Genomic DNA, 55,821 nt, shown 5'->3' with positions numbered 1-55,821 from the left:
CTCGTCGGGTTGGCCGGCGTCGGCAAGACCGCCCTGGCGACGTCGGCGGCGCACCTGGTGGCCGCCGCCCACCCGGCCGGTGTCGCCGGGGTGCTGGTGGGCGAGGGCGCGGACGGTCCGGACGTGCTCGCCGCCTCGATGTCAGTGCTCGGCGTGGCGCGCCTTTCCGAACTCGTGGCGCTGCTCGCCGGGCGGCCGACGCTGCTGGTGATGGACGCCGTGGAGCGCGCCCCGGGCCCGGTGGCCGCGACAGTGCACCGGTTGCTCGGCGCACTGCCCTCGCTGCGGGTGCTGGTCACCGGGCGACACCCGGTCGGGTTGCCCGGCGAGCGGGTCTGGCCGGTCGCGCCGCTCGACGTGCCACCACCGGAGGCCGAGCAATCCGGACTCGAGTCGTGGCCGGCGGTCGCGTTGTTCACCGCCCGGCTCGCCCAGGTCCGCCGGGAGCCGCCCACCCCCGCTGAGCTGCCTGCGCTCGCCGCGTTGGTGCGCCGGTTGGGCGGGCTGCCGCTGGCCATCGAGCTGATGGCCGCGCGTGGCCGTCTCCTCGACCTCACCGAACTGCTCGACCGGTACGGCGACCGGGTGCTCGACCTGGCCACTCCCGCCGACGCGTCCGCCCACCCGGCCTGGGACGCACCGGAGGCGCTTGGCAGCGGGACGAGCGGACCCGACACCCGGGCGGTGGTCTCCATCGCCGTCACTCTGCGGGACGCGGTGGCGTTCAGCTACCGCCTGTTGGCGTCGGACGAGCAGGCAGCGCTGCGGCAGTTGGCCGTCTTCGGTAACCGGTGGTCGGTCGAGTTGGCCGAGGAGATGCTCACCGAGGAGGCCGACCGGGACGGCACCGTGGCCATCGACCCGGTTCCCCTGTTGGACCGCTTCGTCGAGTTGGGGCTGCTGAGCGTACGCGGAACCGGGTCGTTCCGGTTCCGGCTGCTCGACGCGGTCCGCGACTACGCCGTCGAGCAGGCGGCCGGTGCGGGTGAGCTGACCTGTATCCGGCGTCGACATGCGGAGGTCATCGCGCGCCTGGTGGCCCGGACCGCCACCGACCTGATCGGCCCACGGGTACCCGACGCGGTGCACCGGCTGGACGAGATGAGCAGTGACATCAGCTCGTCGTTGGCCCACGCGGCTACCGACGACCCGTTGACCGCGCTGCGGCTGGCGGCCTGTCTGACCCGCTGGTGGCGGTTCCGTGGACGCGATGTGGTCGGGCGGCAGTGGTTGCGGCGGCTGCTGGCGGACCCGCGGACTGCCGACGCCGATCCGCTCCTGCGTGGCTGGGCCGCCCTCGGGGTCGCCCGGCTGGCGGCGGAGCACGGCGCGGGCGCCGAGGAGTTGTCCACGGCCCTTGCGGCGTTGGACACCTTCCGGCAGGCCGGCGACGTCACCGGGGAGTTGGAGGCGCGAAACGTGCTCGGCACCCTGCTGATCTCCGTCGGGCGGCAGGACGAGGCTCGCGAGCAGGCCGAGGCGCTGCTGCGGTTGGCCGCCCGCAACGGGCGGACCCGGGACCTGGCGGTGGCCCAGAACAGCCTCGCCTGGCACGAGATCCGCACGGGCGATCTGGCTGCTGCCCGCCGTCGGCTCGCCGCGGTGGACCGGCTCGCCGCCGAGAGTGGGGAGCAGCGGCTGCGGGTGCTGGGCTGGGCCAATCGAGCCGAGGTCGCCCGACTGGAGGGCTGGTACGCGGATGCCATCGATCGTGGCCGGCGGGCGATCGCTGCCCTGTCCGAGCTGGGTGACCCCGGGCGTCGCCGTCGGGTGCTCGGGACCGTCGGGCTGGCGCTCGCCCAGGACGGCCGGGCCGCGGAGGCGACCGAGGTGCTGAACGAGTTGCGCGCCGGGGGCGTGGAGGCGCTGCCGGCGCGGCCGACAGTGCCGCGACCGCGCTCGGACGACGCGGCGCTGGCCTGGGGTGGGCCGGAGGTCGGGCTCTGTGCGCTGATCGAGGGGAACCTGGCGCTGCACCGGGGCGACCGGGAGTTGGCTGCCGAGTGGTTCGCGGCCGCCGCCGACCATGCGGGGCAGGATCGCCGCGACGTGGTGGAGGCGCTGGTCGGGCTGGCGGCGAGCACTGCGGACCCGTCGGTGCTCGATCGACTGGACCGGGTCTGTGTGGAGGGCGGCATCCGGCTGTTGCCGCAGGAGTCGGGCCTGCTCTACGCGCTGATCGCCGCCCGGGGTGGGCCGGCTCGGTAGCCTGCGCTTTCCCCGAGCGGATCGTGACGGGAGAGTGGCGCGGGCGAAGAGCCCCCTTGGTGCTACCCCTCGCTGATCGCCCGCGCCGTCACCCCCCGGTGATCCCCGGTGCGGGAAGCCTGCCACCGGTGCGGTGGCAGAAAGTCGGCTTGGACCGAATCCTCCAGCTTGGCTGGGTCAGTTCTGCCGGTCTTTCTGCCGCTGCCGCCGCCCGACGGCGGGTGCTGATCAGTGCCGTCGGGTGGCGTTGTCGGTGGTGGCGACCTGCTCCGGGCTGGCGTCGTCACTGCCGGCGGTGGCGCACGGGTGCGCGGCGTCGCGGACCCGCCGCAACCCGTCGAGGAGGGCCGCCAGCGCCTCGGGGTCGAGCTGTCCGGTGAACCACTGCTCGATCATCTGCAGGTGCCCGGGCAGCGTCTCGTTCAGGCGTTGCATCCCGGCGGCGGTGACCACCGCGTACGAGCTGCGTCGGTCGTTCGGGCAGGCCCGGCGGGTGAGCACCCCGTCGCGTTCCATCCGGTCGACCACCCTTGTCACTCCGCTGGTCGACAGGGAGGTCTGTGCGGCGAGGTCGGTCATGCGTAGTTGGTTGCCCGGCGAGCGGGCCAGTCGGGTGATGACCTCGAACTCGACCGCGGAGAGGCCGTGCTCCTCGAGTTGGGAGTTGAACCGGGCGGACAGCCCGGCGTGTGCCTCGAAGAGCAGGCCGACGGCGGTGATCCGGGGATCGTCGAAGACGTTGGTCACCCGCTCATCATATCAGTGCTTGACACGGGGAATGTTGTTGCAGTTATAGTTGCTCAAGCAGTCGTTGGGCTACTAAACAATCTCCTGGAGGACAGCAGCATGACCAGCAGCATCGATGCGGTTACCCGCGACTGGGACGGCCTCACCATCCCGGCGGCCGGCACCTACGCGCTCGACGTGGCGCACAAGCGGGTCGGCTTCGTTGCCCGGCACATGATGGTGAGCAAGGTTCGCGGTGAGTTCAACGAGGCGACCGCCACCATCACCGTCGCCGAGGACCCGCTGCAGTCGTCGGTCGTCGCCACCATTCAGGCCGCCAGCGTCGACACCACCCAGGCCGACCGGGACGCGCACCTGCGCAGCCCCGAGTTCCTGGACGCCGAGAAGTTCCCGACGCTCGAGTTCCGCAGCACCGGGGTCAAGTCCCGTCGCGGCGGCGAGTTCGTGCTCAACGGTGAGCTGACCATCAAGGACGTCACCCGTCCGGTCGAGCTGGAGGTGGAGTTCGAGGGCGTCGGCCGCAGCCCGTTCGGCCAGGACATCTTCGGTTTCTCCGCGAGCACCGAGATCGACCGCGAGGAGTTCGGCCTGACCTGGAACGTCGCCCTGGAGACCGGGGGCGTGCTGGTCAGCCGCAAGATCAAGATTGAGATCGAGGGCGAGGCCGTCCGTCAGGCCTGATCCCGGGGGATCGCCGGAGGGCCAGGGGGGATCCTCCCGGCGATCCGGTACGCAGGGCCCGCGCCGTACGTCGGCGCGGGCCCTGCGTCGTTCCCGCTGGTGGTAATTGTCACGGGTTGTTCGCACCGCAATCGGGTCCAGCCGGTCGACCACGGGGTACAGAAGGCGCCACGAGCGCGTCCGCCCCCGGTCGACGTCGGAACACTGCCGTCGGCCCCTGGCCCCGGTCAGGTGGGCGCTCTTACCGTGGATGCTTCACAAAGCGCTTCCGGGACGGCATGATCCCGACCGCGCCGGCCGTCGGGAGGACACATGGGCAGGGACGTCTCAGAGGGCGCCTTCACCCGGGATGATCGCGTCCGATATCGGCAGAAGGTGCGGCGGTGCCTGGACGTCTTCGCCCTGATGCTCGACGACTTCGGCTTCGACGCCGACCGGCCGATGACCGGCCTGGAGATCGAACTCAACCTGGTCGACTCGGCCGCCGAGCCGGCGATGCGCAACGAGGAGATCCTCGCCGACATCGCGGACCCCCTCTTCCAGACCGAGTTGGGGCAGTTCAACCTGGAACTCAACGCCGAGCCCCGACTGATCGAGGGCACCGGCTTCGCCGACTACGAGCACGACCTGCGCGGCAGCCTCTCCCGCGCCGACGAGCGTGCCGCCAGGTCCGACGCGAAGATCGTCCTGGTCGGCATCCTGCCCACCCTCACCGAGGGGCACCTGGTCGAGGACAACCTCTCCACCAACGAGCGTTACCGGGTGCTCAACGACCAGATCGTCGGCGCCCGGGGCGAGGACATCGAGCTGGACATCCGCGGCGTCGAGCAGTTGCGCACCCACACCGACTCGATCGCCCCCGAGGCCGCCTGCACGAGCCTCCAGTTCCACCTCCAGGTCGCCCCGGACAGCTTCGCCGACTACTGGAACGCGTCCCAGGCCATCGCCGGGGTGCAGGTGGCGGTCGGGGCCAACAGCCCCTTCCTGTACGGCCGCCAACTGTGGGCCGAAACGCGGATCGCCCTGTTCCAGCAGGCCACCGACACCCGCCCGGACGAGCTGAAGGCCCAGGGCGTACGGCCGCGGGTGTGGTTCGGCGAACGGTGGATCACCTCGATCTTCGACCTGTTCGAGGAGAACGTCAGGTACTTCCCGCCGCTGCTGCCGATCTGCGAGGACGAGGACCCGGTGGAGGTCCTGCACGCCGGCGGTGTGCCGCAGCTCGGGGAGCTGCGGTTGCACAACGGCACCGTCTACCGGTGGAACCGCCCGGTCTACGACATCATGAACGGCCGCCCCCACCTGCGGGTGGAGAACCGGGTGCTGCCGGCTGGTCCGACGGTGGTGGACATGCTGGCCAACGCGGCCTTCTACTTCGGGTTGGTACGCGGTCTGGCCGAGGCCGACCGACCGATCTGGAGTCAACTCACCTTCAGTTCCGCCGAGGAGAACTTCCACGCCGCCGCCCGACGTGGCCTCGACGCCGTGCTGCACTGGCCCGGGCTCGGCGACGTGCCGGTCACCAAGCTGGTCCTGGACCAATTGCTGCCCACCGCCGCCACCGGCCTGGACGGTTTCGGTGTCGCCCCGGCGCAGCGGGACCGGCTGCTCGGCATCATCGAGCAGCGCTGCCGTACCGGCCGCAACGGCGCCGTCTGGCAGACCGAGGCGGTCTGGGCGGCGGAGCGGCACCACGGCATGGATCGGCCGGACGCGCTGCACCACATGGTCAAGCGCTACGCCGAACTCCAGCGCACCAACGAGCCCGTCCACACCTGGCCAACCACCTGACCCACACCCCACCCCCTCCCCGAAACGCGTTGATCATGAAGTTGTTGCCATGACACGCCGAGCGAGGTGGCAACAACTTCATGATCAACAGGGTGGATCGGGGTTAGTCGGTGGTGGGGCGGGTGGTGCGGCGGGCTGCTCGGGTGCGCCGGCTGGTGGGGGTCAGGTCCTCTGCCGCTGTTGCTTCGGTGGGACGACCGGCCGGATCCGCTAGGTCTGGGTCCGTACGCGGGGCGGGAACCTGCGGTGCGGCGGTGGCGTCGCCCGGCAGCGAGCCCGTCCGGGGCGTCTGCGGTGGGGCGTCGGCCCTCCTGCGCCGCGCTGCGCTTCCGGCCGTCGGAGCTGAGGTTGTGGCCGTCGAGGCGGGGACCGGTGGCTCGGTCTCGGGGACCGGGGCCGGGTCGGCCACCGTGTCACGTGGCACCGCACTCAGCTCGGCCGAGCGGCCCTGTTCGGCCGGGCGGTTCCGTTCGCTTCGCTCGCCGAGGCGGGCGGCCAGCACTGAACCGCCGATACCGGCGATCACCGCGTACGGGGCGATGAGCTGGGTGGACAGCTGCGCGGGCCCCAGCGTCGACCAGTGCGGCAGTGTGGTCAGGTAGGCGAGCGCGACGAGCATCGGACCCGCCGCGCCGGAGGCCGCCGCACCCACGCGGTGCCCGCCCGAGCGGGCGGACCGCCGGGCGGCCAGTACGCCGATCAGCAGCGCGGGCACCAGCGCCAGCAGCGCACCGGGCCAGTAGAGCTGGCCCCCGATCCAGTACCGGGCGTGGTCCGGGTCGAACTGCCAGGTACCGAGTTGCGCGCCGGTCAGCCCTCGTCCGACGCGTACCCCGTCGATCACGGAGATCACCGCGAGCAGCCAGAGCCAGGCGGCCGTCGCTGTCACGTTTACCGCTGCGGCTCGGGAGCGAAGCGCCCAGATCGCGACGAGGACGCCGATCAGGATGCCCAGCGTCGCCTGTACGGCGGCCGTCCGTTGCGGAGCGCCGGTGTCCGCGCCGGTCGCGACCCGCGCGGGTACCGCGATCAACAGCACAGTGACCAGCCCGCCCAGCCCGGCGCCAAGCGCCAGGGCCACCCGACGCAGCAGGCCACCTCGGTCGTGGAGCGGCGGCTCGGCCACCGGTGGAGGCGTGCCCGCCACCACCGGGCTGGTGGTGTCGACGGCCGGTGAAGGCCCGTCAACCGGGCTCTCGTGCTCCGGCCTCCGGTCGTCGAGCTGCGGGCCCTCGCGGCGGGCAAAACCGTCGTGCGGCGAGATCACGGTCTTCGCCGGGGCGTTCCGTTGGTGCAGCCGCTGCGCGCAGACCGCCCCGAGGACCGTCGAGCTGGCGGCGAGCCAGGTGGCCCAGGCGAGGCCGTCCGCCCAGGCTGTATCGGTCGCACCGGCATCGGTGGGCGTCCAGGTGATGACGCCGAGCCCGTAGCCGAAGCCCAGTTGCGCGGCACCCGCGCCGGCAGCGACCCCGATCGCCGTTGCGATCGACACTCCCCAGCCCTGTCTGGCCATGCCGGGCAGCGTAACGTCCCGTCGTCGGCGCGGCGAGTCGCAAAGACCCGCCGGTGTGGACCGCCGGTGCGGGCGGATTGGGCGGCGGGCGGTACGGTCGCCGGTGATGAGGCGGTGGGCGTTATGACGGACACGAACACGGGCCAGCAGAATGCCGCCGGTGGCGGTGCGGGCCGGGCCAGCGTCGTGCTCGGTGGTGGGTTGGCGGCGGTGCTGCTCGCCGCCGTGGGTGCGACCGGTGGCTGGTTGCTGGCCGGCGAGGACGACGCGCCCTCTGGTGATCCGCTGGCCGTTGCGACCACGGCTGGCGCCTCGACCACCCGGGCCACCGCACCCCGACCGAGCACCGGGCGGCCGACACCGTCGGCGGTCCAGACCTCCGCCACCTCGACCAAGGGCGCCGGCCTGACCGTGCCGCCGGTGATCGGCACCGACTTCGAGCAGGCCCGGGACACGCTGCGCAAGCAGCGGCTGGGTTGGCGGCTGGTCTTCGGTGGCGGCGTCGGGCGCACGGTTCAGAGCACCACGCCGGACGTGGGCACCGAGGTCGCCCGGGGGACGACTGTGCAGCTACAGGTCGCCGGGCCGGCGCCGGCCGCCGAGGTGCCGGACGTGGTCGGCAAGAGTTGCGCCGACGCCGCCGACGAGTTGGTCGACGAGGGCCTCTACCCGCGCTACGTCAGCGGACGCACTGGGAAGGTCAGCCGGCAGGAGCCCGCCGAGGACGGCCCGGCCCGGTGGAACGACCAGGTCAGCATCTGGTGTGGCTCCGACGGCCAGCCGACCGCGAAACCTACGCAGTGATTCCAGGCCCGCGGGTTCGAGCCTCCCGGCCCGTAGCCGGGTCCTGTCCCGCCGACAGCCGGCGCGGCTCGGCACGCTGATCCCCACCGATGGCGGTGTGGGCGACTAGGTTGGCGGTCGAGGGCCATGACGCCCGTCCGGGTTCGGGAAAGGACGTGCGATGAGCGACGACCGCCAGGAGCCTCCCGCCGGCGAGCACGACGACGACCGGACCCGGCCCCTGCCCTCCGCCGCTGATCGGCCGGCCCCGACCGGGCCCGCCGCCGACGGGCCGGACGAGACGGCACCGATCGACCGGACCGTCTCGGCTCGTCCCGACCCGTCGCCCGATCAGACCATGCCGATCGACCGGTCCGCCGGCACGCGGCCGGGTCCGCCGGCCGACCAGACGGCGCCGATACCGCCGGCCTGGTCCGGTCGGGCCGAGGTGCGCTCGCCCCGACCGGATGACGCCGGCGGTGAGTGGTACGTCGAGGAGCAGGGTGGTCGGCGGTGGTGGTTGCCGATCCTCTGGGGCGTACTGGCGCTGTTGCTCGCCGCCCTGATCGGGGGCGCGCTCTGGTTGGTGCGTGCCCAGCAGGAGGACGACCGCAACGATCGGGGGCCCACCACCCCGTCTCCGCCGCCGACCAGTGCCCCCAGCACCCCGCCGACCAGCGCAGCCCCCACGTCGGCGGCGCCCACCAGTGAGTCGCCGAGCAGTTCGCCGACCACTGACGCGCCGGACGAGGTGCCGGTGCCACCGCTCGCCGGCCTGCCGCAGGCCACCGCCGAGGGGCTGTTGGCTCGGCTCGGCCTGGCCTACCGGGTGGTGTACCGCCCGTCGGAACTGCCACCGGGGACGGTGGTGGGCACCGAGCCGGAGGCGGGCACGTCGGTGTCGACCGACGACGAGGTGTTGTTGATCATCTCGCAGGCCGAGCCGCCGACCGGGGCGAGCCCGACCACGCCGAGCCCCACTGTGACGAACACGCCGTGACCGCTGGTCACCACATCCGACGGCGGGTGCCGACGAGGCCGATGCCGGCCAGCGAGATGGCGAGGCCGAAGATGCCGGACCAGAAGAGGGAGCGGCGCATGTCCGTGGCGCTGTGCCCGGCCGGAGCTGCTTCGGTGAGTGCCTGACGGCCGTCGGACTGGCCTCCGGCACCAAGGCCGGACACCGGCCCGGTCGGGTCGGCGCCACCAGCCTGGTCGGCCGGGGACCCGGTGTCGATCCAGCCGGGTTCGTCGTAGACCGACCGACCGTCGCCCGTCGGCGGGTCGGAGTCGAGCACGGTGATCTCCGGTGCGGGCACCGGTGCGGTCAGCCGGGTGGACGACATCGCCGGGTCGCGGACGAGGACCAGGAGTGTCGCCATCGCCCCGAGGAGGGCGAGGAGTCCGAAGGCGTAGGCGATACGGGAGCGGTGGTGCCGCCGCAGGGCGGGCTGATTGACCATGACCATCCCAGGGTCAGGGTCCTGGACGAGCGGGTGGAACGGTGCCGGGGTGGGCGTACCGATTCTATGGCGACGGCACGCCCACCGGCGGCGGTTCGGGTCGGTCAGCCCACCCGGAGCGGGGTACGCGCGACCGGACGGCGGGCCCGCACCGTGTGCGGGCGGGGTTCGGGGGCGGCCTGCAGTTGCTGCAACCCTTCCCGCTGGACGAAGATCGACCGTCGGGTGACCGCGTCGCCCGCGGCGTTCAACTCGTAGCCGTCGAGCCAGAGCCAGCCGTCGTAGGTCGGCCAGTCGAGCACCCGGATCACCCGGAACTTGATCGGCCTGAGGAACTGGACACTCGCCGCGCGTGTCACGTGCAGTACGTCACCGGTGCGGGGAAGCACATGGGCTCCTGGGGAGGATCGGCCGGCGGCTGCGCCGGCGGTGCCTGAACGGGGGACGTCTCGGCCGGTGACGGGGTCGTGCCTCGTGAACCGGTGGTGCGGATGGCAGTGGTCGGGCCGTACCCCGCTGGTGACGTGCCGCCACCCGACCACCACCCGGTTGCTTCCGGGAACCGCGCCCGCCGCCGCAGCTTGCCGGCTTGCAGCGGCGGGGTCCTTACCCCGGAGCAGGTCGCGTTGTCGTCGGCCGGGCCCGCGCCGTGCCCGGCTTCCCCGGAGCGGTGGGGTCACCACTCCGAGGGACCGAACGGAGACGCTGAGTGATCCGTGCCATACGGACAGAGTGCATCAGGGACGTGCTTCATGCAAGTTGCACGTCGACTTTTGCCGATACGTGAGCGTGTCGCGCGAAAGGCCTATTGAAGCCATCCGCGTCCGGGCGGCAGACTGAGGGCCGGTTTCGCCCGTCGCGGCCGGCCGAGGACCGGCACCATCCCCTTCGTCGCGAACGCTCGCCGGTCGACGGTCGCGCCCCCGGCGGGTGTCACCCAGTGGCGCGTTACCGGAGGTAGCCCGAGTGGGGTCGAGCAGCCAGCGGCGGGGACCAGTGGCTCACGGGTTGCGCCATGAGTGAGCGGCGCAGTCCCACCATCAGACGGCGGCGGCTCGGAGCCGAGCTGCGCCGCCAGCGGGAGTCCGCCGGAATCACCATCGAGGTGGTCGCCGAACAGTTGGAATGCTCGGCGTCGAAGGTCTCCCGGATCGAGACCGGGCACACCACTGCCACACCGCGCGACGTGCGGGACATGCTGCGGATCTACGGCGTGGTCGGTGCCGAGAGCGACGAGCTCGTGCAGATCGCCAGGGAGGCCCGCCAGAAGGGCTGGTGGCACCCCTACAGCACCGTGCTCGTCGGCGCGTACGTCGGGCTGGAGGCGGCGGCCAGTTCGATCCGGGCGTACGAACAGCAGGTCGTTCCGGGTCTTCTGGAGACCGAGGAGTACGCCGGGGCCATGATCCGTGCGGCTCGGCCGGACTTCACCGCCGATCAGGTGCATCAAAGAGTGCGTGTCCGTTTGGGCCGTCAGTCGTTATTGACCCAGGACGATCCGGTCGATCTGTGGGTGGTGCTCGATGAGGCGGTGGTAAGTCGGCCGGTGGGCGGGGACGAGGTGATGCGCGGTCAACTCAAGCGGTTGGTCGAGGTGGCCGAGTTGCCGAACGTGACGCTGCAGATCCTGCCGTTCGAGGTGGGTGCGCATGCCGGCATGGACGGCACGTTCACGATCCTCAGCTTCCCTGAGCCCGGTGATCCGGATGTTGTGTACGCGGAGAACGCCACGGGTGGGCTTTTCCTCGAGAAGAGCGACGAACTACAGAAGTACAGCTTCATCTTCGATCACATCCGCGCTGCGGCCATACGTCCGGAGGAGTCCGTCGCACACATCGCAAAACTGGCAGAGGAGCCGTTGTGGAAATGGCGACCAAAGGGTTCCCCGTGGACCTGACGCAGGCAGCATGGTTCAAGAGCTCGAAGAGCGGGCCGAACTGTGACAACTGCGTGGAGGTGGCGTACGTGACGGGGGCGGTCGGAGTGCGGGACTCGAAGGACAAGGCGGGCCCCGCCCTGGTCTTCGCTCCGGGTGACTGGCACTCCTTCGTTGCCGGCACCCGGGGTGGTGTGTTCGGCGCGGTCTGACCGACTGGTCAACGGAGTCCCCGTCCGGTTCGCCGGACGGGGACTCTGCCGTGTCCGCGGTGGGCGCGGCTGACCGTCGCGTCGCGGAGGGGTCGGCGAGGTTCCGTCGGGATTCCCGTCGCCAGAGCGTCCCCGTCTCGTTGAACCGGTCGGTACGGCGCTGGTCGACGACCCGCCGCACCGACCCGTAACCGAGCGAGTAGGCGAGACGGATGACGACGATCGGTTCAGACAACCTCACCACCGGTCCGGCAAAGCCGGAGCGGTTCGGTGGCAAGTACCGCGGCGCTCGTCGGGACACGGTTCTGACCGAGGTGGTCTCGACCGACCAGGAGTTGAGCGGGCGGGAGGGTGCTTCCGAGACGACGGATCCTCCGCTCTCGCTGCCCTCACTGGACCCGAACCCGCTGATCGAGCCGTCGTTCCCGCCGGCGGGCTGGCCGATGGAGCCGCCCGAGTCCCTGGCGGACCACCCGTTGCTGCGTGGTCTGCTGATGGAGTTGCCGCCGAAGGGCACGGTGCCCTCGCAGGACTGGCTGGACCGCTGGTTCGAGGCCACCAGGTCGATCCTGGAACTGCTATACGTGCAGAGCGCCAGCCGCCCGCGTTGACCCTGCGACGGCGGGCTGGGCCCGCTCCGCGAAGCGGTTGTGGCGTAGCGCGTGCCGGACCCCGATGGCGATCACCGCGAGCGCGCCCACGGTGATCGCCGGCCCGGTGACGCCGGGGTCGGCTCCGAGGTCGGAGCCGGTGGCGGCGATCAACGCCGGCACCGTGGCCAGGGCGGTGACCTGTAGTGGCAGCCCGACGAGCGGGTGGGCCGCGGCGGCGCGCAGCCCGTGCGGCGCGGGCGTGGCGGGGGCGCTGGCGAACGCGCCCGCACCTGCCCACAGCCGGCGGATCCGTCGTACCGAGCAGGCCGTCGCCACGAGCGCCGGGCCGGCAGCCACTGTGAGCCCGGCGGCGGCCCGGTCGACCGGTGCGGTGCCGGCGCTGAGCAGCCCGCCGCCGAGGACGGCCGCGGTGAGCGCCACGCCGGTGAGGGCCAGCACCAGCAACCATCCGGTACGTCGGCGCAGCATGCGGGTGTTGCGCAGCCGGGGAAGGCCGTCGGCAACGACGCCGGCGGCCAGCCAGACGGCGGCGACCGGGAGCAGGATGGTGAGCTGACTCTCCATGTTCGAGAGTCTTTCCCGAATCCCGGCGAGGCGAATCCGGGCGTGTCCCCCGTTCGCCCCGGACGCCGGGCCCGTAGGGGGTCATCACTCGAAGGTATGGCCGTTTCGACATGTTCAACTGCCCGACGACTGACCTACCCTCAGCTAGATCGGCAAGTGTCGATTGATGTTGGGACCGGTGGTCACGTTCCACTGCCGGTCAGAGGGAGGTAGGAAATGGGTCTTCCACGAAGGTCCGTACTGATCGGGGTGGCCGCGGCGACCGTGCTGGCCGTCGGTACCCCAGCCCTGGCCGCCGAACCCGTGGGTGTGGTTCGCGCCGCCGGCGGAGCCACCGCCGTGCCGGACAGCTACATCGTCGTACTCAAGGACAGCGCCGTGGCCCGGGACCGGGTCGGCGACACCGCGAAGCGGCTCTCCGGCCGCCACGGCGGCACCGTGGCCCGCACCTACGGCGCGGCGCTGCGCGGCTTCGAGGCCAAGGTCAACGCGAGCGCGGCGGCGCGGATCGCGGCCGACCCGGCGGTGGCGTACGTCGAGCAGAACCACACCGTCTCGATCTCCGGCACGCAGGCCAACCCGCCCTCCTGGGGCCTCGACCGGATCGACCAGCGCAACCTGCCGTTGGACAGCTCCTACACCTACCCGAACACGGCGAGCAACGTGCACGCCTACATCATCGACACCGGCATCCGGTTCTCCCACAACGACTTCGGCGGCCGGGCCACCTCCGGCTACGACGCTGTGGACGGCGGGTCGGCCGACGACTGCAACGGGCACGGCACGCACGTGGCCGGCACTGTCGGCGGGTCCGCGTACGGGGTGGCCAAGGGCGTCCAGCTCGTCGGCGTACGGGTGCTGAACTGCTCGGGCAGTGGCACCAACGCCGGTGTGATCGGCGGCGTCGACTGGGTCACCGCGAACGCGATCAAGCCGGCGGTGGCGAACATGAGTCTCGGCGGCGGCGCGAACAGCTCACTGGACAACGCCGTCCGCAACTCGATCGCCTCGGGTGTCACGTACGGCCTGGCGGCCGGCAACGACAACGGCGCGAACGCCTGCAACACCTCGCCGGCGCGTACCACGGAAGCCATTACGGTGGGCTCGACGACCAGCTCGGACGCCCGGTCGTCGTTCTCCAACGTCGGCACCTGCCTGGACATCTTCGCGCCCGGCTCGTCGATCACCTCGGCCTGGTACAACAGCAACACCGCCACCAACACGATCAGCGGCACCTCGATGGCCACCCCGCACGTGGTCGGAGCGGCGGCTCTGGTGGCCAGCGCCAACCCGAGCTGGACCCCGGCTCAGGTCCGCAACCAACTGGTGGCCAACGCCACGCCCAACGTGGTGAGCAACCCCGGCTCGGGCTCGCCGAACCTGCTGCTCTACGTGGGCACCGGCACCACCCCGCCGCCGCCCACCGGCTGCACCGGCACCAACGGCACCGACGTGTCGATCCCGGACGCCGGCTCGGCGGTGACCAGCTCGATCACCATCTCCGGCTGCGGTCGCAACGCCTCCTCGACCTCCACCGTGGCGGTGAACATCGTGCACACCTACCGCGGTGACCTGGTCATCGACCTGCTCGCCCCGGACGGCAGCTCGTACCGGTTGAAGAACAGCAGCACCTCGGACAGCGCCGACAACGTGAACGCCACGTACACGGTCAACGTGTCCGGTGAGGCCGCCGACGGCATCTGGCGACTCCAGGTGCGGGACACCTACTCGGCCGACACCGGCTACATCAACACCTGGACCCTGACCGTCTGACCGGTCCCTGACGACGCAAGGCCCCACCCGGCGTGCCGGGTGGGGCCTCGCGTCGTACGGATCGGGGTCAGACCGAGAAGGTGGCCGGCCGCTCGGTGGCCGGGGCCGGCGGGCGGGCCTTCCACAGGCCGATCTTCTGCGCGGCGAGCCGGCTCAGGTAGGCCGGGTTGAGGATGACGTAGCGGCGCCAGAGCCGCTTCGGCTCCAGACCGAGGCGCCAGAACCACTCAAGACCGACGCGCTGCATCCACGGCGGGGGCTGGCGCAGCAGCCCGGCGTGGTAGTCGAAGGCCGCGCCGACCGCCATCAGCGGCATGTCGAGCAGTGGCCGCATGGCGTACGCGAAGACCTCCTGGCGCGGGCAGCCGAGCCCGACCAGCACCAACCGGGCGCCACTGGACCGGATCCGGTCGGCGATCTCGGCGTCCTCACCGGGCTGGACGGCACGGAACTTGGACGGCTCCACCCCGGCGATCTTCAGCGCCGGGAACATCCGCTCCAAGGCTGGGATCAACCGGGCGAGGGTCTCCTCGGTCGAGCCGTACAGGTAGACCGGTAGCCCCTCGTCAGCGAAGCGCGACAGCACGTGCAGGGTCAGGGTCGGCCCGTACACCCGGTCGCTGAGCCCGGCGTGGTGCAGCAGGTTGAGCGCCCACCGCACCGGCTGCCCGTCCGGCGTGACCACGTCGAAGGAGTTCAGCCGCGCGTTGTGCGCCGGGTCGAGGACCCCGGTCATCACACCGTGCACTGCCAACGCGGTCAACGCGAGGGGACGCCGCTCGTGTGCCGCGGTCACCACCGCGTCGGTCGCCGTGGCGTAGTCGGTGGCGTCGATCAGAACGCCGAGCACGTTGCGCTTCGTTCGGGCGCTCACGGCTGGGCCACCCACTTGTCCACGTTGGCCTCGTAGATTTCCCGCAGGATCATCGGCACGTCGTAAGTGATCTTCCAGTCCGGATATTGCGCCTCGAACCGGGCCATGCTGCTGACGTACCACTGGTGGTCGCCTGTGCGGTTCTGCTCGACGTAGTTGATCTGCGCCTCGCGGCCGGTGATCTCCTCCGCGATCCGGAACGCCTCGATGTGCGAGGTGTTGGAGTGCCGGCCGCCACCGAGGTTGTAGACCTCCGCGGATCGCGGGGCCCGGAAGAACGCCTCGAACGCGGTCAGCACGTCGTGCGAGTGGATCGCGTCCCGCACCATCTTGCCCTTGTAGCCGAAGAGGTTGTACGTCCGGCCCTCCATGACGCAGCGCATCAGATAGGCCAGGAACCCGTGCAGCTCGGCCGCGGAGTGCGCCGGGCCGGTCAGCGTGCCGCCCCGGAAACAGGCGGTCTTCATGTCGAAGTAGCGCCCGTACTCCTGGACCATCACGTCCGCGGCGACCTTGGAGGCGCCGAAGACCGAGTGCAGCGAGTGGTCGATGGACATCTCTTCGGTGATGCCCTGGTACCAGCGGTGGTCCTCGGGCAGCTCGTACCGGGTCTCCAGCTCGATGAGCGGCAGGCTGTTGGGCCGGTCGCCGTACACCTTGTTCGTCGAGCAGTGGATGAACGGCGCGTCGATAGCGTGCCGGCGGGTGTTCTCCAGGATGTTGAGCGTGCCGCCGGCGTTCACGTCGAAGTCCGTGTACGGCTCCTTGGCTGCCCAGTCATGGCTCGGCTGGGCGGCGCTGTGGATCACCACGGCGATGTCCGAGCCGTACTTCTTGAACACCTGCTCCAGGCCGTCCCGGTCCCGGATGTCCACCGCGAAGTGGGTGTACGCGCTACCCAGGTCACGGCTGAGCCGTTCCAGGCTCCACGAGGTGGAGCCGTCCTCGCCGAAGAAGTACCGGCGCATGTCGTTGTCGATGCCGACGACGTCCAGACCGAGGCCGGCGAAATGCCGGACCGCCTCGGAGCCGATCAGACCACCCGACCCTGTCACCAACGCGACACTCACACGCCACTCCTGGTCCATTGGAGGCAGAATCCATCGGAGCATAGCGTGACGTCCAGCACGCCCCGATATGACGGAAGGGCCCCGCATGAAGCGGAGCCCTCGTCGGTGGTGGGGATGGGGGGAGTTGAACCCCCACGCCCTTTCGGGCACACGGACCTGAACCGTGCGCGTCTGCCATTCCGCCACATCCCCGTGGCACAACCCGGAACACTCTAGCTGCCCGGCCCCGCTGTCTCCAACGGGCCTCGGGAATACTACGCTGTCCCTGACGCTCGCCACGAGCGATTACCGTTCGTGGCGGACGAAAGATTAGCACGACAGTCGCGGCCCTTCCGAACGGGTCGAGAGCAGCCGGCCGAGCGGCGTGTGAGCTGCGCGCGCGCCGGCCGGATACCATCATGTCCTCGGGACCCGAGGAGGAGCCGGTGAGCGTGCTGCAACGCTTCGAGAAGCGTCTGGAAGGCCTGGTCGAAGGGGCCTTCGCCAAGGTCTTCAAAGGGGTGGTCCACCCCGTGGAGATCCTCAACGCCATGCAGCGGGAGGCCGAGGCGCACAAGGCGATCCTGGCCGGTGGGCGCACGTTGGTGCCCAACCGCTACGTGATCGATCTCTCGCCGTTCGACCACAGTCGGCTGGCGCCGTACGCCGCCGCGCTGGCCCAGGAGTTGGCCCAGTCGCAGGCGGAGTTCATCGGCGAGCAGGCGTGGACGGTCTACGGCGACGTGATCGTCGAGATCGAGCGAGGCGAGGGTCTGGACACGGGCATGTTCCGTGTCACGGCCGAGGTCTACACCGGCGGCGAGGTCGCCCCGGTGTCGGCGCCCGGCTACGACGCCGGCCCGCCCGCCTACCCCGCGTACGACCAGGGCGGTGGCTACGGCCCGCCGCCAGGGCACGGTGGCGGTCGCAACGTGCGGCTGGTCTCCGGCGACGGTCGCACCTACCCCCTCCAGATGGGGTCGACGGTGATCGGTCGCGGCGACCAGGCCAACCTGCGTCTGCCCGACGTCGGCATCTCCCGGCGACACGCCCGGCTGGATTTCGACGGGGGCCAGGTCGTGTTGACCGACCTGGGTTCGACCAACGGCACCATGGTGAACGGGCAGCGGGTCTCCGCCGTCGCGCTCAACCCTGGTGACATGGTCCAGCTCGGGACGACGACGCTGACCTTCCGCGTGGACGGCTGACCCGCCTTGCCGGAACTGGTCATCACCGTTGCCCGGTTCGGGTTCCTGATCCTGCTGTGGATCTTCGTGTTCACGGTGGTCGGCGTGATCCGCCGGGACCTCTTCGCGGGCGCCCGGTCCGGTCGTCTGGTGGCCGCGCCACGCGCGGTGGGCGCCTCGACGGGGCAGGCGGCCAAGCCGGCGAAGGTGAAACGGGGCAGAGCGGCGCACCAGCTGGTGGTGACGGCCGGTCAGCTGGCCGGCACCAAAATCACTCTCGGTGAAGCGCAGATCACCATCGGTCGGGCTGAGGACTCCACCCTGGTCATCACCGACGACTACGCCTCCGCGCGACACGCCCGGCTCGTGCCGCGTGAGGGGCAGTGGTACGTCGAGGACCTCGGCTCGACTAACGGCACGTACCTCGATCGCGCTAAGGTCTCCGGACCAACCCCCGTCCCCCTCGGCGTGCCGATCCGGATCGGCCGCACTTCCCTCGAATTACGGCCATGACTCTGACCCTGCGCTATGCGGCCCACAGCGACCGCGGTCTGATCCGAGACGGCAATCAAGACTCCGTCTACGCCGGGCCGCGGTTACTCGCCGTTGCCGACGGCATGGGCGGTATGGCCGCCGGTGACGTCGCCAGCAACATCGTCATCGGTGCCATGGCGCCGCTCGACGAGGACGTCCCGGGGGACGCTCTCGTCGATGCGTTGCGTTCGGCCGTGGGCACCGCCAACCAACAACTCCGCGACACGGTGGACGCCAACCCGCAGTTGGAGGGGATGGGCACCACGCTGACGGCGACCCTCTTCACCGGCAGCAAGCTGGGGATGGTCCACATTGGCGACTCGCGGGCCTACCTGCTGCGCAATGGCGAGTTCGCGCAGATCACCAAGGACGACACCTACGTCCAGATGCTGGTCGACGAAGGCCGCATCAGCGCCGAGGAGGCGAGCAGTCACCCGCAGCGGTCGCTGCTCACCCGCGCCCTCGACGGTCGGGACATCGACCCGGAGTACTCGGTCCGCCAGGTCATGCCCGGCGACCGGTACCTGATCTGCAGCGACGGTCTCTCAGGTGTGGTCAGCGCCGAAACCATCGGCGAGACCCTGCGGGAGTACACCGACCCGCAGCAGTGCGTCGAGCGGCTGGTGCAGCTCGCGCTGCGCGGCGGCGGGCCGGACAACATCACGGTGATCATCGCCGACGCCACGGACCAGGACATCGTCGAGGCGACCCCGATCGTGGGCGGCGCCGCCGCCCGGGACCGGGGCATGGCGACCTCCGCCGACGACTCGACTCCGGCCGCCCGAGCCTCGGCGCTCTCCGCGCCGCGTCCGGCCGCGCCCGAGGAGCCGGCGGCCTCCGACGACGACGCCGACCGGCCGAAGCGACGCCCGGTCCGGACCGCCGCCATGGCGCTGGCCCTGCTGGTGATCGTCGGCGGTGCGGCGTTCGGTGGTTGGACCTACACCCAGCGGCAGTACTACGTGGGAGCCACCGAAGAGGGCCAGGTCGCCGTCTTCCGCGGTGTCCAGGGTCAGATCGCCGGCATGGACCTGTCCAGCGTGCACCGCCGCAGCGGCACCCGCCTGGACGACCTCACCGTCGCCGCACAGGACACCGTCAAGGTCGGCATCCGGGCCAAGAGTGAGCCGGACGCGGAGCGTCAGCTCGCCGAGCTGACCAGCGACACGCCGAGCAACCCCAACCTGAAGCCGCTCTGCCCGCTCGACCCGACCGCCGGGGTCACCACGCCGACGCCGACGCCGACCCCGGTCGGTTCGACGCCGACCCCGAACGGCAGCCCGAGCGCCAACGCGTCGCCGACCCCCAACGGGGTTGTCAGCGCAAGCCCGACCGTCGGTGCCACCACCGCTCTCGGTGGGGCCGGCGCGACCACCACACCCGACGTCACGCCCTCCGACTCGGCCTCACCGGCGCTCGACACGGCCGGCTGCCGGTCTCCTGAGTGAGCGTCGGCTGAGATCCTGAGGACTCCACCCGTGACCGTAGCGGCCACACCGGCACCCTCGCCCGCCACCGCGGGCGAGCAATCCGGCGTACGCCTGGCGCGGTCGCGCCGCAACGCCGAGCTGTACCTGCTGTTGCTCGCGATGGTGCTGGTGGCCGCGTACGGGGCGACCGTCGAGGCGAACCTGCTGGACACGGTCACCTCGGACTTCTGGATGCCGGCCGCCGCGCTCGGCGCGGTCTTCCTCGGCCTGCACCTGGTCATCCGGTTCCTGGCCCCGTTCGCCGACCCGGCGCTGCTGCCGGCGGTGGCCCTGCTCAACGGGCTCGGGGTGGGCTTCCTTCGCCGGATCGACCTGGGCGACGCCCCGGTGGCCGAGCGGGAGAGCCTGGCCGTCTTCGCGGGGCAGGGCGGGCGTCAGCTCGCCTGGACGCTCGGTGCGGTGATCCTCGCCGCGGGTCTGCTCGCGATCATGCGCGACCACCGGTCGATCTCGCGGTACGCGTACACCCTGGGGTTGGCCGGCATCGTGCTGGTGATGATCCCGGCGGTGCTGCCGTCGAGCATCTCCGAGATCAACGGCGCGAAGCTGTGGGTCCGGGTCGGCAGCTTCTCCATCCAGCCGGGTGAGTTCGCCAAGCTGGCGCTGCTGGTCTTCTTCGCGTACTACCTGGTGCGCAAGCGTGAGGTGCTGTCGCTGGCCAGCCGGCGCTTCCTCGGCATCGACTTTCCGCGTGGCCGCGACCTCGGGCCGGTGGTCGGCGTCTGGCTGATCAGCGTCCTGGTCCTGGTCTTCGAGAAGGACCTGGGCACCTCGCTGCTCTACTTCGGCATGTTCGTGGTGACGCTCTACATCGCCACCGAACGGGTCAGCTGGCTGCTGATCGGCCTGGTCCTCTTCTTCGGCGGCGCGTACCTCGCCTACGTCCTCGGCTCGACTGTCGGCGGGCCGTTCGCCAACTTCTACGTGCGGGCGGAAATCTGGCTCGACCCGTTCGCCGACCCGACCAACAAGGGCTACCAACTCGTGCAGGGCCTGCTCGCCCTGGGCACTGGCGGGCTCTTCGGTGCGGGGCCGGGCGGCGGTCAGCCGGAGATCCTGCCCGAGGTGCAGAACGACTTCATCTTCGCCGGCATCGGTGAGGAGATCGGCCTCTTCGGCCTGTCCGCGCTGCTGGTCGTCTACCTGCTCATCGTGGAGCGCGGGCTGCGTGCCGCGCTGGCGGTACGGGACTCGTTCGGCAAGCTGCTCGCCGGTGGTCTCGCGTTCACCCTCGGCCTCCAGGTCTTCGTGATCGTCGGTGGGATCAGCAAGCTCATCCCGCTGACCGGTCAGACCACCCCGTTCCTGTCCGCCGGTGGGTCGTCGTTGATGGCCAACTGGCTGCTCATCGCGGTGCTGCTGCGGGTCTCCGACGGCGCCCGCCGACCGGTGACCGGAGGCGGCGGCGGCAAGGCGGCTCGTCCCAGCGGTGGCCCGCCCGAGCAGCTGCACGGTGCTCCCACGGAGGTGATCAAGCCGTGAACGCACCCCTGCGCCGCGTTGGCGTCGTCGTCATGGTCCTGTTCGGTCTGCTCTTCGCCAACCTCAACTGGATCCAGGCCTACAAGGCGGACGAATACCGGACCAGCGACTACAACGGTCGGGTCCAGGTCGCCGAGTACGACCGCAAGCGCGGCAACATCGAGGCTGGCGGCACGGCCGTGGCCACCAGCAAGGAGACCACCGGCAACCTGAAGTTCCTGCGCACCTATCCCAGCGGCGCCAAGTACGCCCACGTGCTCGGCTACAAGCCGGTCAACCTGGCCGACCAGGGCATCGAGCAGGTGGAGAACGACTTCCTGGCCGGCACCAGCGACCAGCTGATCGGCGACCGGTTGAAGGACATGTTCACCGGCGACGACACCGGCGGCGGCAACGTGCTGCTCACGCTCTCGAAGCGGGCCCAGGACGTGGCGTACGACCAGCTGCGCAACAACGAGGTGGGTGCGAAGCGGGGCGCGGCGATCGCCGTCGACCCGCGTACCGGTGCCATCCAGGCGCTGGTCTCCATGCCGAGCTTCGACCCGAACCCGCTGGCCAGCCACGACACCAACGAGGCGGCGGCGGCGTACAACAAGCTGGAAAAGGACCCGGAAGGTCCGCTGAAGAACCGCGCGCTCTCCGAGACGCTGCCGCCGGGCTCCACCTTCAAGATCGTGGTGGCAGCGGCGGCGCTGGAGAACGGCGTCACCAAGAACACCCAGATCCCGGCCGGTCCCAGCTACACAGCGCCCACCTCGGGCACCCCGATCCGCAACGCCGATCCGTCGATCTGCCCGACTCGGCAGGTCACCCTGCTGGATGCGGTCACCTACTCGTGCAACACCGGGTTCGCCCAGCTCGGCGTGCGGCTCGGCGCGGAGACCGTCAAGGAGAAGGCCCGCCAGTTCGGCTTCGAGCAGGAGGACCTGACCGTCGGCCAGCTCGGCGAGGGCGGCCTGCCCACGGCGGCCAGTCGGACCGGGACCATGCAGAACCAGGACGGCAGCACCGACCCGGCTGCGCTGGCCCAGTCGTCGATCGGCCAGAACAACGTTCGGATGACGCCCCTCGAAGGCGCCATGATCGCCGGCTCGATCGCCAACAACGGCAGTCAGATGCGGCCGTACCTGGTGCGGCAGCTGCTCGCTCCGGACCGGACCACCAGCTACTACACCGCGAAGGCGCGGGAACTGCGCCAACCCGTCGAGCCGCAGGTCGCCACCGACCTGCGCGAGATGATGGTCAGCGTGGTCCAGAACGGCACCGGGCGAAAGGCCGCGATCAACGGCTACACGGTCGGCGGCAAGACCGGCACCGCCCAGTCCGCCCCGGACCGGCCCGACCACGGCTGGTTCATCGGCTTCGCCCTGGACAAGAACGGCAACCCGGTCTCCGCGGTCTGCGTGGTGCTGGAGCAGGCCGGCCCCGGCGGTAGCGGCGAGGCCGCTCGGATCGCGGGTCAGATCATGAAGGCCGCCATCGCCGACCCAGGGGGTCGCTGACATGCTCAGCCCCGGTGTGCAGCTCGGCAACCGCTACCGTCTCGACGAGCGGATCGCCAGCGGCGGCATGGGCGACGTGTGGCGCGGCACCGACCAGGTGCTCGGCCGGACGGTCGCCGTGAAGAGCCTGCTCCCCGCCCTGCTCGACGACCCGGACTTCGGTGAGCGGTTCCGCGGCGAGGCCCGCACCATGGCCACCATCAACCATCCCGGCGTGGTGGACGTCTACGACTTCGGCAACGACCAGCAGATCGCCTTCCTGGTCATGGAGTACGTCGAGGGTGACGCCCTGTCGTCCACGTTGAGCCGGGTCGGCCGGCTCACCCCGGCGCGGACGATGGCCCTCGTCGCGCAGGCCGCCGACGCGCTGCACGCCGCCCACGAGAAGGGCATCGTGCACCGCGACGTGAAGCCGGGCAACCTGCTGGTCCGGCCGAACGGCACGCTGGTGCTCACCGACTTCGGCATCGCCCGCTCCGACATGGTCGGCCAGCTCACCGCAGCCGGTTCGGTGCTCGGCACCGCCTCGTACATCTCGCCGGAGCAGGCCACCGGCGGCGTGGCCACCCCGGCGTCCGACGTGTACGCCCTCGGCGTGGTCGCCTACCAGTGCCTGGCCGGTCGGCGGCCGTTCGAGGGCGACAACCCCCTCGACATCGCGATGCGGCACGTCCGGGAGACGCCCCGGCCACTGCCGGCCGACATCCCTCCGCAGGTGCGCGCCCTGGTCGAACGGGCGTTGGCGAAGGACCCGGCCGCCCGCTGGCCGAGCGCCGCCGCACTCGCCGGGGTCGCCCGTCAGCTCAAGGCCGCGCTCTCCCAGCAGGCACGGGCCGGCGCCAACTCCGGTCCGGTCTCCGCGGCGCCCGCCTCACCCGCCGCACCTGGCCGGGCCCAGGTGCCGCAGGCACACCAGATGCGTCCGCCGACTGCCCGCCCGCCGGTGTCCGGAGCGAGGCCGACAGCTGTCGCACCCGCCCAGCAGCCACGCCCCACCGCCGTCGCGCCGGCCGTCCAGCCCGTCCGGCCGCAGGGCGCACCGAACGGCTACCCACGCGGTGCGGCAGCGGTGCCGTCCGGACCACCCCGGCAGGAACACCAGCCGGCGTACGTCCGGCAGGCCGGCCCGGCGACGCCCGCACCCCAGCCCCAGCGGTCCCGGCCGGGAATGGTGCTTCTCGCCATCCTGCTGGCCGTGCTGGTCCTGCTCTGCTCTGGCGTGATTTCCTACAACCTACGGAAGCAGTCGCAGGCCGGTGTATCCGCCGAGCTGGCGCCGCGCACCGTGGCGTCCGGCGCGCTACGACTCGACGGGCGCGACGATCCGACCCGGACGTCGTACCGTCGAGAGGTACGACTCCAGCCGGACGACGGCGGGACGACGACGAGCGAAGGACGACAGACGCGATGACAGCGCAGGCCCGCCTGCTCGGTGGCAGGTACCAGGTCGGCGAGCTGCTCGGCTATGGCGGCATGGCCGAGGTGCACCGTGGTCGCGACCTCCGGCTCGGTCGGGACGTCGCGATCAAGATGCTCCGCACCGACCTCGCCCGGGACGCGACGTTCCAGATGCGGTTCCGCCGGGAGGCGCAGAACGCCGCCTCGCTCAACCACCCGGCCATCGTGGCGGTCTACGACACCGGCGAGGAGACCGCGCCGACCGGTGAGACGCTGCCGTTCATCGTCATGGAGTTCGTCAACGGACGGACCTTGAAGGAGGTCCTCGGCGCCGAGGGGCGACTCCAACCGCGCCGCGCGCTGGAGATCTGCGCCGACATGTGCGCCGCACTGGAGTTCAGTCACCGGCACGGCATCATCCACCGGGACATCAAGCCCGGCAACGTGATGCTCACCCAGACCGGCCAGGTCAAGGTGATGGACTTCGGCATCGCCAGGGCGCTTGCCAGCGGCGCGACCACCATGACCCAGACCAGCGCGGTCATCGGCACTGCCCAATATCTCTCCCCGGAGCAGGCACGCGGCGAGGCCGTCGACGCCCGCTCCGACGTGTACGCGGGCGGCTGCGTGCTCTTCGAGCTGGTCTGCGGGCACCCGCCGTTCGTCGGGGACAGCCCGGTCAGCGTCGCGTACCAGCACGTACGGGAGACGCCGCCGACGCCGAGCGACATCAACCCGGACGTCACCCCTGCCGTCGACGCGATCGTGCTCAAGGCGCTGTCGAAGAACCCGCTCAACCGCTACCAGAGCGCTGGCGAGATGCGGGCCGACCTGCTCCGCGCCGCCGCCGGCCGGCCCGTGCTGGCCACCCCGGTGCTGCGCGAGGCGGAGACTGTGGCGATGGCCCCGGCCGGCGGTGGGGGCGGCTATCCGCCTTCCGGCCGTGGGCCGCAGACCGGGCAGATCCCGGCCCGGGTGGGCGACCCCCGTCAGCGCAAGGCGTCCTCCTGGCTGATCGCGATGTTCAGCGCGGTCGGCGTACTGGCGGTGATCGCCCTGGTCGCAGCCCTGCTCTGGAACATGCAGAAGGACAATGACCTGAAGTCGGTGCCCACCCTCACCGGCAAGGCCCGGGACGTGGCAATCGCCGAGATCCAGAAAGCCGGTCTGTCCGCACAGGTGGGTGACCCGGTGCTGGCCAGCGACTGTACCGAGGGCACTGTCGTCAAGCAGAACCCGCTGCCGACCACATCGGTGAGGCAGAACGGCACTGTCACCATTCAGCTCTGTGGCGGCAAGCCCGAGGTGCGTGTTCCCGCCGGGCTCAAGGGCAGCAAGCGGGAGAGCGCCATCGCCCGGCTCACCGAGGCGAAGCTCAAATACGACATCAAGACGGTGAACGACGAGGCGAGCGAGGACGAGGTTCTCAAGGTCGACCCTCCCGAGGGTGAGAGCGTCCCCGAGAACACGAAGATCACACTTACGGTCTCGAACGGCAAGGTCCGCGAGGTACCGGACGTCGTCGGGTTGAGCCAGGAGGAGGCCACCCGCGTCCTCCGGAACGACGGCTTCACTGTCGTCGTGCAGAACGGGCCGGAGGTGCCCGCCGACCAGGCTGGAAAGGTCACCGACCAGAGCCCGAACGGCAAGGAGAAGAAGCCCACCGGCACGAGGGTGACCATCAAGGTGAGTCAACCCGAGCCGGAGACCGACCCGACGCCCACAGTGACGCCGACGGGCACGCCGACGGGCACGCCGACCACTCCCGGCAACGGGGGCGGTGTCGGTCTGCCGTTCCCGCCCCCGCCGGGCCGGCCCCAGGACTAGGCCACCCGCGGGCATCGGCATGACCGAGGCGGCAGCGTCCCCGGCCGGGTCGGTACGGCGGTGGCCTCGACGCCTCCGCCGCCTGGCCGCCGCGGGCCTCGTCGTGCTGGTGCTCGCCAGTTCCCCGTGGCTGTGGACGACGCTCGCCGCACGCGGCCACCTGTACGCCGCTGCCGACGCGCCGGCCGCCGACGTGGTGATCGTGCTCGGCACCGAGGTGGCGGCCGATCGGCAGCGGCCGGGTGACCGTCTCGCCGGCCGCCTGGACACCGCCGCCGAGCTGGTGACCAGCGGGCGAGCCACTGTCGTCCTCGTGTCGGGCGACGGCGGTGGCGCGTCCGGCGACGAGCCGGCGGTGATGACGACGTACCTGGCCGAGCGCGGCGTCGACAGGCGTCGGGTGGTGGCCGATCCGTTCGGCCTGGACACCTACGACAGCTGCGCGAGAGCCCGCGAGGTGTACGGCGTACAGCGGGCCCTGATCGTGACCCAGTCGTACCACCTGTCCCGGGCGGTGACGCTGTGCCGGCAGCTTGGCCTCGACGTCGACGGGGTGACCGCCCGCTGCGACGGCTGCGGCGCGGCCCTGCTCGCCGAGAAGTCGGTTCGGGACTACTTCGCCAGTGGCAAGGCGGCCTGGGACGCGGTACGCGACCGACCGCCGGCGGTGCGTTCGCCAGCGAATTCCGCGGTCCAGGACGCGCTGCGGGGCTGACCCGGCCGGCATCGGCTCCCGACGATCCGGTGACCGGGCCGGCCGGAGCCGGAGGCGGTCTGGTGGGTGCCGGGCCCTGACGTCCGGCCCTCAGGCGGTGGCGAAGGCCGCCCGACGACGGGCGTCCACCTCGGCGGCCAGCGCGGGTGCCCGCTCCAGCGCCTCGGGGTGACCGCAACTGGCCAGCCAGTTGGCCAGCATCAGGTGACCGCCCTCGGTGAGCACCGACTCCGGGTGGAACTGGACGCCCTCGATGGGCAGCGTCCGGTGCCGCATCGCCATCACCACGCCGGAGCCGGTCCAGCCGGTGACCTCCAGCTCGTCGGGGAGCGTCTCGGGCAGCACTGCGAGCGAGTGGTACCGGGTGGCGGTGAACGGGTCGGGCAGACCGGCGAGTACGCCGACCGAGTGGTGTCGTACCTCGGAGGTCTTGCCGTGCAGCAACTCGGGGGCGCGCGTCACTGTCGCCCCGAAGGCTTCGCCGATCGCCTGGTGGCCGAGGCAGACGCCGAAGATCGGCAGCTGGCCCGCGTACTCCCGGATGACGTCCAGGCAGATGCCGGCCCGGTCCGGGCTGCCCGGACCGGGCGACAGCAGGATGCCGTCGGCGCCAACAGTGCCCACCTCGGCGACGTCGATCTCGTCGTTGCGGCGGACCTCGCAGTCCACGCCGAGTTGGCCCAGGTACTGCACGAGGTTGAAGACGAACGAGTCGTAGTTGTCGATCACCAGGACGCGCATGGTCACCTGCTCGGGGAGGGGGGCGCGGGGTTGTTCTGGTCGGTGTCGTACGGCAGTTCGTGCTCGTCGCCAGCCGGCGTCTCCCCGGTCACCGGGTCGCCGCCGCCACCCGTCTCGGCGGGTACGCCGGACTCGACCTGCACGTCGTCGAAGGGCAGCAAGGGCTCGGCCCACGGGAAGGCGACGTACCACAGCAGGGCCACGGTTGCGGCCACCAGGAGCACCGAGCCGGTCAACTTCCCGACCACGCCGAACGGCAGCTTGCGCCAGATGAACGCGTACATCGGGTCAGCCTCCCAGCTCCGCCGGGCGGCCCGCGGACTTGGGTTGGGTGCGGTCCAGTTCGGCGTGGATGATCAGGCGCTGGTAGTTGTCGAACTTCGGGTTGCACGTGGTGAGGGTGAGCATCCGTTTGGTCGCCTTCTTGTCCGGTTCGCCGGGCACCGGCGCCACCACCTCGACCTGGGTGGGCCGGACGATCCGGGACTGCGACACCCGGTAGACGTACCAGTCGGTCTTGCTCTCGACCACGATCGGGTCGCCCTCGTCCAGCTCGTCCAGTCGCCAGAAGGTGGCCCGGTTGCGGTGGCCGGCGACGGAGAAGTTGCCCACCTGGCCGGGGAGCGCACTGGTCGGGTAGTGGCCGGGGGCGAAGCGGATGTCCTGCTGAGTGACGCCCTCGACGACGACCCAGTTCTTGTCGAGCTTGGGAATGTAGAGGCCCGCGAGCGGCTTTCCGCGTACCGGCGGGGACGGTTTGACGCTCGGGCCGACCGACGGGACCACAGTCGGGTCGTCGGTCGGGCCCCACGCCTGGGTCAACTGGTTGTTGAGGTCGTTCTGGTGGGCGTCGACGATGGCCGACTTGCCCCAGACCTCGTAGCCGGCGAAGAGCAGGACCACCAGACCAAAGGTGATCAGGATTTCGCCGGTGACGCGGACGCCGGTGCGCAGTCGCGAGCCGAACGACGGGCGGGTCAGCTCGGAGTAGACGCTCTTGTAGCCCTCGCCGGTCTGGTGCGGCCGGAGTTGCACCACCCGCTCGCCGCGTCGGGGTTGCGGAGGGTCGGCGGGGTTGGCGCCGGCCGGCTCGTCCGGGACGGCGGTGCGGGGGACGGCACCCATCAACGCTGTCGAGTCCATTGTCGGCGGCCTGGTGGCAGGAGTGGCGGGCACTGCCGGAATCAACGCGGTGGCGGCCGGATCCGCGCCGCGATCCCCGCCAGCGCTCGGCGGGACCCAGCCCGGCCCGGTCGGCGGGACCCGGCTGGGCCCGGTCGACGGGAAGCCTTCCGGCCCGGCCGCTACGACGCGCTCGGGGGCGGCCGGGGAGACCGGGGTGACCGGGGAGCCGGTGGGTCGGCCGGGACGGGCGGTGACCTGCGGAATGTATGCGGTCGGCGAGTCGGCCAGCGGCGGCGTCGAGGGCCCGGAGGAGACAGGCCGGCTCGGTGCGCCGGAGGCCGTCGGCCGGGTCGGCATCCCCCCGGGCGCGGCCGGGCGGGTGGGCGCGGCACCGGGTGGGTTGCCGGTGGTCGGCGGGCGGGTCGGCGCGGCACCCGGTGGGTTGCCGGTGGTCGGCGGGCGGGTCGGTGCGGCGCTGGGAGCGGTCGGTCGGGTGGACGCGGCGCCGGGAGCGGGGGGTCGGGTCGGGGCGTTGCCGGGGGCAGCGGGCCGAACCGGGCCCTGGTTGCTGGCGGTCGGTCGGCCGGGGGCGGTCGCGGGGGGAACCCCGGCGCCCCCGTGTGAGCCCGGCCCGGCGGCTGCGCTACCCGGCCAGGGTGGCGGCGCTTCGGCACCCTGGCGGCCAGGGGTCCCGGTCGGCTCGGGTCGAGTGGCGCTCGGCGGCGGCTGCTGCGTTCGCGGCGGCTGCTCGGCTCGCGGCGGCGGCAGCACCGGCTCGGGCCAGTTGCTGGCCGGGGTCGGTCGGCCCGGTGTCGACTCGGGCCGGTCGAACTTGGGCAGAAAGGCGGTCGGCTCGTCGGTCTGGTCCCGGTGTCGCCCGTCGCGTTGCTCGTCCGGCCCGCTCACTTGGGCACCGTAGCCGAGCGCAGGGCGGTGGAATCCTCGAATGCGGGAACTCGCACCGTGGAGACCGTCTCTTTGTAGCCAAGCTGGTAGTCGTCGACCGCGTCCTTGAACAACCGGACTCCCTGAGAGCTGGCGAGGGCCTGCTGGAGGGCAGCGGGATCGCCGATCGCTACGATCTTGAACGGAGGGGAGTACACCCGGCCGTGCAGTAGCAGGGTGTTACCGACGCAGCGTACCGCGCTGGTGGTGAGCACGCGGACATTCATGATTGACATGGCCTCCGCTCCGCCGGCCCAGAGCGCGTTGACCACCGCCTGGACGTCCCCCTGATGCACCACCAGGTCGTCGTTGCTGGCGTCCGACTGCGTCTGGTCGAGCTGGGGCGCGTCGTTCAGCTCGACGGTGACCCCGGGCCCGGTGAGGGCGGTGAACCCGGCGTTCTGGAGGCTGCCCTGGGCGCGATTCTGCTGAGCCTTGATCGGGGCGTCCGAGCCGGCCAGCGTGTTGGTCCGTTGCTCGACCTCGCCGCGCAGCGTGGCGGCGCGGCGCTCGCTGGCGGCGACCTGTTCGCGGCGGTCCTCGATGAGCTGGTTGAGCTGGGGGCGCCGGTCCTCCCGGAGAGCGGTGCCGCCGGCGGTGGTCGCGGTGGTGGTGAAGAGCAACCCGGCCGCCGCGGCGATCAGGGGCACCCCGATCGACCAGCCCGGACGGCGTTGGCGCGGTCGCCGGGGCAGCAGCCCGGCGGCGGCCCGTCGGAGGACCTTCTGCCAGGAGGTTGCGCCGGATGTGTACTCCACCGAGCGTTCCTTCCGCGTGTCGGGGATCGGTCCGCGCCGGCTGGGCCGGTGATGCGAACAGTCCCGCCTCTTTCGGTCACTCCGTGCACCGGCCTGACCCCATTCGTGGTCCAGGCGGCCAATCGGGACTACGCTAGCTCTCGAACATTATTGGCCATGGACCGTCGCCCCCGCGCCCGGTTGTCAGGCCGGACGAGGTCGTCACCCCTCTGGAGAGCGCCGTGCCCAAGTCTCAGGTCCGTAAGAAGAAGGTGTACACCCCGCCGACGGACGTCCGTCCGACGACGGCGTCGTCGTCGTCGCGCAAGCCTAGCCCGGTGTGGTTGCCGATCACCGCGGTCGCCTTGATCGTCGTCGGGATCGGCTGGCTGGTGCTCTACTACCTGTCCGAGCAGGAGTACCCGGTCATGGCGTGGGGTTACTGGAACCTCGCCGTCGGCTTCGGTGCGATGGTCGCCTCGCTGGCGTTGCTCTCTCGCTGGCGCTGATCCGAGCAGACCGCCGCGTCGGCGGTCCCACGTCACCCCGTCGAGCCCCTGCCCAGCAGGATCGGGTGGGGCCCCCTATGGTGTGCGCAGGCAGCGCGGCCTACTGCGAGATGACTCACGTTACCGCTGGGTAACCTTCGCGTAGGCTGCACTGCATGACCTAGCAGAGCGAGGTCATCAGGCAGCAGACCGGGGAGGCCAACTCGATGGGCAGCGTCCAGATCGTCACCACGATCCTCGCGGCCGCCATCACCGCCGTGGCGGTGTGGCTTGCGGTGCGTGCGGTCCTGAAGATGGTGGCAGTCATCCGGCTCGGGCAACCCGCGCCGGAGCGGTTCTCCGACAAGGTCGCCCGCGCCAGGACGATGCTGGTGGAGACGGCCGGCCACACCCGGATGCTCAAGTGGGGCGTGGTGGGCGCCGCGCACTGGTTCGTGATGGTCGGCTTCGTCGTGCTGTCGCTGCTGGTGCTCGAGGCGTACTTCGAGGTGGTCACCACCGACGGCGGTCTGCCGATCATCGGGCACTGGACGATCTTCGGTCTGGTCACCGAGATCATCGGGGTGCTGGGTCTGGTCGGCATCCTGGTGCTGATGGCGATCCGGCTGCGTAACCGGCCGACCCGCCCGGGCGGGCGGTCCCGGTTCACCGGCTCGACAATGTGGCAGGGCTACTTCGTCGAGTGGATCGTGCTGCTGGTCCTGATCTTCGGCTTCGTGATCCGGGGCTTCAAGGTCGCCACCGACCACTTCGAGTTCCCGTTCTGGGCCACCCCGGTCAGCCACGCGGTCGGTGCGGTGCTGCCCGACTGGGCGGACGGCGTCAGCGTCGCCGCGGCCATCAAGATCATTATTTCGATGACGTGGCTGATCGTCATCTCCCTGAACGTCACGATGGGCGTCGCCTGGCACCGCTTCCTGGCGTTCCCCAACATCTTCTTCAAGCGGGAGCCGGCCAAGCCGGCCGGCTCCGGTCTCGGCGCACTGCGCCCGATGACGAGCCAGGGCAAGCCGCTCGACTTCGAGGAGGCGGACCCGGAGAAGGACCAGTTCGGCGTCGCCCACGTCGAGCAGTTCAGCTGGAAGGGCCTCCTGGACTTCAGCACCTGCACCGAGTGCGGTCGCTGCCAGTCGCAGTGCCCGGCCTGGAACACCGGCAAGCCCCTGTCGCCCAAGCTGCTCATCCTGAGCCTGCGCGACCACGCGTACGCCAAGGCGCCCTACCTGCTGGCCGGCGGCGGCAAGGACCTGACCGGCGAGGAGAAGGCCACCCAGGCGCAGCTCGCCCACCTGGACGTGCTGGCCCTCGCCGAGGCCGACAAGCCGTTGATCGGCACCGCCGAGGAGGGCGGTGTCATCGACCCGGACGTGCTCTGGTCCTGCACCACCTGTGGCGCCTGCGTGGAGCAGTGCCCGGTGGACATCGAACACGTCGACCACATCGTCGACATGCGCCGCTACCAGGTGCTGATCGAGTCGAGCTTCCCCTCCGAGGCCGGCGTGATGCTGCGCAACCTGGAGAACAAGGGCAACCCGTGGGGCGCCCCGCAGAACACCCGCGAGGACTGGACCAAGGGCCTGGACTTCGAGGTGCCCCGGGTCGGCGAGGTGGACGACTTCGAGTACCTGTTCTGGGTCGGCTGCGCCGGCGCGTTCGAGGACCGGGCCAAGAAGACCACCCGCGCGGTGGCCACGCTGCTCAACGAGGCGGGCGTGACGTTCGCGATCCTGGGCGAGGGCGAGACCTGCTCCGGCGACCCGGCGCGACGGATCGGCAACGAGTTCGTCTTCCAGATGCTCGCCCAGCAGAACGTGGAGACGTTGAACGAGGCGTTCGAGGGCCGGGACAAGGCCAAGCGCAAGATCGTCGCGACCTGCCCGCACTGCTTCAACACCCTGGGCAACGAGTACGGGCAGCTCGGCGGGGAGTTCGAGGTGGTCCACCACACCCAACTGCTCGCGCACCTGGTCGCCACCGGCAAGCTCACGCCGGTGCAGCCGGTCGACGGCGGCGTCACCTACCACGACCCCTGCTACCTGGGTCGGCACAACCGCGTCTTCGCGGCCCCCCGGGAGGTCCTCGGCGACGCCATCGCGGGCGACCTGACCGAGATGCCGCGTAACAGCGAACGCTCCTTCTGCTGCGGTGCTGGCGGCGCCCGGATGTGGATGGAGGAGAAGATCGGCAAGCGGATCAACGTGGACCGCGTCGAGGAGGCCATGGCCACCGGGGCGAGGACGGTAGCGGTCGGCTGCCCGTTCTGCTCGACGATGCTCAGCGACGGGGTCAACGGCAAGGGTGCCGGCGAACAGGTCGAGGTGATCGACGTGGCCAGCGTGCTGCTCCGCTCGGTCAAGCCCGAGCAGCCGCAGGGCGGCAAGGAGACCGCGCCGATCGGCGGCTGAGACGCGTACCCCTGGGATTTGTTCATCGACGGCGGCGGCCCCTGAGGGCCGCCGCCGTCGTGCAAGAATCTCGCCGAGGTGAGGCGACATCGACGGCCTACTCTTGACGACGCTGTTGCCCCTGGTCGGCTTCGTAGCCCTGACCGCGGGCAACGCGTTCTTCGTCGCGGCCGAGTTCGCCCTGGTCACTGTCGACCGGGCGGAGATCGACAGGCGGGCCGCCGCGGGCGACCAGGCCGCCCTGACGGTACGCACGGCGTTGCGCGAACTCTCCTTCCAGCTCTCCGGGGCGCAGCTCGGCATCACCATCACCGCGCTGCTCACCGGCTACCTGGCCGAGCCGGCCCTGGCCCGGCTCTTCACCCCGCTGCTGCGTCCACTGGCCGGAGACAGCACCGCGCGGCTCACCCCGTTCATCGCGTTGGCCCTGGCCACGCTGATCTCCATGCTCTTCGGCGAGTTGGTGCCGAAGAACGCGGCGCTGGCCCGGCCCATGCCGGCGGCGCTGGCCACCGCCGGCCCGATGCACACCTTCTCCCGGACGTTCGGCTGGGTGATCCGGGGGTTGAACGGCTCGGCGAACCGGCTGGTCCGGGCGCTCGGCGTGGAGCCGCAGGAGGAGTTGGCAAGTGCCCGCTCGCCGGAGGAGTTGGGCCTGCTGGCGGGCATCTCGGCGCGGGCCGGCGCGCTGCCCACGGACACCGCGATGCTGCTGCGTCGCACCATCCGCTTCGGTGACAAGCGGGCCGCGGAGGCGATGACGCCCAGGGTGGACGTGGTCGCGCTGCGCTCCACAGTCACCGTGGCGGAGTTGCTGGAGCAGTCGCGGCGGACCGGGCGGACCCGGTTCCCCGTGTACGAGGAGACCCTGGACCTGGTGACCGGTGTGGCCGGCGTGCCCGACGCGCTGGGCGTGCCGCTGGCCGACCGCGCGTCGACCCAGGTCGGTTCGGTGGCCCGCGAGCCGGTGTACGTGCCGGAGAGCCTGAACCTGGACGGTGTCCTGGCCGCGCTGAAGGCGGCCGGGGCCGACCTGGCCATCGTGGTCGACGAGTACGGCGGCACGGACGGCGTGGTGACCGTCGAGGACCTCGTCGAGGAGCTGGTCGGAGAGATCGCCGACGAGTTCGACCCGGCGAGCGTGGACGACGACGGGTCGGCCGAGCTGACAGTGCCGGGCGGTGAGCGCACAGTGCTGGTCGACGGTGTGCTTCGCTCCGACGAGTTGGCCGAGCAGACCGGCTTCCGACTGCCCGAGGGCCCGTACGAGACGTTGGCCGGGTTCCTGATGGCCCAGCTCGGGCACATCCCGCTCGCCGGCGAGACGGTCGAGACGGACGGCTGGGAGTTCACAGTGGTCGAGGTGGAGCGGCACCGGATCGAGCAGGTCCGGGTGTTGCGCCCGGCGGATCCGGACGACGATGACTGAGCTGCTGGTGACGGTGCTGTTGCTGCTCGGCAACGGGTTCTTCGTGGGCAGCGAGTTCGCGCTCATCGCGTCCCGCCGGACGGTGATCGAGCCGCTGGCCGCCGGGTCGAAACGCGCCCGCTGGGCGTTGTCGGCGATGAACCAGATCCCCCTGATGATCGCTGGCGCGCAGCTCGGCATCACGGTCTGCTCCTTGGGTCTCGGCGCGATCGCCGAACCGGCGCTGGCTCACCTGCTGGAACCGCCGTTCCACGCGGCCGGCCTGCCGGAGCGCGCGGTGCACCCGGTGGCGTTCGTGCTGGCACTGGGCGTGGTGGTCTTTCTGCACACGGTCGTCGGTGAAATGGTGCCGAAGAACATCACGCTCGCCGGTCCGGAGGTCTCCGCGCTCTGGCTCGGCCCAGCGATGCTGGCATTCTGTGTGGCCACCAAACCGTTGTTGCTCGCGATGAAATGGGCGGCCCGGCGGGTGCTCGCGTTCTGGCGGATCGAGGCGTCCGAGGCGGTGAAGACGGTGTTCACCGCCGAGGAGTTGGCCGGGTTGGTTTCCCAGGCGCGGACCGAGGGTCTGCTGGACGCGGAGCAGCACGCGCGGATCACCGGCGCGCTGGCCCTGCACGCCCGGACGGCGGCGGACGCGCTGCAACCGTGGTCGACGGTGGTGACGGTGGCCGAGGACGTCTCGCCAGCGTCACTGGAGGTGCTGGCGACCCGGACCGGCCGGTCCCGGTTCCCTGTGGTGCAGCGGTCGACCCGTCGGGTGCTGGGCTTCGTGCACGTCAAGGACGTGCTCGGGTACGCCGGGCAGGGCCGCCGGTCCCCGGTGCCGGCCGACGTCTACCGGCCGCTGGCGGTGGTGCCGCCGGACCGTACGCTGGCCGACCTGCTGCTGGCGATGCGTCGTGAACGACGGCACATGGTGCTGGTCAGCGACGGGCGACGGCCACTCGGTGTGGTCACTCTTGACGATGTATTGACCGCAATCGTTGGGTGATGGACCAATACCCTTGGTGTGCAAGCGGTTGCACGACAGTGATGGTGATGGCGCTCGCCTTGATTACCGCCCCAAGCTTCCCTAATGTGGGGCACCGACCGCTGTGGGTCGTCTGCCTCGGCCCTTCCCTCACGCGAGGCGCCCGGCGGTCGGTTGCAAAGGAGTCGGTGCCGGTGGCAACCATGCCCCCTCATCGTCACGACCTGAAAGCGTCTGCTCGCTCTGGTGGCCTGCGTCGCGTCGCGAACCGCGTGCTGATCCTGGTCGCCGCCGCGGCGGTCGGCGCCGGTCTGCTGACCGCGCCGGCACACGCCGCGCCCACGGTCGACGAGATCGAGGCGCAGATCGACAAGAAGTGGGAGCAGTTGGAGCCCACCATCGAGCAGTACAACAAGGTCCGGGCGCAGTTGAAGGTCAACCGGCAGAAGTCGGCGAACCTGCAGAAGAAGATCGAGCCGCTGGCGCTGCAGAGCGAGATGGCGCTCAACCGGGTCGGCGACCTCGCCTCCCGCTACTACATCTCGGGCCCGTCGCACGACATCGGCGCGTTGCTGGTCAGCGCCAAGCCGGACACGCTCACGGAGCAGCTCACCATCCTCGACCGGCTCGCTACACAGGAGCGCAAGCAGGTCGAGGGTGTGCTGGCCGTGCGGGCCAAGTACGACGGCGAGAAGCAGAAGCTGGACGCGCTGATCGTCACCCAGACCAAGCAGCAGAACGAGCTGGCGGCCAAGAAGAAGCAGATCGACGCCGAGATCAAGCAGCTCGAAGCGTCGATGCCCAAGACCACTGTCAAGACCGCGGCCTGCCCGACCATCAACGGGGTGTTCAGCGCGGCGGCACGCACCGCGATCAAAACCGCCTGCGGCAAGGTCGGCAAGCCGTACGTCTGGGGTGCCACCGGCCCGAACTCGTTCGACTGCTCGGGGCTGACCCAGTACGCCTACAAGGCAGCCGGGATCTACCTGACGCACCACACCGGTGACCAGTGGAACGAGGGCAAGGCCGTGTCGCGAGCCGATGCCCGCCCCGGTGACCTGGTCTTCTTCTTCTCCGGCCTGAGTCACGTCGGGCTGTATCTGGGCAACAACACAATGGTGCACGCGCCACGTGCCGGTAAGCCGGTGCAGGTGTCCAGCATCAACACCATGCCCGTCGCCGGGTTCCGCAGACCTGGCTGATCCACCTCGCGCGACACGAAGGCCCCCGGTCACCGACCGGGGGCCTTCGTGGTTCTCAGCGGGGCGCGCCGACCGGGGACGGCAACAGCTGCACGTCGGCGAGGTCGACGTACATGATCCGGTGGCCGAACTGGATCTGCGCGTACCGGTTCTTGCCGCGAATCACGGTCCAGTCGCCGGGCGACGAGCCGTCGAACGTGCTGGCCCGGTAGTACTCGCCGGCCAGCACCGCGCCGACGGCGTACCGCTGCCCGGCGGCCAGGGTGTACTGGAGCGGCGAGATCGCCTGGTAGGGCACCCCTTCCGGGTATGCGGACTGCTCCGGGTACGCCCGTCCGTAGACCGGAACGGTGGTCCGTCCGGGCTTCGGCGTGGCCACGACGCCGACGGTCCAACTGGCGGTCGGCGCGGACGCCGGGTTGTGGAACCAGGCCCGCTGCCCGAGGTACCAGATCGCCGTCCAGTCGCCCTGCCGTCCGGCCAGCGCGTACGTCTGCCCGGCGGACGCGCGGGCCCCGTGGTCCGACACGGTCATCGTGTTCGGGCTGCCGTCCGGGCGGAGCGCGATGTCGTTGACCAGCGGCGCGTCCGCGGACGGTGCGCTGCGCAGCACCACCGCCGAGGAGCCGCGTGGCGCGCAGGGCACGCCCGGGGTGACGCAGCCGGTGAACGCCGGCTGGTTGGTGGTGTAGTCCGGGTCGATCCGGACCAGCCCGGTGGCCGGGGTGCCGGTGTCCAGGCGAGGCGCGTGCAGCAGGTCGAAGTAGTGCGTCCAGTCCCAGTACGGGCCCGGATCCCAGTGCATTCCCCGCACCGTCGAGGGAATGGTGCCGGGCACGTTGTCGTGGCCGATGATGTGCTGGCGGTCCAGGGGGATGCCCAGCCGCAGCGCCAGGTGCCGGACCAGCTTCGCCGAGGTCCGGTACATCGCCTCGGTGTACCAGGTGCCCTGCGCCGCGAAGCCCTCGTGTTCCAACCCGATCGACTTCGCGTTGACGTACCAGTTGCCGGCGTGCCAGCCGACGTCCTTGGTCTTGACGTGCTGGGCGATGTGCCCGTCGACCGAGCGCAGCGAGTAGTGCCAGCTCACGTAGGTCGGATCCTGGACGAGTTGCAGGGTCGTGGCCCAACTCGCCTCGGTGTCGTGGATGACTATGTACTCGATCTTCTGCCGTGTTGGTCGGTCGGAGAGGTCGTGGTTGCCGTAGTCCCCGTCGCCGAACGCCTCGTAGGGCGCCGGGATCCACTCGCAGGAGATGGTGCGGGGGCACTCCACCCCGTCCGGGCGGGCCAGCCGGCGCAGGCCCAGCCGGTCCAACCAGGAACGCTCGGGCCGCACCGCGCGGGCCGGCAGGGTGATCCGCTGGCCGTCGTCGGTCACCCGGGCTTCGCCCGCGCCGATGGTGGTGAAGACCTCGTCGGCGAAGGCCGCCGCGGCGTCGGCGCTGTCCGCGCCCGAGTAGCGGGCCACAGCGCCGTACCAGGCCGCCGGGTCGGTGTCCGCGCCGACCGGCGCGCCCAGATCCCTCTGGTACGCGCTCAGCAGCGCGGCCCCACCCCGGATGTTGAGGCCCGCGTCGGTGCGCAGCGCTTCGGGGGTGGCGCCGGTCAGCGTGGCGGCGGCGTCGACGGTCTGCAACGCGGCGGTGGACGGCGCGGGTGCCTCGACCGGCCGGGGCGCGGGCACGCGGGCGGGACGGGAGTCGTCGCCGCGTGGGTCCTCGGCGCCGGCGTCGTGGTGGCCGCGCCCGGGCAGGGCGGCCACGTGCCGGGCGTCGGTCAGGTGCATCGGGCCGTAGCCGCCACTGGTGCTCGGTGTGCCGGCGTTGGTGTCCCAGCGGGACTCCAGGTAGGAGACGCCGAGCAGCACGACGGCCGGAACGCCGTACTCGGTGGCTGCTGCGGCGTACTGCTGCTGGCGGTCGGTGGTGGGCGCGGCGGCGGCCGGGTCGACGGAGAGTGGCACAGTGGTCGCGGCGGCGACCACGGTGGCAGCGAGCAGCGCGCGCCAGCCGGTCGACAGGGTTGGATGGTGCATCGAACCCCCTAGATTCTCGCGGAGTGAGGTCAGGTCACCATCGCGCCGTCCGGGAGGTCACGTCAATACCTTTCTATCTATCGAAGTAGATGGAAAGAATTCTTCACACACTGTCGGTGACCTAGTCCAATCCGTACGGAGTGTCACTGCCGCACGGGTTGCGGATCGGTAACAGGCGTCTCTACTCTGGTCATTTGTCGGCCCGACAGCAGCTCCGCCCAGCCCGGGCGGTAACGGACCGACACCGCCGAGTCGTTTCCGAGCGAACCGGGGACCCAGGTCCCTCGGGGTGAATCCGCAGCCATTGCGGTAGGGCGCCGACTTCCCGCCCGAACCCGTCAGCTAACCCGGTAGGCGGTCAGGAAGAAGGAGTACGGAACCCCGGTGGCACTCCATGCCCCGCGGCCGTCGTCCGAGCGGTCGGCATCAGCCGGCCCGGCGTCGATCGTGCCGCGCCCACGCTGGTCCCGCTTCACCACTGCACTCGCCGCGCTGGCCGGCATCGCCGTCGTTCTGACCGGCAGTGCCACGGCGGCCCACGCCGACCCGTCCGTCGCCGAGATCGAGCGCCAGATCGACGCCGACTGGAACAAGCTCGAACCGGTCATCGAACGGCACAACGCCACCCGCACCGACCTCGCCGTGAAGCGCAAGCAGGCCGATGCCCTGGCCGCCCGGATCACTCCGCTCGAGCGCCAGGTCGACGCCGCGATGAACAAGGTCAGCGCCCTGGCCGTACGCGCCTACATGGGTGAGAACGTCTCGACCGTCAACGCGATGCTGGGCAGCCGGTCACCCAGCGAGGTGGTCGGCCAGCTCGAAATGCTCGACCGCTTCGCGCACAACCAGCAGAAGGACGTACGCCAGGTGGCCGACCTGCGCGACCAGCTGGCCGCGCAGAAGGCGCCACTGGACGAGATGGTGGCCCAGCTGTCCCGCACGGAAGCTCAACTGGCGGCGAAGAAGAAGCAGATCAACGACGAGATCGACCGCCTGCAGAAGCTGCGCCTCAAGGTGTACGGCAGCGGCGGCGGCGGTCCGCTGCGCCCGGCGCCCTGCCCGGGTAGCTACCCCGGCGGCGCCGCGGGCACCGCTGTCAAGTTCGCCTGCGCGCAGATCGGCAAGCCCTACGTCTGGGGTGCCGAGGGCCCGAACTCGTACGACTGCTCCGGGCTGATGCTGGCCGCCTGGGCGAAGGCCGGCGTGTCGCTGCCGCACAACGCCGCCGCGCAGAGCCGGGTCACCAAGAACGTCAGCAAGGGCGACCTGCGCCCCGGCGACCTGGTCTTCTACTACAGCGACATCCACCACGTCGGCATGTACGTCGGCGGCGGCTGGGTGGTGCACGCCTCGCAGGCCGGTCAGCCGGTCAAGATGAAGAAGGTCGACGACGGCCCGATCCACAGCTATGGCCGTCCAGGCTGACCCTGAGTGATCGAAGGGCCCGTCGCGATCCGTCGCGGCGGGCCCTCGTCGTCTCGGTTCTAGCTGTCGAACCTCAGCGGGTTGGCCAGGTGCGCCAGTGCTGCCAGGCGCGGCTGGGTGTCGGCCCCCGCTGGCCCTGGTAGCGCGAGCCGTAGACCACCGAGCCGTACGGGTGCTCGGCCGGCGAGGAGAGCCGGAAGATGCAGAGCTGCCCGATCTTCATGCCCGGCCACAGGGTGATCGGCAGGTTCGCCACGTTCGAGAGTTCCAGCGTCACGTGACCGGAGAAGCCCGGGTCGATGAAGCCGGCGGTGGAGTGCGTGAGCAGCCCGAGCCGGCCCAGGGAACTCTTGCCCTCCAGTCGGCCGGCGAGCTGGTCACCCAGCGAGATGACCTCCAGCGTCGAGGCGAGCACGAACTCCCCCGGGTGCAGCACGAACGGCTCGCCGTCGGGGACCTCGACCGCCGAGGTCAGGTCGTCCTGCTGCATCGCGGGATCGATGTGGGTGTAGAGGTGGTTGTTGAAGACCCGGAACAGCCGGTCGAGTCGGACGTCGATGCTGGACGGTTGGACCAGGGTGGGCTCGAACGGCTCCAAGCCCAGCGTGCCGGCCTTGATCTCGGAGACCAGGTCACGGTCGGAGAGCAGCATCGGACCACCATAGCCGCGCTGCCAAAAGTGCCCGGATTCGGTGCCGGTGACCAGCGCGTCGAGGTCGCTGCTCGTACATTTGTTCGATAGAATGCCCACATGGCTTCCTGGTCCGAATTCGCCGCCGACGAGCCCCGACTCGCCGACGGGATCCGCGTTCTCCTCCAGCAATACGGGCCGGGCTTCGGCTATCTGGCCACGGTCCGCGCCGACGGCGGGCCCCGCGTCCATCCAGTCTCCCCGGTCATCACCGCCGAGGGGCTGTTCTGCTTCGTCATCGACTCGCCCAAGCGCCGCGACCTCGAACGTGACGGCCGTTACGCGCTGCACTCGTTCCCTGCGGAGGAGAGCGACGACGAGGCGTACGTGGCGGGGCACGCCCGTCCGGTGACTGATCCGCTCCGGGTGGCGCAGTTGGCGCAGAGCGCCCGGGCCGAACCGCAGGTCGACTGGCGGCTCTTCGAGTTCACCGTCGACGTGGCCATGCTCACCCGCCGCGAGCAGCACATCGCGGGCATTCCGGGCCTCGCGCCGGGTCGGCCGGCCGTTCGGGTCTGGCTCGACCCAAACGCCCCGTCGGCGGTGGCAGCGCCCCTCGCCGTCCCGCAGGCGCGCCCGACCCGCCTCAGCCGTGACGTCCAGTGCACGGCCGCCTGACCACAGCTCGAAGATCATCGGTGCCGGCTCCGTAGTGACGGAGTCGGCACCGGGCGTACGTACCGGCCTGCCGCCCGCCGCCGGCGGTGATCAACTCGACTTCAGGAAAGTCGCGGTGTCCCAGCGCTCCGGATGCCCCGACTTCCAGAAAGCCGAGTGGATCAACCTCGGGCGGAGGGGTACGCGGACACCTGCGGCCGGCGAGGGTACCTGGGTGCACGGGTTCGACGACTCGGGTACAGTGGTGCCGCTTGCGGGTGTAGTTCAATGGCAGAACATCAGCTTCCCAAGCTGACAGTGCGGGTTCGATTCCCGTCACCCGCTCCACTGCGAAGGCCCTGGTCAGGACGTGAGTCCCGACCGGGGCCTTCGACGTTCACGGTCAAACCATCACGTGCCGTGCCATTAGCCGCTGCTTCGCCAAGTCGTCAGGTCCCCTCGAAGCCCCGGTACGTTCCGGACTCGTCGGCGGCGTCGGCGAACTCGGCGAAGTCCATGTTGGCGATGGTGAGGTTGGCCGAGACGTCCGCGTACCAGCGGGGCGGCACGCGGAAGGTGCGACCGGGCTCGCGGGTCAGGTCGACGGCGAGCAGCGGGCGTTCGACGTCGGTCATCGTGGCCGCATCGGCCACGAACAGGTAGGTGAGCCAGTCTTCATCACTGATAGGGGCGTTCGCGTCGATCAACTGCTCGACGGTCGCCTTGCTGTAGGCGGGGTCGTCGACGAAGGTCGCGCTGTAGTAGCAGTCCCACCGGCGAAACTCTCCTTTGACGGCCTCCCAGGCGCCGTCGTCGGTGAAGTCGGTCCGGAGCACGAGCGATGCGAGGTCGTCGGGTTGCGGCAGAGGGGACACGGCGAAGATCCTCCACCCTGCCAGGCCCTATCGGTAGTCGGCGAAGATGCGGCGTTGCACGCCGTCGACGGTGACCGGGCCGCCGTGGGGAAGGATCCACTGTGGTCTGGTGTGGCCGAATGGGACGCCGACGCAGACGACCGCCTCGGGGTTGTAGCGGGTCACCACGTCGACGACAGTGTCGCGCTGCTGCTCGCGAAGTCGCGCCCGCTCCTCGGCCGGGGGTCGACGGGTGTGGTCGGAGACCGGCGGACGGGCGACCAGGACCGCGTCGACGGCGCTGAGAAGACCGCGTTCACCCAGCGATCGGACGATCCAGCCGACCTCGCGGGCGGGGAGAAGTTCCTCCGACGTCTCGATGATCAGCACCCCGCCGTGCAGGACCTCCGGGGGAAACGGGAAGCGTCCCGCCGTCAGGATCCATTGGATGACTTCCAGGCAGCCACCCCAGGTGGGGCCGGTGACTGCGCGGGACGGCCCGTACCAGCTCCACGGCTCCGTCGGTTCGCGCTCTCCGAACGACTTCAACGCCTGCGGATCTGCCCAGTCGATGCCGACGTCCTCGGACTCACCCGGGTCGGTGATCTCGAGCCGTTCCCCCGTGAGTAACGCCGCTCGCAGCGACCGGACGTGGATGTCGTCGACGGCAGGTCCGGGGCCGAGGTGTACCTGGGAGGATCCGCCGTAGAAGCTGGCGATGCCGAGGCCCCGGAGCCAGTGGTGCAGGTTGGTGTTGTCGCTGGTGCCGAGGAACGGCTTCGGGTCGGCACGGGCCAGGTCGGCGTCCAAGTGGGGGATGACAGTGATCTGGTCGTCGCCGCCGACGACGGCGAGAATGCCGCGTACCTGGGGATCCGCGAAGGCGGCGTTGATGTCCGCCGCTCGCGCCGCCGCGCTCGCGTCCACCTGGCGGGTGGTGGGGTATTCGACCGGAACGAGGCCGGTCAGGTCGGCAAGCCGTCGCATGGCCTGCTCGTGGATCCCGGGATAGGCGCCGGCCGCGGCGAAGGACGGCGAGAGGACCGCGAGGCGGTCCCCCGGGCGGGCCTTCCGAGGACGAACAAGCTCATGCTCCATGTCGAGATCCAACAGGTGCGCGAGCCCGTACGCATCTCATTTCGAGACGCGTCCCAGGACAACGACGGGGGATCTACCGGCGTGCAAGTGGGCCAGGAACGCGTGGTCGACCGCCGTCGGCGGAGTGGGCATCGGCGACACGGATGCCTTTCATGTTCATGGCAGGATCTGCCAGGTGCAGGTCAGGATGCTTGGTCCATTCGAGGTTCGCGCGGACGTCGGCACCCTCATCGACGTGCCGGGCGCGCGGCTGCGCGGGCTGCTGACCGCCCTCGCGCTCCACCCGGGTCACGTGGTCCCGAAGGGGACCCTCGTCGACTGGATCTGGGGCGAACATCCGCCCTCCGATGCGGCGAACGCCCTGCACCGCCTGGTTTCCCGGCTCCGGAAGGCGCTGCCGGAGGGGTCGATCGAGGGACAGACGGACGGCTACCGGTTGATGGTCGAACCCGACGTCGTCGACGCCGTACGGTTCGAACGCCTCGTCGGCCTGGCTCGCGACGACGAGGGCCCGCAGCGGGTACGGCGGTTGCGCGAGGCCCTCGACCTGTGGCGCGGTGCGGCGATGCAGGACGTCGGTCTGGTCGACAGCGCGTCGCTCGACGCGGCGGTCACCCGATTCGACAGGCTGCGTCTGACCGCCCTGGAGGATCGCTTCGACGTGGAGATCAGTCTCGGCCACGGTCCGGAGCTGGTCGCGGAGCTGACCGACCTGGTGGCCGCGCACCCGGTGCGGGAACGGCTGGTTCTCGGGTTGATGCAAGCCCTCGCCGCGAGCGGCCGTGACAACGAGGCGCTGCTCGTGTACCAGCGCACGAGTGAGGCCCTGGCCGACGCGCTGGGCGTCGACCCCTCGCCGGAACTCTCGGCGTTGCACGTCGCGCTCCTGCGGGGCGAGGTGCGGCGGCGCGCGGAGGGCCGGAAGACGAACCTTCGCGCCGAGTTGAGCAGCTTCATCGGCAAGGACGAGGCCGTTGCCGCGGTCGGCGCGCTCGTCACCGAACATCGACTCACGACCCTGATCGGGCCGGGTGGCTCCGGGAAGACCCGGCTGGCCACGGAAACCGCGCGCAGAATGCTCGACGACCTGCCGGACGGGGCCTGGCTGGTCGAGTTCGCTGCCATCGGCGCGGACGGTGACGTGGTGCAGGCGACGCTCGCGGGGCTCGGACTCCGGGACGCTCTGCTCGGCGAGCCACCGAGCATGGAGTTGATCGACCGGCTCGTCGCCGCGATCCGCGAGCGGGAGGCGTTGCTGATCCTGGACAACTGCGAGCACGTGATCGAGTCGGCGGCGGTGCTCGCCGACCGGCTGCTCGGGGAGTGTCGGCGACTGCGGATCCTCGCGACGAGCAGGGAGCCGCTCGGCATCACTGGTGAGGCGCTCTGGCCGGTTGCCCCGCTGGCCCTGCCGGACGTCAACGCCGACGCCAGCGAGATCGAAGCCTCTCCGGCTGTCCGACTGCTACGGGACCGAGCGGTCGCGGTGCGGCGGGATCTGGCGGTCGACGCCTCCATGCTGTCGACGATGGCGCGGATCTGTCGGGCGCTGGACGGGATGCCGCTGGCGATCGAACTGGCCGCCGCCAGGTTGCGCACCATGTCCATCGACCAGCTCGCCAGGCGACTCGATGATCGGTTCCGCCTGCTGACCGGCGGCAGCCGTACCGCGTTGCCCCGGCACCGGACGCTGCGCGCGGTGGTCGACTGGAGTTGGGAGCTGCTGACCGACGCCGAACGGACGGTCCTGCGCCGGCTGTCGGTGTTCTCGGGCGGCGTGAGCCTGGAATCGGCCGAACGGGTCTGCGCCGGCGACGAGGTCGAGCAGGAGGACGTGCTCGAGTTGGTCACCGCGTTGGCCGAGAAGTCGCTGTTGGTCGCCGAGGGCGGCGAAGCCCCGCGCTACCGGATGCTCGGCACGATCAAGGAGTACGCCGTGCACCGCCTCGCCGAGGCGGGGGAATCGGACCTGGCTCGCCACGCGCATCTGGCGTACTTTACCGAACTGACCGAGACCGCAGAGCCGCAGCTTCGCCGCGCGGACCAGGTGAGATGGCTCAACATTCTCGAAGTCGAGCACGACAACATCGGTGCCGCCATGCGCGGTGCCCTCGCTGCCGGCGAAGCCCACGCGGCCATGCGGCTGGCCGCGGGTGCCGGCTGGTACTGGTGGCTCGGTGGCCACCGGACCGAAGGCATGGAGTTGATCACGGCGGCCACCGAGACGCCTGGTGAGGTCAGCGACGAGATCCGGGCCACTGTGTACGCGCTCGTCGTGCTCTTCATCAACTCGGGGCCTGGCGACGAGCACCAGGCGGCCGAGTGGATCCACAAGGCGTACGAGTTCAGCCAGCGCAGTAACGGGAGCCACCCGGGGACGGCACTCGTCGTCCCGCTGGAACGGATGTTGCGAGCCCCGGACGCGATCCTGCCCGCATGGGAACCGCTGCTGAACGACGAGGATCCGTGGGTACGCGCACTGGCCCGGTTGCAACTCGGCAAGATGCGGATCATTTTCGGCCAGGACGGTCCGGATGTGGACGAGTATCTCGTGGCGGCGCTCGCCGAGTTCCGGGCGCTCGGCGAACGGTTCGGGATCTCATTCGCCCTGACCGAGCTGGCGGAGCTGATTGCCGTACGCGGTGAGTTCGTCGGTGCGTGCGAGCTCTACGAAGAGGCGACAGCGGTCGTCACCGAGGTCGGCACCGTCGAGGACATCATCCGGATGCGGTCCCGGCAGGCTCAGCTGTACTGGTTGCGTGGCGATGAGAAGTCCAGCGCGGCTGCCATGGCCGAGGCGCGGCGATGCGCGGAGCGGGTGACGTGGCCGGGTGCGTTGGCCGTGCTGGCTCTGTCACAGGCGGAACTCGCTCGCTGGAGTGGTGATGCCGAAGAGGTGGGCCGCCAGGTCGGTGTCGCGACGACAGTGTTGCGCGACGAGGCGAAGCAGGCGTACATCCGCGTGGTGACGCACGACCTGCTCGGTTATGTCGCGGAAGATCTTGGTGAGGCGCGCAGACACCACTCCTCGGCCTGCGTGGCGGCCGCCGAGACAGGGCACGCGCCCTCGATCGCGCGGGTACTCGTCGGCGTCGCGGACCTGGCGCTGCGCCTTGACCAGTACGAGCACGCCGCCCGGCTGCTCGCGGCCAGCAGCGGTGTGCGCGGACGGCAGGATCATTCCCAGCCGGATGTGGCCCGGATCGAGCAGGAAGTACGGCGCCGCCTCGGCGAAGTGAGTTTCGCAGAGGCGGCGCGAGAAGGCAGTCGGACGGACTGGAACCGGTTGGTAGCTGTCACGCTCGCTTCGTGAACGTGGAACGTGCCCACAGGTAGCCGACGAGAGCGATGCCGACGCACCAGGCGAGGGCGGGGATCACGTCACCGCTGGACGGTGTCCCGTTGAGGAACCCGCGCAGAGTTTCGATGATCGGCGTGAAGGGCTGGTATTCCGCGAACTCCCGCAGCCCGGGCCCCATCTTGTCCGCCGGCACGATCGCGCTGCTGAAGAACGGCAGCATGACCAGCGGGACGGAGGCCAGACCCGCCGTTTCCGGAGACTTCGCCGAAAGGCCCAGGGCGACTGTGAGCCAGCCGGCGGCGAAGCCGAGCAGCACGATGATGCCGAGCGCGCCGAGCCAGCCGAGGAGGCTCGCCGACGGGCTGAATCCGAGCAGGAAGGCCACTCCGACAAGGGCCGCGATGGCGACCAGGTTGGTCAGCACGCTGGCGACGACGTGACCGGTCAGCACGGCACCGCGGGAGACGTGCATGACTTTGAACCGGTTGATGATGCCCTTCGTCATGTCGGAGTTCACAGCGGTCGCGGTGGCCCCCAGCCCGTAACAGACCGCCAACAGCATCAGTCCGGGAGTCGCGTAGTCGATGTAGTCGACACCGACGTTGAAGGCGTCACCGAACATGTAGACGAACATCAACATGATCACGATGGGCATCAGGACCGCGTTGAACACCGAGGTCGGGTTTCGGGCGATGTGCTTGAAGTTGCGACGCAGCATGACGATCGAGTGGGACTTGGTGCTCATTTCGCGGAGACCTCCTGGGTGCGGCTGCCCGTCAGGGCGAGGAAAACGTCGTCGAGGTCCGGCGTCTGCACGGAGAACCCTTCGGCGCTGATCGCGTACTCGTCGAGCCGGTCCAGCAGGGCCCGCAGCGAGGCCGTGCCGCCATCGCCGGGAACTCGCAGGGCCAGTGCCTCGTCGTCCCGCGTGGAGTCGGTGAGCACCCGGGCGGCCGCGTCGAGTTCGGCGACGGTGGCGAATCGGAGCCGGACGTGAGTGCCGGGGATCTGGCGTTTGAGCTCGTCGGGCGTGCCCTGGGCGACCAGGCGCCCCTGGTCGAGGACGGCGATCCGGTCGGCGAGCTGATCGGCTTCCTCGAGATACTGAGTGGTGAGGAAGATCGTCACGCCGTCGGCCACCAGGTCACGGATGATCGACCACATCGTGCGGCGGCTGCGTGGGTCCAGGCCCGTGGTCGGCTCGTCGAGGAAGATGATTCGCGGGTCGCCGACGAGCGTCATCGCCAGATCCAGCTTGCGGCGCATCCCGCCGGAATAGGTCGACACCGGCTTCTGTGCCGACTCCACCAGATCGAACCGCTCCAGCAGTTCCGTGACGACCCGCCTGCCGTCCTTGCCGGGAACCTGACTGAGATCCACCATCAGCTGCAGGTTCTCTCGGCCGGTCAGTAGCTCGTCCACCGCCGCGAACTGACCGGTGACACCGATCGCGGCGCGCACCGCCTTGGCCTGGGTGGCGGCGTCGTGCCCCGCGATGCGTACGGTCCCACCGTCGGCCTTCACCAACGTGGTCAGCACGTTCACCGTCGTCGTCTTACCCGCCCCGTTCGGGCCGAGCAGGGAGAAGATCGTGCCCGCAGGGACATCCAGGTCGATGCCATCGAGCACGACCTTGTCCTTGTAGGCCTTTCGCAGCCCGGAGACTGCAATCGCTGAACTCGTCATGCAGCTACCATCGGCGGCTGGGCTGTCACCCCCCTGACATGGCCCTGACACGGCCACTGACACGGGTCTCAACGCCTTGATCAACGGCGGCCTTCGACACCCGTACGGCAGGCTCCTACCCGGTCGGCCGCGACGCGCCGCCCAGCTCCTGATGGCGTCGCAGGAGTTCCCGTAGTGCGCTGATCTCGGCAGCCAGTGCCGCCTGCCCCTGCTCGGTGATCCTGATCCAGGTCTTGGGCCGGCGGCCGTGGTAGCCCCGTTCGATCTGGATCAGGTCGGCCTCCTCCAGCACGGCGAGGTGTCGGGAGAGGTTGCCGGCGGTGAGTTCGAGGGCGTCGCGCAGGTAGGCGACCTCCACCCGCTCGGCCTCCGCCGCGATGGTGAGGATGCCGAGCCGGTTGCGTTGGTGGACGGTGTCGCTGAGCCCGTTCGTCGGGTGCCCGCCGTTGCCGGTGGCGGCGGCCTCTGCGTTGCTGCTCACGCCGACCTCTTGATGGTGTTGAGGAGGGCGATGCCGCCGCCGACGAGCAGGATCGGTGCGGGCAGCAGGGCCGCCAGCAGGAAACTGTGGCGGTTCAGGTCCCCCGGCTGGAAGTCGGCGGTCTGGAAGTAGACGTTCACGAGGACGACCGCGGCGGCGTAGACCGCGGCCACGACCGTCAGGCCACGGCTGCGTTCCAGTCGAGCCAGGACCAGTAGCCCCACCGCGATGACCAGGTGCGGGAACATGCCGCGATCGGAGATGCCCAGCAGCGGTGTGGTCACCCAACTGGTCGCACTCGAAACCGCCGTCGCCGTGTTGAGCAACAGGAACCGCAGCACGATCGGCAGCAGGAGCCCGACGATGGTGCCCACGATGCCGGCGATGACGTACGGCCGGGCCGGTGTCTGGACCCCCACCCGCACACCATGCCACCGATACCACCAGAGGCTGAGCAGGTAGCCGCCGATGAGCGCCGCCAGCCAGTACCAGCCGAGGGTCGCCGAGCGTTCGAGGAAGTCCCCACCGAGGCCGGTCAGAGCAGGGTTGTCCTGCCCGACACGCATGCCGAGCGGATTGGTCGACTCGGCGTACAGGGGTGCGGCCGCCGCCATCAGGAGGCCGAACAGCAGCAGCGGCAGCCAGTAGGCGTTGCGGACGGCCCGGGTACGCCGCTGGAGGGCGGTCACCGAGGCCAGCAGCTCTCCGGGTGTGCTGCCGCTGTTGGGCGCGGTGCTCGATCGGTCCGACACGGTGACCTCCAGGCTGCTGCGCGGATGCTGCACTACCAATAGGTTTGCAGCACAAATCATTCTGCGCAAGAGTCCCAGCGAACTGACGACATCTGCGGAGATCGACAGTGGTGGTTACTGCCGAAGCTCGGCACCGGCTAATGTCCGGTTTGGAGGTGGTCCGTGTTCACCGAAGCCTTTCCGATCGTGACGACACCCGACCTGCCACGACTGATCGCGTTCTATCGGGACGTGGTCGGCTTCGAGCTGACCTACCGGTTCCCGGACGAGGGCGCCCCGGAGTTCGTCGCGCTGCGGCTGGGCAGCAGTGAGCTCGGCCTGGCCGCCAACCCGGAGGCTGGCCGGCCGGCCGACTCGCACCGCTGGGAGTTGTGCGTCTATGCCGACGACTGCGACGCAGCAGTGGGCGCGCTTCGCAGGGGTGGGGCGACAGTCACCGAGGAGCCGGTCGACCAGTCCTGGGGTGAGCGCTCCGCGCGGGTCACCGACCCCGACGGCAACCGGTTGCTGGTGCTGGCCCGGCTCTAGACGACCGAGCGCGGTCATCGTCTCCAGAACAGCAGATGGGTGACCCCGCTGGTGCTGGGCACCGACTCGAGGTGGAAGCGGTCGAGCAGTTCGTCAGGGCTGTCCCACAGCCGCTCGCCCCGGTGAAGGTCGACGGGCGCGACGGCGATGTGCATCGTGTCGACCAGGTCGGCCTCGAGGAACTCGCGGATTGTCGCCACACCACCGCCGAGGCGTACGTCCCGACCGGCGGCTGCCCGCTTCGCCTCGGCCAGTGCCTCGGCCGGGCTGACATCGCGGAAGTGGAACGTGGTGTCGGACAGGCTGAACGAGGGGCGCACGTGGTGGGTGAGCACGAAGACCGGCGTGTGGAACGGCGGGTTGTCCCCCCACCAGCCCTGCCACTCGTGGTCCTTCCAGGGGCCACGCTGGGGGCCGAACTTGTTGCGACCCATGATCTCCGCGCCGATGTTGCACTCGGCGTCGCGGGTCAGGTAGTCGTCCAGGCCACGAGTGCCGCCCGGCTCGGTGCGATACACGAAGCTGGCGGTGGCGGAACGCCAGGAGAACAGTGGGGTGGGGTCCGCGTGACCGAAGGGCCGTTCCAGGCTCTGTCCCTCCCCGGTCCCGAACCCGTCGCGCGAAACGTTGAAGCACTGCACCCGCAACAGTTGCGCCATGGTGTCTCCTCCTTCCTTCGATGGGCCGTGATTCAGTTCGCGGTCACCGTCGGGCCGCCTCCGCTGCCCCGATCGTCGAGCACGAGCGGGGCGCGACCGCGCACCGCGTATCGGATGTGGGTCACCTGTGGGGTGGCAAGGACGCGGGTCGGCGTCAGCTCGATCCCTTCCCGGTCCCCCAGGTCGAGGTCCGCGTCGAAGAGCCGCAGGCCGGTGCCGAGCACTACCGGTACGACGTGCAGCTCCAACTCGTCGAGCAGGCCGGCCTTGAGTACCTGCCGCACCAGGCTGCCGCCTCCGGCCACCGCGACGTCCTTGTCGCCGGCCACGGCGCGCGCCTGCTCGACGGCGCTGGCCACGCCGTCGGTGACGTAGGTGAAGCTGGTGCCCCCGCCCCTCACCAGCCGCTGGCGGGGGCGGTGGGTGACGACGAAGACCGGCGCGCGAAACGGCGGCTCCTCACCCCAGGGGATCTCACCCCCGTCGGCCATCCGGCGCCCCATCACGTACGCGCCGGCCGCCCCGAACGACTCGGCGATCACCTCGGAGTTGGTGTCCTGCTCCCCGCCGGCAAAGCCCTGCCGTTCGCGCCAGGCCGCCGCTTCGGTCGCCCACCGGGTGACCCGGAAGAATTTCGCGCTCTCCGCCGAGACCATCCAGTTGCCGTTCCCGTCGAACTGTGGGCCGGCGTAGAAGCCGTCCACCGACACCGACAGTTGTGCTGTCACCTTCGTCATCGCGCTCTGGTCCTCTCCTCGGGCGACACCCCGCCTGGGTGCCGCTCGCCGAGGAGTCGGAGCCGACAGCGATGTCCCTACCGGGAAGAAGTGTGACGCGTGCCACTCTCGGGCACGGTCAGGTACCACGTGCCGGCGTGTTCCGGGTCGCCTGACCAGCGCATCCGGGTCTTCTCCTCTGGGCGGGGGCTCCAGTCCCGGTACGGCGCGAAGGCCACCCGCCAGGCGATCACCGCGAAGAAGTAGAGGCCCGGACCGACCAGCCAGAACAGGGCGTCGCGCCGCCGATAGGAGGCGTACGGCGCGAGCCACGCGGTCGCCGCCATCGGCACCGCGACCGCGCTGAGGTCGGCCACCGGCCCGCTGCCGAATCGAGCCTCGATCAGCTCGCGGAGGAGAAGGGACGGAACGACCACCCCGACCAGCAACGCCACCGTGCGGATCATGCGGACCCGTCGCGCCCGGCGATCCGGGGAGACGCGGGCGGCAGTTGCTTCGGCGGGCATCCCCGGAGGGTACGGGCTGGCCGCAGCGGTGGATCTGGGACTGCCGGTCGGCGAAGGTGTTCCGGACGCCGGCCGTCCCCTGCTCAGCGTGATGCTGGGGGCGGATGACCGGCCCGACTAGGGTGGCGATCATGCGGATTGGCATCGTGATCCTGCCGGACCAGCGGTGGGCGGAGTCGCAGCGTCGCTGGCGGCAGGTCGACGAGTGGGGCTTCGACCACGCCTGGACGTACGACCACCTGGGTTGGCGTGACCTGGTCGACGGCCCGTGGTTCGACTCGATGGCCACGCTGACCGCGGCCGCCACGGTGACCTCGCGGATTCGACTGGGCACCCTCGTGGCGTCGCCGAACTTCCGGCACCCGGCCGCGTTCGCCAGGCAGATCACCACTGTGGACGACGTGTCCGCCGGCCGGCTGCTGCTCGGTCTGGGCGCGGGCGGCATCGGCTTCGACTCGGCGGTGCTGGGTGGTGAGACGCTGCCGCCGCGTCAGCGGGTCGACCGGTTCGCCGAGTTCACCGAATTGTTGGACCTGATCCTGCGGGAGGACGGCACCACCTGGCGTGGCGACTGGTTCGCCGCTGTGGACGCCCGCAACAACCCCGGCTGCCTGCAGCAGCCTCGGGTGCCGTTCGTGGTGGCCGCCAACGGGCCACGGTCGATGCGGTTGGTTGCCCGCTTCGGGCAGGGCTGGGTGACCACCGGCACCGGTGACGACAACGACCTGGCGGGTTGGTGGGCCAGTGTGTCGGCGCTGTCCGCGCGGATGGACCGGACCCTGGACGAGGCCGGCCGCGATCCGGCCAGCCTGGACCGCTACCTCTCGCTGGACGCGGCGCCGGTCTTCTCGCTCAGCAGCGCACAGTTCTTCGCCGATCAGGTGGGCCGGGCCGCCGAGTTGGGCTTCACCGACGTGGTGACGCACTGGCCGCGCGCCAGCAGTTGGTACGCCGGTGACGAGGCCATCCTGGTGGACGTGGCGACGCGATTGCTGCCACAACTACGCGGCTGAGGCCGCCACAACTGCGCGGCTGGGGCGGCCGGTCAGGTGCCGAGGTCGCCGCTGGCCACACCGCCCTCGCCGCCGGAAACCAGGCGGAAGCGCAGGCAGACGATCGGGGTGTCGGCGTCGACCGGCGTGCCGAGCCGCGCCCAGTAGGTCGAGTGCCCGGCCCGCCACTCCTCGATCGAGCGGTCACCCTCGCCCTCGGCGTGGGCGAAGTCCCAGGGCACGTCGGCGAAGCGGACCACCTCGATTCCGGTGATCTCCACGACGCCGGCCAGCGCGTTGTCGTCGTCGACAAGGGCCAGGCGTTCGCCGACGTGCTCCAACTCCTCACCTTCTTCCGCGTACTCGGCGAGCCGGCCGGCCGTCGCGGTCTTCACACCGGCCAGCACCAGGGTGTTGAGGGTCGACCGCAACTCGCCGGGGGTGCCGAGGGCGAGGGCGCGCAGTTCACCGATCCGAGGCCACATCCTGCCGAGGCTAGGCCAGCGCGGCCCGGGCCGCCGCCGCTATACCCGTCGCCCCGCTCAGATCAGTTGGCCGGCGTAGCCGGGTGCGGTGAGGAGCCGCTCGTCGGCACTGGTCGCGTACGCGTCGAGGATCGCGTCGGCGAGCTTGACCACGTGCTCGTCGCCGTGGCGGGCCGCGCGGGCGAAGACCTCCGCCGGCGTCGCGGGGGTCACCGTTGGTGGCGCGATGCCGTGGGCTGGGGCGTACACGGAGGTCATGGCCGCCGTCGCGGCCCAGGCCGCGGCGAGGCTCGGCGCCCACAGGCCCCGGTCCAGTGCCGGCAGGGTACGCAGCACGGCGGTCGGCGCGGTGACCGCGTGCACCAGCATGACCGGCGCGGCGTGCCCGAAGCGCAGGTAGTCGAGGCCGGCCCGGTGCACCAGCGTGGTGAGCCCACGCTCCGCCTCGGCCGGGCTCCGCACCGGGCGCAGCGTCGCGAGTGCCGGCTCCCATCGGGGTACGCCCGGCAGTTGGTCCAGCCGCTCCCGGACGCCGCCGGTCTGGTCGTCGATCCGGGGCAGTCCCGCCAGCGCGGTCGCCACGTCGACGTCGTCGGTGCCCGGTTGGTCCGGATCGCCGGTGAGCAGCCGGTCGGTGCCGGGGATCGGCTGCCAGCGGGCCGCCCAGTAGCCGAGGGCCTGGCCCAACTCGGTGAGCCGCTGTCGGTTCTCGTCGTCCGGGTCCAGTGCGCGTACGGCGTGCCCGACCCGGATCACACCGTGCGTGGCGCCGGCGGCGATGCCCGGCAGCAGCCGGGGCCACCAGGTGCCGAGCACCGCACGCCACTGGTGTTCGCGCAGTTGCCTGTCGAAGTAGTCCAGCCAGTCGCCGGCGCGCTTCGGATCGCCCAGCGCCGACCGCCAGTCGTCGATCGGGTGCAGCCCTCGGGGCAACTCGTCGAGGCGGCCGAGGTAGTCGTCGAGCCAACGGTGCACCCGGTGCGGGTGCCCGTGTCGGACCAACGCCTCGACGGCCATCGGTCCGTGGTTGGACAGCCAGCCCTGATATTCGGGGCCGGTGCGATGCAACCGCTCGTACGCCTCGTCGAGAACTCCGTCGCTCATCCGCCGATCGTCGGTGTTGAACCTCGCTTCAGGTCAAGAGGGCAGATCCGCGGCGTCGATCAGGCCGGTGATCCGTAGGTCGGCAGCGACCTCGGGCGGGCAGTCCACCGCCACCGCGGCGGTGCCCAGCACCTCGGCGCCCCGTGCGGCGCAGATGTCGTAGAGGGCGCGTAGCTGCGCGCCGGTACGCACCCAGTCGTCCACCACCAGCACCCGGTCGTCGGGGCCGAGGTGTCGGTCCCGTACGGCGAGGTCCACCCGTCGGCCCCGGTAGTCCGGTCGGCTCTGTGCCCAGGTGAGTGGCCCGGCCGGCAGTCGTCCGTCACCGGGCTTGTGGGCGGCCACGAAGCCGACCCCGAGGGCGGTGGCGGCCAACGGCCCGAGCAGCAGCCCGGTGACGGCCGGCGCGAGCACCACTGTGGGTCGGGCGGCCCGGTACGGCGCGACCAGGGCCGGCCCCAGCTCGGCCAGCACCGCCGGGTCCCGCCACCAACCGGAGATGTCGCTGACCAGGTGGCTGGTGTCCGGGCCGGGGTCGATCCACTGGAACAGGGCGGCCAGGCGTTCGGTCAGATCGGCGGGCATCTGCTCATCCTGCGGCACGAGCGGCGGGCGTGGCGGCACCCGGGCCACCCGGCCCACCCCGGGTCGGATGATCGGCTACACGTACCTGTGCAAATGCGGGCATAAAACCATGATCACGTTGACTTCGGAAGTGCTTCTCTCGTTACGGTCCGACCCGGTTTGTTCAGACGACGAAAGGACCGGGCCGGTGGCAGGCAAGCACTCTCGTACCCGCATCTTCTCCTCCCCGGCGGGCATCGTGGCCACTGCTGCGGTCGGCGTCGCCCTCGCCGTCGGAGGCACTGTGGGCGCCGTGCAGCTGGTCTCCGGCCCCGACCAGTCGGGGCAGGTGGCTCTCGACCTCACCCCGACCACCGCCGCGAGCAGCCTGACCCCCAGCTCCCCGGCCGTCACCCCGAGCGTCAGCGCCTCGCCCAGCGTGACCGCCAGCCCGTCGGCGACCCGGTCGCAGCAGGCCGCCTCCCGGGGCAAGGAGCGCACGTCGTCGCCGAAGCCGAAGCCGACCGTCAAGAAGACCACGGCCGCCGCGAAGGTGCTGGAGAGCGGTTCGTGCGGCGCCTCGTTCTACTCCGACGGGCAGCTCACCGCCAACGGCGAGTCGTTCAACCCCGACGCGCTGACCGCCGCGCACAAGACACTGCCGTTCAACACCAAGGTCCGGGTCACCAACCCGGCCAACGGCAAGTCGGTGACGGTGCGGATCAACGACCGCGGCCCGTTCATCGACGGCCGCTGCCTGGACCTGTCCCGGGCCGCCTTCGCCAGCATCGCCTCGGTCGACGTGGGCGCGCTCACCGTCCGCTACGAGGTCCTCGGCTGAGCGGGGCCGGCGACGCCGATTCGGCCGGCAGACTGGGCCGGCCGGACAGAACCTCCTCGGACGACGGGTCAGGTTCATTCACCGGTTCACGTGGATCAGGCAAACTGTCAGTCGTACCCACGCGACTCCTCCA

The 55,821-nt window shown here is 70.6% G+C and carries 54 protein-coding genes, 2 tRNA genes and 1 riboswitch (2 of these 57 cut by a window edge); of the genes, 30 read left to right on the top strand and 26 right to left on the bottom strand.

The genetic code is table 11. The features are described from left to right. A protein-coding gene (locus tag OG598_RS26810; RefSeq protein WP_328651596.1) for an ATP-binding protein crosses the window boundary here: on the top strand, positions 1-2,208 show its 3' portion. 447 nt of this gene lie to the left of the window's left edge; the window shows 2,208 of its 2,655 coding nt (coding positions 448-2,655); its start codon lies off the left edge, out of view; its stop codon occupies positions 2,206-2,208. A 228-nt stretch (positions 2,209-2,436) separates the two neighbouring features. On the opposite strand, the gene OG598_RS26805 is transcribed toward OG598_RS26810, so the two are convergent. Continuing rightward, positions 2,437-2,955 (bottom strand): MarR family winged helix-turn-helix transcriptional regulator, encoded by a 519-nt coding sequence (locus OG598_RS26805; protein ID WP_328651595.1) that lies wholly within the window; start codon positions 2,953-2,955, stop codon positions 2,437-2,439. Between the two features lie 99 nt (positions 2,956-3,054). On the opposite strand from OG598_RS26805, the gene OG598_RS26800 reads away from it, so the two are divergent. Both OG598_RS26800 and OG598_RS26795 read left to right on the top strand, forming a co-directional pair. Next, positions 3,055-3,636, top strand: coding sequence for a YceI family protein (locus OG598_RS26800; RefSeq protein WP_328651594.1), 582 nt, complete (start codon positions 3,055-3,057; stop codon positions 3,634-3,636). A 312-nt stretch (positions 3,637-3,948) separates the two neighbouring features. After that, entirely contained in the window at positions 3,949-5,427 is a 1,479-nt protein-coding gene (locus tag OG598_RS26795; protein WP_328651593.1) for a glutamate--cysteine ligase, read from the top strand. A 103-nt stretch (positions 5,428-5,530) separates the two neighbouring features. Here the strand turns inward: OG598_RS26795 and OG598_RS26790 are convergent, their stop codons facing one another. Continuing rightward, positions 5,531-6,940 carry a hypothetical protein gene (locus OG598_RS26790; protein WP_328651592.1) on the bottom strand — a complete coding sequence of 470 codons (1,410 nt, stop codon included), beginning with the start codon at positions 6,938-6,940 and terminating at the stop codon, positions 5,531-5,533. A gap of 123 nt (positions 6,941-7,063) precedes the next feature. On the opposite strand from OG598_RS26790, the gene OG598_RS26785 reads away from it, so the two are divergent. Together OG598_RS26785 and OG598_RS26780 are read left to right on the top strand one after the other, a co-directional pair. Then, positions 7,064-7,744 (top strand): PASTA domain-containing protein, encoded by a 681-nt coding sequence (locus tag OG598_RS26785; RefSeq protein WP_328651591.1) that lies wholly within the window; start codon positions 7,064-7,066, stop codon positions 7,742-7,744. 160 nt (positions 7,745-7,904) lie between these two features. Further along, positions 7,905-8,723, top strand: a complete 819-nt coding sequence (locus tag OG598_RS26780; protein WP_328651590.1) for a PASTA domain-containing protein — start codon at positions 7,905-7,907, stop codon at positions 8,721-8,723. Positions 8,724-8,730: 7 nt separating this feature from the next. Here OG598_RS26780 and OG598_RS26775 read toward each other — a convergent pair whose 3' ends face one another. Next, positions 8,731-9,192 (bottom strand): hypothetical protein, encoded by a 462-nt coding sequence (locus tag OG598_RS26775; protein ID WP_328651589.1) that lies wholly within the window; start codon positions 9,190-9,192, stop codon positions 8,731-8,733. A 98-nt stretch (positions 9,193-9,290) separates the two neighbouring features. Then, positions 9,291-9,575, bottom strand: coding sequence for a hypothetical protein (locus OG598_RS26770; RefSeq protein ID WP_091396374.1), 285 nt, complete (start codon positions 9,573-9,575; stop codon positions 9,291-9,293). 626 nt (positions 9,576-10,201) lie between these two features. Between OG598_RS26770 and OG598_RS26765 the strand changes: the two genes are divergently transcribed. The 3 genes from OG598_RS26765 (at position 10,202) to OG598_RS26755 (ending at position 11,885) form a co-directional block, all read left to right on the top strand. After that, entirely contained in the window at positions 10,202-11,083 is an 882-nt protein-coding gene (locus OG598_RS26765) for a helix-turn-helix domain-containing protein (RefSeq protein ID WP_091396372.1), read from the top strand. Beyond that, on the top strand, positions 11,053-11,274 hold the full coding sequence (locus tag OG598_RS26760; RefSeq protein WP_091396369.1) for a DUF397 domain-containing protein: 222 nt from the start codon (positions 11,053-11,055) through the stop codon (positions 11,272-11,274). Before OG598_RS26765 ends, OG598_RS26760 begins: the two co-directional genes overlap by 31 nt. A 212-nt stretch (positions 11,275-11,486) precedes the next feature. Further along, positions 11,487-11,885, top strand: a complete 399-nt coding sequence (locus OG598_RS26755) for a hypothetical protein (RefSeq protein WP_238658498.1) — start codon at positions 11,487-11,489, stop codon at positions 11,883-11,885. Here the strand turns inward: OG598_RS26755 and OG598_RS26750 are convergent. Continuing rightward, the gene (locus OG598_RS26750; RefSeq protein WP_328651588.1) at positions 11,853-12,452 is read right to left on the bottom strand and encodes a hypothetical protein; all 600 of its coding nucleotides are present in this window, start codon (positions 12,450-12,452) and stop codon (positions 11,853-11,855) included. The two genes, OG598_RS26755 and OG598_RS26750, sit on opposite strands and share 33 nt — an antisense overlap. Before the next feature lie 216 nt (positions 12,453-12,668). Between OG598_RS26750 and OG598_RS26745 the strand changes: the two genes are divergently transcribed. Beyond that, positions 12,669-14,225 carry a S8 family peptidase gene (locus tag OG598_RS26745; RefSeq protein WP_328651587.1) on the top strand — a complete coding sequence of 519 codons (1,557 nt, stop codon included), beginning with the start codon at positions 12,669-12,671 and terminating at the stop codon, positions 14,223-14,225. A 67-nt stretch (positions 14,226-14,292) separates the two neighbouring features. Here OG598_RS26745 and OG598_RS26740 read toward each other — a convergent pair whose 3' ends face one another. From OG598_RS26740 to OG598_RS26730, 3 genes are all read right to left on the bottom strand, one after another. Next, positions 14,293-15,099 (bottom strand): WecB/TagA/CpsF family glycosyltransferase, encoded by an 807-nt coding sequence (locus OG598_RS26740; protein WP_328651586.1) that lies wholly within the window; start codon positions 15,097-15,099, stop codon positions 14,293-14,295. Next, on the bottom strand, positions 15,096-16,211 hold the full coding sequence (locus OG598_RS26735; RefSeq protein WP_328651585.1) for an NAD-dependent epimerase/dehydratase family protein: 1,116 nt from the start codon (positions 16,209-16,211) through the stop codon (positions 15,096-15,098). Before OG598_RS26735 ends, OG598_RS26740 begins: the two co-directional genes overlap by 4 nt. Positions 16,212-16,275: 64 nt before the next feature. After that, positions 16,276-16,361: transfer RNA gene (locus OG598_RS26730), tRNA-Leu, on the bottom strand. Between the two features lie 206 nt (positions 16,362-16,567). Between OG598_RS26730 and OG598_RS26725 the strand changes: the two genes are divergently transcribed. Genes OG598_RS26725 through OG598_RS26690 form a run of 8 tightly spaced genes read left to right on the top strand, consistent with a single transcriptional unit; the run spans position 16,568 to position 26,283 of the window. Next, positions 16,568-17,356, top strand: a complete 789-nt coding sequence (locus tag OG598_RS26725; protein WP_007454122.1) for an FhaA domain-containing protein — start codon at positions 16,568-16,570, stop codon at positions 17,354-17,356. 6 nt (positions 17,357-17,362) lie between these two features. Beyond that, complete coding sequence (locus OG598_RS26720; RefSeq protein ID WP_030487599.1) at positions 17,363-17,848, top strand: FHA domain-containing protein FhaB/FipA; 486 nt, start codon at positions 17,363-17,365, stop codon at positions 17,846-17,848. After that, positions 17,845-19,317 carry a PP2C family protein-serine/threonine phosphatase gene (locus OG598_RS26715; RefSeq protein WP_328651584.1) on the top strand — a complete coding sequence of 491 codons (1,473 nt, stop codon included), beginning with the start codon at positions 17,845-17,847 and terminating at the stop codon, positions 19,315-19,317. Before OG598_RS26720 ends, OG598_RS26715 begins: the two co-directional genes overlap by 4 nt. A 30-nt stretch (positions 19,318-19,347) precedes the next feature. After that, complete coding sequence (locus OG598_RS26710; RefSeq protein WP_238669707.1) at positions 19,348-20,841, top strand: FtsW/RodA/SpoVE family cell cycle protein; 1,494 nt, start codon at positions 19,348-19,350, stop codon at positions 20,839-20,841. Continuing rightward, on the top strand, positions 20,838-22,343 hold the full coding sequence (locus OG598_RS26705; RefSeq protein ID WP_328651583.1) for a peptidoglycan D,D-transpeptidase FtsI family protein: 1,506 nt from the start codon (positions 20,838-20,840) through the stop codon (positions 22,341-22,343). Before OG598_RS26710 ends, OG598_RS26705 begins: the two co-directional genes overlap by 4 nt. 1 nt (position 22,344) lies before the next feature. Continuing rightward, a complete protein-coding gene (locus OG598_RS26700) occupies positions 22,345-23,754 on the top strand; it encodes a serine/threonine-protein kinase (protein ID WP_328651582.1) in 1,410 nt (469 codons plus the stop codon). After that, entirely contained in the window at positions 23,751-25,568 is a 1,818-nt protein-coding gene (pknB, locus tag OG598_RS26695; RefSeq protein ID WP_328651581.1) for a Stk1 family PASTA domain-containing Ser/Thr kinase, read from the top strand. Before OG598_RS26700 ends, pknB begins: the two co-directional genes overlap by 4 nt. A 19-nt stretch (positions 25,569-25,587) precedes the next feature. Then, the gene (locus OG598_RS26690) at positions 25,588-26,283 is read left to right on the top strand and encodes a SanA/YdcF family protein (RefSeq protein WP_328651580.1); all 696 of its coding nucleotides are present in this window, start codon (positions 25,588-25,590) and stop codon (positions 26,281-26,283) included. Positions 26,284-26,373: 90 nt separating this feature from the next. Here the strand turns inward: OG598_RS26690 and OG598_RS26685 are convergent, their stop codons facing one another. Genes OG598_RS26685 through OG598_RS26670 form a run of 4 tightly spaced genes read right to left on the bottom strand, consistent with a single transcriptional unit; the run spans position 26,374 to position 29,852 of the window. After that, positions 26,374-27,024, bottom strand: coding sequence for an aminodeoxychorismate/anthranilate synthase component II (locus OG598_RS26685; protein WP_238660647.1), 651 nt, complete (start codon positions 27,022-27,024; stop codon positions 26,374-26,376). Between the two features lie 2 nt (positions 27,025-27,026). Then, on the bottom strand, positions 27,027-27,308 hold the full coding sequence (locus tag OG598_RS26680; protein ID WP_238687886.1) for a hypothetical protein: 282 nt from the start codon (positions 27,306-27,308) through the stop codon (positions 27,027-27,029). A gap of 4 nt (positions 27,309-27,312) precedes the next feature. Continuing rightward, positions 27,313-29,055, bottom strand: a complete 1,743-nt coding sequence (locus OG598_RS26675; RefSeq protein ID WP_328651579.1) for a class E sortase — start codon at positions 29,053-29,055, stop codon at positions 27,313-27,315. Beyond that, positions 29,052-29,852, bottom strand: a complete 801-nt coding sequence (locus OG598_RS26670) for a DUF881 domain-containing protein (protein ID WP_328651578.1) — start codon at positions 29,850-29,852, stop codon at positions 29,052-29,054. Before OG598_RS26670 ends, OG598_RS26675 begins: the two co-directional genes overlap by 4 nt. A gap of 221 nt (positions 29,853-30,073) precedes the next feature. Between OG598_RS26670 and OG598_RS26665 the strand changes: the two genes are divergently transcribed. The 5 genes from OG598_RS26665 (at position 30,074) to OG598_RS26645 (ending at position 36,349) form a co-directional block, all read left to right on the top strand. Then, positions 30,074-30,340, top strand: coding sequence for a cell division protein CrgA (locus OG598_RS26665; RefSeq protein WP_238687884.1), 267 nt, complete (start codon positions 30,074-30,076; stop codon positions 30,338-30,340). A gap of 206 nt (positions 30,341-30,546) precedes the next feature. Beyond that, positions 30,547-32,745 (top strand): (Fe-S)-binding protein, encoded by a 2,199-nt coding sequence (locus OG598_RS26660; RefSeq protein ID WP_328651577.1) that lies wholly within the window; start codon positions 30,547-30,549, stop codon positions 32,743-32,745. A 103-nt stretch (positions 32,746-32,848) separates the two neighbouring features. Then, positions 32,849-34,174, top strand: coding sequence for a hemolysin family protein (locus tag OG598_RS26655; protein WP_328651576.1), 1,326 nt, complete (start codon positions 32,849-32,851; stop codon positions 34,172-34,174). Beyond that, complete coding sequence (locus OG598_RS26650) at positions 34,167-35,168, top strand: hemolysin family protein (RefSeq protein ID WP_112601088.1); 1,002 nt, start codon at positions 34,167-34,169, stop codon at positions 35,166-35,168. Before OG598_RS26655 ends, OG598_RS26650 begins: the two co-directional genes overlap by 8 nt. Before the next feature lie 167 nt (positions 35,169-35,335). Next, positions 35,336-36,349 carry a C40 family peptidase gene (locus OG598_RS26645; protein ID WP_328651575.1) on the top strand — a complete coding sequence of 338 codons (1,014 nt, stop codon included), beginning with the start codon at positions 35,336-35,338 and terminating at the stop codon, positions 36,347-36,349. A gap of 55 nt (positions 36,350-36,404) precedes the next feature. Here OG598_RS26645 and OG598_RS26640 read toward each other — a convergent pair whose 3' ends face one another. After that, on the bottom strand, positions 36,405-38,387 hold the full coding sequence (locus OG598_RS26640; protein ID WP_328651574.1) for an N-acetylmuramoyl-L-alanine amidase: 1,983 nt from the start codon (positions 38,385-38,387) through the stop codon (positions 36,405-36,407). Between the two features lie 235 nt (positions 38,388-38,622). After that, a riboswitch (cyclic di-AMP (ydaO/yuaA leader) is annotated at positions 38,623-38,758 on the top strand. A 76-nt stretch (positions 38,759-38,834) separates the two neighbouring features. Between OG598_RS26640 and OG598_RS26635 the strand changes: the two genes are divergently transcribed. Next, positions 38,835-39,812, top strand: coding sequence for a C40 family peptidase (locus OG598_RS26635; protein ID WP_328651573.1), 978 nt, complete (start codon positions 38,835-38,837; stop codon positions 39,810-39,812). Positions 39,813-39,885: 73 nt separating this feature from the next. Here OG598_RS26635 and dcd read toward each other — a convergent pair whose 3' ends face one another. Beyond that, positions 39,886-40,464, bottom strand: a complete 579-nt coding sequence (gene dcd, locus OG598_RS26630) for a dCTP deaminase (RefSeq protein ID WP_030332009.1) — start codon at positions 40,462-40,464, stop codon at positions 39,886-39,888. A gap of 99 nt (positions 40,465-40,563) precedes the next feature. Here dcd and OG598_RS26625 point away from each other — a divergent pair, with 99 nt between their 5' ends. Next, complete coding sequence (locus OG598_RS26625; protein WP_328651572.1) at positions 40,564-41,121, top strand: pyridoxamine 5'-phosphate oxidase family protein; 558 nt, start codon at positions 40,564-40,566, stop codon at positions 41,119-41,121. Between the two features lie 253 nt (positions 41,122-41,374). Next, positions 41,375-41,448: transfer RNA gene (locus OG598_RS26620), tRNA-Gly, on the top strand. Positions 41,449-41,549: 101 nt separating this feature from the next. Here the strand turns inward: OG598_RS26620 and OG598_RS26615 are convergent. Continuing rightward, entirely contained in the window at positions 41,550-41,975 is a 426-nt protein-coding gene (locus OG598_RS26615) for a DUF6924 domain-containing protein (protein WP_328651571.1), read from the bottom strand. A gap of 27 nt (positions 41,976-42,002) precedes the next feature. Continuing rightward, positions 42,003-42,941, bottom strand: coding sequence for an LD-carboxypeptidase (locus tag OG598_RS26610; RefSeq protein ID WP_328655442.1), 939 nt, complete (start codon positions 42,939-42,941; stop codon positions 42,003-42,005). 286 nt (positions 42,942-43,227) lie between these two features. Here OG598_RS26610 and OG598_RS26605 point away from each other — a divergent pair, with 286 nt between their 5' ends. After that, on the top strand, positions 43,228-46,365 hold the full coding sequence (locus tag OG598_RS26605) for a BTAD domain-containing putative transcriptional regulator (protein ID WP_328651570.1): 3,138 nt from the start codon (positions 43,228-43,230) through the stop codon (positions 46,363-46,365). Here OG598_RS26605 and OG598_RS26600 read toward each other — a convergent pair. From OG598_RS26600 to OG598_RS26585, 4 genes are all read right to left on the bottom strand, one after another. Then, entirely contained in the window at positions 46,349-47,098 is a 750-nt protein-coding gene (locus OG598_RS26600; protein ID WP_328651569.1) for an ABC transporter permease, read from the bottom strand. The genes OG598_RS26605 and OG598_RS26600 overlap by 17 nt on opposite strands. Continuing rightward, positions 47,095-48,039 carry an ATP-binding cassette domain-containing protein gene (locus tag OG598_RS26595; protein WP_328655441.1) on the bottom strand — a complete coding sequence of 315 codons (945 nt, stop codon included), beginning with the start codon at positions 48,037-48,039 and terminating at the stop codon, positions 47,095-47,097. Before OG598_RS26595 ends, OG598_RS26600 begins: the two co-directional genes overlap by 4 nt. A gap of 115 nt (positions 48,040-48,154) precedes the next feature. Next, a complete protein-coding gene (locus OG598_RS26590; RefSeq protein ID WP_328651568.1) occupies positions 48,155-48,520 on the bottom strand; it encodes a transcriptional regulator in 366 nt (121 codons plus the stop codon). Further along, entirely contained in the window at positions 48,517-49,272 is a 756-nt protein-coding gene (locus tag OG598_RS26585) for a hypothetical protein (RefSeq protein WP_328651567.1), read from the bottom strand. Before OG598_RS26585 ends, OG598_RS26590 begins: the two co-directional genes overlap by 4 nt. A gap of 186 nt (positions 49,273-49,458) precedes the next feature. On the opposite strand from OG598_RS26585, the gene OG598_RS26580 reads away from it, so the two are divergent. Beyond that, positions 49,459-49,800, top strand: coding sequence for a VOC family protein (locus OG598_RS26580; RefSeq protein ID WP_328651566.1), 342 nt, complete (start codon positions 49,459-49,461; stop codon positions 49,798-49,800). Positions 49,801-49,814: 14 nt separating this feature from the next. Here the strand turns inward: OG598_RS26580 and OG598_RS26575 are convergent, their stop codons facing one another. The 3 genes from OG598_RS26575 to OG598_RS26565 all read right to left on the bottom strand — a co-directional run bounded on the left by OG598_RS26575 (position 49,815) and on the right by OG598_RS26565 (position 51,702). Beyond that, positions 49,815-50,459: a dihydrofolate reductase family protein gene (locus OG598_RS26575; protein ID WP_328651565.1), complete on the bottom strand. Its 645-nt coding sequence runs from the start codon at positions 50,457-50,459 to the stop codon at positions 49,815-49,817. A gap of 32 nt (positions 50,460-50,491) precedes the next feature. Continuing rightward, complete coding sequence (locus OG598_RS26570; RefSeq protein WP_328651564.1) at positions 50,492-51,196, bottom strand: dihydrofolate reductase family protein; 705 nt, start codon at positions 51,194-51,196, stop codon at positions 50,492-50,494. A 77-nt stretch (positions 51,197-51,273) separates the two neighbouring features. Continuing rightward, positions 51,274-51,702 (bottom strand): hypothetical protein, encoded by a 429-nt coding sequence (locus tag OG598_RS26565; protein WP_328651563.1) that lies wholly within the window; start codon positions 51,700-51,702, stop codon positions 51,274-51,276. A 104-nt stretch (positions 51,703-51,806) separates the two neighbouring features. On the opposite strand from OG598_RS26565, the gene OG598_RS26560 reads away from it, so the two are divergent. Further along, on the top strand, positions 51,807-52,715 hold the full coding sequence (locus tag OG598_RS26560; RefSeq protein WP_328651562.1) for an LLM class flavin-dependent oxidoreductase: 909 nt from the start codon (positions 51,807-51,809) through the stop codon (positions 52,713-52,715). A 32-nt stretch (positions 52,716-52,747) separates the two neighbouring features. On the opposite strand, the gene OG598_RS26555 is transcribed toward OG598_RS26560, so the two are convergent. From OG598_RS26555 to OG598_RS26545, 3 genes are read right to left on the bottom strand one after another with little or no spacing between them, the layout of a single operon-like run. After that, positions 52,748-53,179, bottom strand: coding sequence for an ASCH domain-containing protein (locus OG598_RS26555; protein WP_328651561.1), 432 nt, complete (start codon positions 53,177-53,179; stop codon positions 52,748-52,750). Positions 53,180-53,236: 57 nt separating this feature from the next. Then, positions 53,237-54,283 (bottom strand): questin oxidase family protein, encoded by a 1,047-nt coding sequence (locus OG598_RS26550; protein WP_328651560.1) that lies wholly within the window; start codon positions 54,281-54,283, stop codon positions 53,237-53,239. Positions 54,284-54,316: 33 nt separating this feature from the next. Next, positions 54,317-54,868 (bottom strand): phosphoribosyltransferase family protein, encoded by a 552-nt coding sequence (locus OG598_RS26545; protein WP_328651559.1) that lies wholly within the window; start codon positions 54,866-54,868, stop codon positions 54,317-54,319. A 187-nt stretch (positions 54,869-55,055) separates the two neighbouring features. Here OG598_RS26545 and OG598_RS26540 point away from each other — a divergent pair, with 187 nt between their 5' ends. Further along, positions 55,056-55,688, top strand: a complete 633-nt coding sequence (locus OG598_RS26540; RefSeq protein WP_328651558.1) for a septal ring lytic transglycosylase RlpA family protein — start codon at positions 55,056-55,058, stop codon at positions 55,686-55,688. A gap of 104 nt (positions 55,689-55,792) precedes the next feature. Next, positions 55,793-55,821 carry the 5' portion of a PP2C family protein-serine/threonine phosphatase gene (locus OG598_RS26535; RefSeq protein ID WP_328655440.1) on the top strand. Its footprint extends 1,096 nt past the window's final position, so the window shows 29 of its 1,125 coding nt (coding positions 1-29); the start codon lies at positions 55,793-55,795; its stop codon lies off the right edge, out of view.

Origin of the sequence: Micromonospora sp. NBC_00330, assembly GCF_036136635.1 — a bacterium.
In the GTDB taxonomy this organism is placed as follows: Bacteria; Actinomycetota; Actinomycetes; order Mycobacteriales; family Micromonosporaceae; genus Micromonospora; species Micromonospora salmantinae.
This window is presented reverse-complemented; position numbering and strand designations above follow the sequence as displayed.

What these genes read in the sequence shown, in the direction of transcription:
- OG598_RS26760 (WP_091396369.1), top strand. Translation starts at nt 11,053, where the DNA reads ATGGCGACCAAAGGGTTCCCCGTGGACCTGACGCAGGCAGCATGGTTC.
- OG598_RS26775 (WP_328651589.1), bottom strand. Translation starts at nt 9,192, where the DNA reads ATGGTCATGGTCAATCAGCCCGCCCTGCGGCGGCACCACCGCTCCCGT.
- OG598_RS26765 (WP_091396372.1), top strand. Translation starts at nt 10,202, where the DNA reads ATGAGTGAGCGGCGCAGTCCCACCATCAGACGGCGGCGGCTCGGAGCC.
- OG598_RS26780 (WP_328651590.1), top strand. Translation starts at nt 7,905, where the DNA reads ATGAGCGACGACCGCCAGGAGCCTCCCGCCGGCGAGCACGACGACGAC.
- OG598_RS26790 (WP_328651592.1), bottom strand. Translation starts at nt 6,940, where the DNA reads ATGGCCAGACAGGGCTGGGGAGTGTCGATCGCAACGGCGATCGGGGTC.
- OG598_RS26785 (WP_328651591.1), top strand. Translation starts at nt 7,064, where the DNA reads ATGACGGACACGAACACGGGCCAGCAGAATGCCGCCGGTGGCGGTGCG.
- OG598_RS26555 (WP_328651561.1), bottom strand. Translation starts at nt 53,179, where the DNA reads ATGTGGCCTCGGATCGGTGAACTGCGCGCCCTCGCCCTCGGCACCCCC.
- OG598_RS26640 (WP_328651574.1), bottom strand. Translation starts at nt 38,387, where the DNA reads ATGCACCATCCAACCCTGTCGACCGGCTGGCGCGCGCTGCTCGCTGCC.
- OG598_RS26610 (WP_328655442.1), bottom strand. Translation starts at nt 42,941, where the DNA reads ATGCGACGGCTTGCCGACCTGACCGGCCTCGTTCCGGTCGAATACCCC.
- OG598_RS26685 (WP_238660647.1), bottom strand. Translation starts at nt 27,024, where the DNA reads ATGCGCGTCCTGGTGATCGACAACTACGACTCGTTCGTCTTCAACCTC.
- OG598_RS26800 (WP_328651594.1), top strand. Translation starts at nt 3,055, where the DNA reads ATGACCAGCAGCATCGATGCGGTTACCCGCGACTGGGACGGCCTCACC.
- OG598_RS26735 (WP_328651585.1), bottom strand. Translation starts at nt 16,211, where the DNA reads ATGCTCCGATGGATTCTGCCTCCAATGGACCAGGAGTGGCGTGTGAGT.
- OG598_RS26575 (WP_328651565.1), bottom strand. Translation starts at nt 50,459, where the DNA reads ATGGCGCAACTGTTGCGGGTGCAGTGCTTCAACGTTTCGCGCGACGGG.
- OG598_RS26755 (WP_238658498.1), top strand. Translation starts at nt 11,487, where the DNA reads ATGACGACGATCGGTTCAGACAACCTCACCACCGGTCCGGCAAAGCCG.
- OG598_RS26680 (WP_238687886.1), bottom strand. Translation starts at nt 27,308, where the DNA reads ATGTACGCGTTCATCTGGCGCAAGCTGCCGTTCGGCGTGGTCGGGAAG.
- OG598_RS26650 (WP_112601088.1), top strand. Translation starts at nt 34,167, where the DNA reads ATGACTGAGCTGCTGGTGACGGTGCTGTTGCTGCTCGGCAACGGGTTC.
- OG598_RS26690 (WP_328651580.1), top strand. Translation starts at nt 25,588, where the DNA reads ATGACCGAGGCGGCAGCGTCCCCGGCCGGGTCGGTACGGCGGTGGCCT.
- OG598_RS26750 (WP_328651588.1), bottom strand. Translation starts at nt 12,452, where the DNA reads ATGGAGAGTCAGCTCACCATCCTGCTCCCGGTCGCCGCCGTCTGGCTG.
- OG598_RS26725 (WP_007454122.1), top strand. Translation starts at nt 16,568, where the DNA reads ATGTCCTCGGGACCCGAGGAGGAGCCGGTGAGCGTGCTGCAACGCTTC.
- OG598_RS26625 (WP_328651572.1), top strand. Translation starts at nt 40,564, where the DNA reads ATGGCTTCCTGGTCCGAATTCGCCGCCGACGAGCCCCGACTCGCCGAC.
- OG598_RS26545 (WP_328651559.1), bottom strand. Translation starts at nt 54,868, where the DNA reads ATGCCCGCCGATCTGACCGAACGCCTGGCCGCCCTGTTCCAGTGGATC.
- OG598_RS26565 (WP_328651563.1), bottom strand. Translation starts at nt 51,702, where the DNA reads ATGCCCGCCGAAGCAACTGCCGCCCGCGTCTCCCCGGATCGCCGGGCG.
- OG598_RS26550 (WP_328651560.1), bottom strand. Translation starts at nt 54,283, where the DNA reads ATGAGCGACGGAGTTCTCGACGAGGCGTACGAGCGGTTGCATCGCACC.
- OG598_RS26570 (WP_328651564.1), bottom strand. Translation starts at nt 51,196, where the DNA reads ATGACGAAGGTGACAGCACAACTGTCGGTGTCGGTGGACGGCTTCTAC.
- OG598_RS26660 (WP_328651577.1), top strand. Translation starts at nt 30,547, where the DNA reads ATGGGCAGCGTCCAGATCGTCACCACGATCCTCGCGGCCGCCATCACC.
- OG598_RS26745 (WP_328651587.1), top strand. Translation starts at nt 12,669, where the DNA reads ATGGGTCTTCCACGAAGGTCCGTACTGATCGGGGTGGCCGCGGCGACC.
- OG598_RS26600 (WP_328651569.1), bottom strand. Translation starts at nt 47,098, where the DNA reads ATGAGCACCAAGTCCCACTCGATCGTCATGCTGCGTCGCAACTTCAAG.
- pknB (WP_328651581.1), top strand. Translation starts at nt 23,751, where the DNA reads ATGACAGCGCAGGCCCGCCTGCTCGGTGGCAGGTACCAGGTCGGCGAG.
- OG598_RS26715 (WP_328651584.1), top strand. Translation starts at nt 17,845, where the DNA reads ATGACTCTGACCCTGCGCTATGCGGCCCACAGCGACCGCGGTCTGATC.
- OG598_RS26560 (WP_328651562.1), top strand. Translation starts at nt 51,807, where the DNA reads ATGACCGGCCCGACTAGGGTGGCGATCATGCGGATTGGCATCGTGATC.
- OG598_RS26595 (WP_328655441.1), bottom strand. Translation starts at nt 48,039, where the DNA reads ATGACGAGTTCAGCGATTGCAGTCTCCGGGCTGCGAAAGGCCTACAAG.
- OG598_RS26700 (WP_328651582.1), top strand. Translation starts at nt 22,345, where the DNA reads ATGCTCAGCCCCGGTGTGCAGCTCGGCAACCGCTACCGTCTCGACGAG.
- dcd (WP_030332009.1), bottom strand. Translation starts at nt 40,464, where the DNA reads ATGCTGCTCTCCGACCGTGACCTGGTCTCCGAGATCAAGGCCGGCACG.
- OG598_RS26795 (WP_328651593.1), top strand. Translation starts at nt 3,949, where the DNA reads ATGGGCAGGGACGTCTCAGAGGGCGCCTTCACCCGGGATGATCGCGTC.